Origin of the sequence: Streptomyces beihaiensis, assembly GCF_026274175.1 — a bacterium.
Taxonomy (GTDB): domain Bacteria; phylum Actinomycetota; class Actinomycetes; order Streptomycetales; family Streptomycetaceae; genus Streptomyces; species Streptomyces beihaiensis.
In genome coordinates this window covers 1-57,383 of record NZ_JAPHNL010000190.1, presented here as the reverse complement: position 1 = coordinate 57,383, position 57,383 = coordinate 1, and the positions used below count along the sequence as shown (strand labels likewise).

Below are 57,383 nucleotides of genomic sequence, written 5' to 3'. Positions count from 1 at the left end.
TGGTCGCCCTCATCGAGGGGGCAGCCGGATGCGGCAAGACGTCGCTGCTGTCGCGCCTGGAGCAGCACGCACGGCGCAGCGGGGCGCTCGTCCTGCACGCCGCCGGGTCCGCCGAGGCGACAGGGCTCCGGCACGGCGTACTGCGGCAGTTGCTGCACGGGCTGCCGCGTCGTCCCGTGCCCTCCCAGGACCCGCGCCAGGACCCGAACCAGGACCCGCCCCTGCCGTCCCTCCAGGAGTTCGCCGACGCGCTGCGGGAGGCCGCCGAGGACACCACCGTCGTGGTCTGCGTGGATGATCTGCAGGCGACCGACGGGCCGTCCCTGGCCTATCTGCTGCATCTGAGCAGCACGGTGTCCGACGCGCCGCTGCTCCTCGCGCTGGGGCGTACGTGCGGAGCCGACGGCCCGGCCGGGCCCGAGGCCCACACCGAGCTCCTGCGGCACGACGGGTTCGTCCGGTTGAGGGTGGGCCGCCTCGACGCGCGGGGGAGCGCGGAACTGCTGGCCCGCGCCAGTGGCGGCCGGATGCCCGCTGAACAGGCGCTCCGGCTCCACCGGATCACCGGGGGCAATCCCCTCCTGCTCAAGGCGGCGCTGTCCGAGCACCTGGCGTCGGGCCCGGACGCCGGTGCCGGCAAGCGGCCGGAGCTCGCGAGCGACGGCCCGTTCGCGCAGGCAGCGGCCACTTGTCTGCGGCGCGGCGGGGCACCGGCGCGTACCGCCGCCGTCGCCCTCGCCGTCCTGGGCGAGGACGCCACCGGTGAGCGAGTCGCCGCTCTCGCCAGGATGACACCGTCCGGTGTGGGCGAAGCGCTGGACGTGCTGGACGAGACCGGACTGAGTTCGGGCTTGCGGCTGCGGCACCCGGCCCTCGCCGCCGCGGTGCTCGGCGCCATGGAACCCGACGAGCGCGCCGATTGGCATCTGCGGGCCGCTCGGATACTGCACGAGTGCGGGGAGAAGGCGGGCGCCGTCGCCCACCAGCTGCTGCGCGCGCGGCAGTCGCCCGAGAAGGAAAAGCGCCTCGGTCTTGGCTGGGCGGCGCCCGTGCTGGCCGAAGCCGCCCGGCAGGCGCTCCTCGACGACGACAGTGGCTACGCCGTCGACTGTCTGACCCTCGCGGCCCGGGTGAGCCGGGAGCCCGCCGAGCGTCATCGCATCGCCCTGTGGCTCGCCTCCGTGGTACGGCGCACCGACCCGTCCGCGGCCGAGCGTCACCTCGCCGAGCCGCTGGCCGCGCTGCGCGCGGGCGAGTTGCCGCAGGACGCGTGCGGGCTCCTGGCCCGGCTCCTGCTCACCCAGGGCCGGATCGGGCAGGCTGCCGAGGCGCTGGAGCAGGCCGAACGACAGCGCGCCGCGGGCGCGCCGGGGGAGGACCCGCTGCGCGCACTGCTCGCACCCCCCGCCGCGGCGGATGGACAGGCTGTCCTGGGCACGTCGTCCGCGCGGGGCGCTTGTGCCGCGACGGTGGCGCGGGTCGCCGACACCCTGTGGCTGCCGGCGTTGCGCGGCGACGGCGAGAGCGCGGTGGAACTGCCGCTCAAGGACACCCCGCTGACCCACAGCACCTTCGACCTCCTCGTGCAGGCCCTGCGCGCCCTGGTGCACGACGACCGCGGCGACCGGGCCGTGGTGTGGTGTCAGAAGCTGCAGGCCGAGGCCGACCGGGGCAGGGCCCCGGGGTGGTACGCCTCGCTGGGACTGCTGCACGCCCAAGCCCTGCTGCGCCTGGGCGACTTGAGGGGGGCGCGGCGCGAAGCGGCTGCCGCCGCCACCGCTGGGGAGGGCCGTGCCGGTCTTCTCCTGTTCGGGATCCTGGCGGCCGAGATCACCGCCCTGTCCGCGATGGGCCACTACGACGAGGCCGCGCGACGCCTCGAACCGCCCGCACCGCGGGAACTGTTCACCAGCGTGTACGCCCTGGACCACCTGCGGGCCCGCGGGCTCTACTACCTGGCGACCCACCGCTACCACGCCGCGCTCGCGGAGTTCCTGGATGCCGGGGAGCTCGCGCGGAGCTGGGCCCTGGACCGGCCGCGGCAGCTGCCGTGGCGCACGGACGCCGCCCAGGCGCTGGTGCGGCTGGGCGCACACCGGCGAGCGGAACGCCTGGTGAACGAGCAACTGGCCCTGCCGGACGCGCGCGGCCCCCGGGTGCGCGGCGTGAGCCTGCGGGTCCTCGCGGCCACCGCGCCGCCCGCCGAGCGCCCCCGGCTGCTCAGCAGCGCCGTGAAGGAGCTGCGCGACTGCGGCGACCGGTTGGAGCACGCCCTGGCCCTGGCTGACCTCGCTCGCGCCCTGCAGCTCGTGGGGGAGGGCAGGCGGGCCGGGACCATCGCCCGGCGCGCATGGCAACTGGCGGCCGACTGCGGCGCGGAGGCACTGTGCGAGCGGATCCTGCCCGGACACGGACACGGACACGGGAAGGGAGACAAGCAGGGAGACGGGCACGGGCCCGCAGACCGACACGGGCCCGCAGACGGGCACGGGCCCGCAGACCGACACGGGCCCGCAGACGGGAACCGGCCCGCAGACCGGCACGGTGATCGCCGCGCCATGGCCCAGCGCCCCGCGGCCCCGGCGGAGGAGCCCGTCCGGCAGCTCACCGACTCCGAGCGTCGCGTCGCCTCGCTCGCCGCCCTCGGCTACACCAACCGGGAGATCTCCGCGAAGCTGTACATCACCGTGAGTACCGTCGAGCAGCACCTGACCTGCGTCTACCGGAAGTTGAACATCTCCCGCCGACACGAGCTCCCGATGGACCTGCGCCTGGACGACGCCGAGCGGCGCGCGCGGCACGAAGCGCCCTGCACCCGCGGGTCCGCGTGAGCGCGGTCGCCTCCGGGGTGCGGCCACGGGTTGACGTGGTGCGCCGTCAACCGGCCGTGGCCTCGGCCGACGTCCTCCCCGGTGACGGTGGGGTCACGGGGCTCACGGCGAAGGCGCGCCACACGCCGGGGCGGACCTCGGCCCACTCGGGGTGCGGCGCCGCGCCGTCCAGGCGGTCCAGACAGCGCCGGGTGTACGCCTCGAGACGACGGTCGCCGAGGACTCCCGCGAGGGCCAGACACTCCTGGAAGTGCCGGCGTGCCGTGCCGGTGCTTCGTGCCTCCTGGGCGAGCAGGGCGAGCACGCGGCGGGACTCGTAACAGCCGCGGACGTCCTGCGGCGCCTCTTCGAGGGTGGCGGTGACGAGCCGGGCGGCCTGTTCGCCGCCACCCGCCTCCAGGTGGACGTCCGCGAGTCCCGCGAGCGCGCGGCCGCGCTCGGCAGTGGCCGAGGGGCCGCACGCGTCCAGGGCACGCTCGTAGAACGCGCGGGCGTCGTCCGGGCGACGGCGCTGCCAGGCCAGGTCGCCCAGGGAGCGAAGGAGCCGGGCGCGCGCCGACGCGTCGCCCAGGCGCTCGGCCGCGTCGAGGGCCAGGGAGTGGGTGTGCCGCCAGGGTTCCCATGCGGCGAGAGCCTCGAAGAAGACGGTCATCGAGTCGACCAGGCGTACGGTCTGTGCCCAAAGGCCCGCCTCGAAGGTCTGCTCGACCAGGCTGACCAGGGATTCCTCGCGGCGCGTGAACCAGTCGAGCGGGTGCAGGCCGTCCATGCGGGCCACGCGCTGCGCCGTCTCGGCCCGGTCGGCCGCGGCGGCGCTGAGCCGGGAGAGAGCCGCGCGGACCCACAGGGCCGGTTCCTCCGCCCGGCGCCGGTCGGCGGCCAACAGGCGCAGCAGCACCGGGAAGTGGTAGCCGCGGCCTTCCGGGTGCGGGCTCAGCAGCCCCGCCGCGGTCAGGGCGGCCAGCGTGCGCTCGGCCTCCTGCGGGCGGGCGCTGAGGACCGACGCGGCGGCCGACGCGGTGAAGGGCTCCGGGGGCAGCAGGCTCAGCAGCCGTGCCGCGCGGCGCACCGGCTCGGGCGCGCGGTCGAACACGTCATGGAGCGCCCTGTGACAGGTGCTGTCGCTCTCGCGCAACGCGTCCAGACGTGTCGCCTCGGGACGCAGCCGGGCGGCGAGTTCGCCCGGACTCAGGTGCGGGTGGGTGGCCAGGTGGGCGGCGACGCCGCGCAGTGCCGCGGGCCAGCGCCCGCACAGCTCGGCCAGTTCGGACAGGAAGTCCTCGGGCCGCTCGTCGACCAGCGCGTCCGGCCCGGCCAAGACGTCCGGCTCGGCCTGCTCGCCGTCCTGGTGTTCGCCCGACGGGCCTGCCGCCCGCGGGGACGGGGAGTCGGCGGGCACCGCGGCGAGCGGCTGCCCGGCGGCGCACAGCAACTGCCGGGCGTCCGTCGGCGACAGGGCGTCGAGGGGCAGCGCGTGACCGCCCAGCCCCGGCAGTGCGGGACGACACGTGATCAGAGCGGCGCAGCCGCTCGCGAGGGGCAGCAGAGGGCGTACCTGGGCGGCATCAGCGACGCCGTCGAGGATCAGGAGCACACACCGTCCGTCGGTCGAGGCCCGTATCAGGCTCAGCAGTTCGTCGGCGGAGTGGGGCAGTTCGCCGGTGCCGCCGAGCGCGCGCGCCACCCGCGTCAGAACCTGCGTGGGCCCGAGCACGGTGCCGTCGCCGGAATCGAGGGACACCAGGGCGCGGCCGTCGGGGAACACGTCGTGGAGGCGGTGGGCCGCGGCCACGGCGAGCGCCGTCTTGCCGACGCCCGCGGGGCCGCTCACCTGGGCGCAGCCGCCGGGCAGGTCGCGCAGCCAGCCCACCAGCCGCTCGATCTGCGCCTCGCGCCCGGTGAACAGCGGATCCACGGAGGGGAGACGATCGACGGACGCGGCGCGGCTCGCGGAGGCCGTGGCCACCGCCGCGGGCCGGCGGGCCGCCCGCTGCCCCGAGGGCGACAGCAGGCTCACGTCGCCGGTCAGTATGCGGCTGTGCAACTGCTGCAGGCGCCTGCCCGGCTCGATGGCCAGCTCGTCGACGAGAGTGCGGCGCAGCTTGCTGAAGGTGCGCAGCGCGTCGGCCTGGCGCCCGGTGCGGTACAGGGCGACCATCAGATGGGCGTGGAACTCCTCGTGCATCGGCAACTCGTCGGTGAGCGACTGTAGTTCACCGAGCAGCTCCTGGTGGTGGCCGAGCTGGAGCTCGGCCCGCATCCGCTGTTCCAGGGCGGCGTTGCGCACCTCGGTGAGCCGCACGGCCATGTTGTGCAGGAGGCTGCCGTGCGGGGTGTCGGACAGCAGCGGGCCGCGCCACAGGGCCAGGGCCCTGCGCTGCAGGTCGGCGGCGCCCGCCGCGTCGCCGTGCTCCATCGCCTCACGCCCGTCGCGGTGCAGCTTCTCGAAGACGGCGAGGTCCAGCTGGTCGGGGTCGACGCGCAGCAGATAGCCGGGGGGACGGGTCAGCAGTGCCTCGCGCCCGAACTCCGGTTCCACGTCGCCGAGGAGCTTGCGCAGCTGCGACACGTAGACCTGCAGGGTGGTCATGGCGGTGCGCGGAGGGTCCTCGCCCCACAGTTCGTCGATGAGGCCGTCCACCGAGACCACTTCGTTGGAGCGCACCAGGAGCGTCGCGAGCACCACGCGGACCTTGGCGGCGCTCGGTGTCACCGTCCTGGCGTCAGCCGCTGTGTTCACCTCCAGCGGGCCAAGCACTCTGAATCGCATACGGCTCCCGCCTCGTTGGTTGGCGCGGCCCGGGGACATGCTCCCCAAGGCACCGGACCTGGCGGGCGGGTGCGCGGCGTGAGAGTGCGCAGGCACAGCGCCCCAGGCCCCCCGGGCGCATTGCGGGGCCCACCATAGAGTCGGCGCCACCCCGATTTCGGACAGGCCCACCCCTGAGTCGACCCGCGGCGCGAGCGGTCGGACACGGGTGCGGTCGGCAAACGGGGACCTTTCGCGCACACCGGCCGCAAGGTTCTCTTTAGCCCAGCGGTCAACGATGCCAGACGTCGGCGCGGGCGTGGATGCTGTGGTGCCCGGCCGCCGTCCCGAGCGTGCCGAGGGGGCTGACGTTGACCGACATGTTTTCCACGTTCACGGAGTGCGTCGTCGAACAGGGGCGTGCGCTCGCCCATCAGGACGCCCACGTCTTCGTGCCGGACGACCAGAGTCAGGAGGCCCAGCACCTCACCTACGCCGGGCTCGACGCGGCGGCGCGCACCATCGCGGTGCGCCTGGCCCGGCGCGGCGCCCGGGGCCGCCCGGTGCTGTTGCTGTACCCGTCGGGGCAGGAGTTCCTCAGGGCCTTCTTGGGATGCCTGTACGCGGGTGCGATCGCGGTTCCCGCCCCCTTGCCTCACCAGCGCCAGGAGCGGCTGCGCCGGGTGACGGGCATCATCCGGGACACCGGCGCCGAACTGATCCTGACCGACTCCGCCAACGCGCCCGAGGTCTCGCTGTGGCTCGCCATGTCCGGCCGCGGGAGCGCGGTGTGCCTGGCCACCGACACCGACGAGGGCGTCGACCCCGGGCAGTGGACCATGCCCGACCTGCGTCCGGACGACCTGGCGTTCCTCCAGTACACCTCCGGATCGACCTCGCAGCCGCGGGGCGTGATGGTCTCCCACCGCAATCTCCTGGCCAACCAGCGAGCGTTCAGGCGCGTCGTGCGCTCCACGCCCCAGGACCGCTTCGTGACCTGGCTGCCGCACTACCACGACCTGGGCCTCATCGCGCACCTGCTGCACCCCCTGTGGCTCGGCGCCCTCACGGTGCAGATGCCGGCGCGGTCGTTCATCAAGCGCCCGGTGCGCTGGCTGAGCACCATCGACGCCTACGGGGCGACGATCGCGAGCGGGCCGAACTTCGCGTACGACCTGTGCGTCCGGCGCGTCACCGATGAGCAGGCCGAGGGCCTGGACCTGTCGCGCTGGCGCGTCGCCCTCAACGGTGCCGAGCCGATCCGTCCCGAGACCCTGGACGCCTTCGCGGCGCGCTTCGCGCCCTGCGGCCTTCGCCCCGAGGCGGTGTTCCCCGCCTACGGGCTCGCCGAGTCGACGCTGTGTGTCAGCGGCGGCGTGCCCGGCAGCCCCTGGCGGCGGCGCACCGTCGACGTCGAAGGGCTCGAGCACAACGAGCTGCGGCCGCCGCGGCCCGGCGCGCCGGCGCGGGAGCTGGTCAGCAGCGGCACCGCGGACGAGTACGAGGTGCGGATCGTGGACGACGCGCGGCGCGAGGTGGCGCCCGGCCACGTCGGTGAGATCTGGCTGCGCGGCGACAGCGTCGCCCAGGGCTACTGGCGGCAGGCGCAGGAGAGCGCCCTCACCTTCCAGGCCAGGCTCCCGGGAGCGCAGGGCACGTTCCTGCGCACCGGTGACCTCGGAGCGCTCGTCGACGGTCAGCTGTACGTCACCGGGCGGCTCAAGGAAGTCATCATCCTCAACGGCCGCAACCTCTACCCGCAGGACGTCGAGTGGGCGACGCGCGAGGTGTCCAGCGCGCTCGGCTCGGGGCGCGGCGCCGTGTTCACCGTGCACGCCGGACACGAACAGCTCGTCCTGGTGCACGAGGTGCGCGCCGAGAGCGCCGACTGGGAGCGGCTGCGTGCCCTGGCCCGCCGCGTGCAGACCGCCATCGGCAAGGAGTTCGAGGTACCCGCGAGCAATGTCGTGCTGGTTCGGCCCGGCACGGTGCACCGCACCACCAGCGGCAAGATCCAGCGGAGCCTGATGCGCAGACTGTTCCTCAGCGGTGAACTCACCGGACTGTACGAGGTGCTGGACCCTGCCGTGCGCACGATGATCAGGCCGGGGCAGGCCCTGCTGGGCGACGAGCTCCTGGGCGGCGGTGCCGACGACCCGGTGTCCCGGGGTGCCGCCAAGTGAGCCAGGCCCTGCTTTCGACGGCGCCGCTCGAAGCGCAGGCGGCGGGCCGCCGGGCCGCCACCGTCGAGCGGATGCTCGGCGACCCGGCCGACAGGGCCAACCCCGCCGGCCACCGCAGACTGCTCGCCGCCGACCGGGCCGCCACCGTGTGCGAGGGAGCCGAGGACGTCCTCGACTCCTTCGGCATGAACGCCGAGTTCGTGCCCCGCGCGCTCGGCGGCCGCTTCGACTCCTGCGAGTCCCTGCTGCGCGTGATGCGCCCCGTCTGGCGTCGCGACGTGGGCCTTGGCATGGGGTACGGCATGACGACGTTCATGGCCGCCTCCGACGTGTGGATGCGGGGCACCCCCGACCAGCAGCGCCGGCTGGCACGGCTGCTGCTGACCGGCTCCAAGGCGGCCATGGCGCAGCACGAGACCGCGCACACCAACGACTTCGTCCGCAGCCAGGTGCGGCTCGCCGCGGGCGACAGGGAGCTGAGGATCACCGGCGCGAAACCCGTCATCAACAATCTCCAGCGGGCCGACGCACTCGTGCTGTTCGGCCGCGGCGCGCCGGACGGCGACGGGCTGTCCACGGTCCTTCTCGACCCTCGCGGGCTGCCCGCCGACCGCTTCCGGATCACCCGCCGCCCGCCCGCGGACTCCGTGGGACTGCGCGGCTACTTCTGGGCCGGGGCGCGCTTCACGGACTGCCCGGTGCCCCGCGAAGCGCTCCTCGGTCCGCCCGGCGGCGGCGTCGTCACCGCGGAGCGCTCCTTCCAGCTCAGCCGGACCCTGATGGCGGCCCTGGTGCTGGCCGCCGTCGACAGCAGCCTGCGCACCGCCGTCCTCGTCGAGCGGACCCGTGCCCCGGGTGCCGCCGCCGACCCGCAGAACACCGCCACCACGCTCACCAAGGCGTTCGTCAACCTGCTCCTGTACGACAGCCTCGCGGTGGTCGCCACACGGGCGCTGCACCTGCTGCCCACCGAGACCAGTGTGTACTCGGCGGCCATCAAGTCGCTCCTGCCGAAGGTCCTTCGGGACACCACCTACGACCTGGCCACCGTGCTCGGCTCCCAGCTGTACGCCCGCGACGGCACCGTCGGCGTGTTCCAGAAGATCGTGCGGGACGTGCCGATCATCAGCCTCGGCCACGCGGGCACCGTCGCCTGCCAGACCACGATCATCCCGCAGCTCACCACGCTGGCCCGCACCTCCTGGTTCAAGAGCGAGGAGGCGCCCGCGGCGCTGTTCAGACCCGCGGAGCCGCTGCCCCCCTTCTCGTACGGGGCGCTGGCCACGGCCGGCGGCCGGGACAGCCTCAGCGCCTCCCTGCTCGCCACGGCCGCGTCGCTGCCGGGCGGTTCCGTGGGGGAGCGGACCCTGCGGGCGCTCGCCCAACGGTTCGTGGCCGAACTGCGCGATCTGCGGGGCCGGGTGCTCGCCCTTCAGCCGCCGGGCGCGCCGGGCGCGCGGACCACGGCGTGGTTCGCCCTCACCGACCGATACGTCCTCGTCCTCGCCGCCGCCGCGGTGCTCGGCGTGTGGCGTGCCAGCGACGGGCTGCGCGACCCGTTCCTCGCCGACCCGGCGTGGGCGGCGTGCGCGCTGCACCGCATCGCGGAGCGCCTGGGCATCAGGGACGTCGACCTGCCGCCCCAGCTGGCCGCCCGCGTCCACCAGGAGGTCCTCGCCCGCTTCGGGGACGGGCACGGCTTCGACCTCTACAACACCCCGCTGCCGCACTGAACCGCACACCCAAGGAGTCGCACTCATGGCACAGCTCGACCCGCCGCGCCCTGCGGCAGCCAGTCGGCCTCGCCCCGGGGCCCGCCAAGGGGCCGGGCACTCATGACCGGCGCCGTCGCCGTCGTCGGACTCGACTGCGCCTTCGCGACCGCGACCGGAGTCGACGCGTACTGGGACCTGCTGATGCGCGGCGGCGACGCGATCGGCCCGCTGCCCCGCCGGCGCTGGCAGGGCCCCGGCTTCGACGGCCGCGTCCAGGGCGGTTTCCTCGCCGACCCCGATGTCTTCGACCACGCCTTCTTCTCCGTGCCGCCGCGCGAGGCGGCCGCCATGGACCCGCAGCAGCGCCTGCTGCTGCAGAGCGCCTGGCGGGCCCTTGAGGACTCGGGGCGCGCACCGGGGACGCTGGCCGGCAGCGACACCGGGGTGTTCGTCGGCACCATGAGCAGCGAGTGGGCGCAGCTGCACATGGGCAACTACGCTCGGGTCAGCCCGCAGCTCGGCTCGGGCAGCGCCACCGGCATGGCGGCGAACCGCATCTCCTATCACCTCGACCTCAAGGGCCCGAGCCTCGCGGTGGACACCGCCTGCTCCTCGTCGCTGGTGGCCGTGCACCTGGCGGTCGCCTCCCTGCTGTCGGGCGAGTGCGACACCGTGCTCGCCGCGGGCGCCAACCTCGTGCTCACCCCGGCGCTCGGTCTCGTCTACCGGCAGATGGGCCTGGCCGCGCCCGACGGCCGGTGCAAGCCGTTCAGCGCCGACGCCGACGGCATCGTGCGCAGCGACGGGGTCGGCGTGGTGGTGCTGCGCCGTCTCGCGGACGCGCTCGCCGACAAACAGCGCGTCTACGCCGTGATCAAGGGGACCGCCGTCAACCAGGACGGCCGCAGCAACGGCGTGACCGCCCCCAGCCGGTGGTCGCAACGGGAGGTGATCGCCGCCGCGTACCGCAGGGCGGGCGTCACCCCCGATCAGGTGCGGTTCATCGAGGCGCACGGCACCGGCACGGTGCTCGGCGACATCATCGAGTGCGCCGCGCTCGGCGAGGTGCACGCCGTACCCCGGGAACAGCCGTGCGCCATCGGCTCGGTGAAGGGCAACCTCGGCCACACCGAGGGCGCCGCCGGTATCGCCGGCCTCATCAAGGTGGCGCTCGCGCTGCACCACCGGATCGTGCCAGCGAGCCGCTTCGCGACGCGGGAGAACCCCCGGCTCAAGCTGGCCGAACGGGGCCTGAGGCTTCTCAAGTCCCCGCTGCGCCTGGAGGCCGGGCCGTCCGTGGCCGCCGTCAGCAGCTTCGGCATGGGCGGCACCAACGCGCACGCCGTCCTCGCCAGCGCCCCGCGGGTGCGGCGCGCCCCCGTCCGGCGGGGCGGTGCGGCGTCCGGCGGGGTGTTCACCGTCTCCGCCGACACCCCGGGGGGCCTGCGCCGCAACCTCCTCACGCACGCGGACGCCGTCGCGCGCCGCCCGCGCGGGGACGCCGCGGCCCTGTGCTGGTCCAGCAACCGAGTCAAGACGGGACTGACCTACCGGGCCGCGTTCACCGTCCGCGACACGGGTGAGCTCGCCGCCGCCCTGCGCACGGCCGCCGCCGACGAGCGCCTGGCCGAGGGTGTCGCCGACCGCGCCTGGCGCCCGCCGGTCATCGGGTTCCTCTTCACCGGACAGGGCGTCCAGGAGCCGGGCATGTCGGCGGGCCTGTACGGGACGTCGCCGCTGTACCGAAGCCACCTGGACGCCGTCGACGCCGCACTCTCGGGTGAACTCGGCATCTCGATCAAGGAGCTGATCCTCTCCGGCAGCACGGACGTCCACCGCACCCTCTGGGCGCAGCCCGCCCTGTTCGCCGTCCAGTACGCGCTGGCGGGGACCCTGGGCGAACTCGGCGTCGCCCCCGACGTGGTCATCGGGCACAGCCTCGGGGAGATCGCCGCCGCCACCGTCGCGGGCGCCCTGAGCCTCACGGACGCGGCCCGTCTGGTCGCGGCGCGCGGCCGCTGCATGGACGAACTGCCCGCGGGCGGCGGCATGCTGGCGGTGGGTGCCGCCGCGAGTGAGCTCGCCGCCCTGCTCACGGACGCGCCGGGAGTGGTCGTCGCCGCCGTCAACGGGCCCGCCGACACCGTTGTATCCGGCCCGCGTGACGCGCTCGACGCGCTCGCCCGACGCCTGGCGGGACAGGGCGTGCGGGCGCGCCACCTGCACGTCTCGCACGCCTTCCACTCCCCGCTGATGGCCCCGGCCCTGGACCGCTTCACCGACGCCGCCGCCCGGCTGACCTACCGGGCGCCGGAGGTGCCGGTCGCCTCCACCCGCTACGGCCGCCTGCTCGCCGACGAGCCGATGGACGCCGCCTACTTCCGCGACCAGGCCGTCGAGCCGGTGCTCTTCGCCGACGCGTTCGCCGCGATGATCGCCGACCTCGCACCGACCGCGCTCGTCGAGATCGGCCCCCGGCCTCAGCTCCTCACGCTCGCGGCCCGCGCCGAACTGCCCGACGGCGTCCCGCTCATCCACCCCGCCCCCGGAACGGCGGCCACCGTACGGGACCTGGCCGAGGCGCTCGCCGTGCTGTACCGCTCAGGACTGGAGCCGCGCTGGGACGGCCTGTACCCGCCCGAACAGCGGCGCCACGAACGCCTCGTCCCGTACCAGTTCTCCACCGACAGCCGCTTCTGGCGCAGCCCCGCACAGCCGTCCACGGCGCCGCACGAGCAGGACGCGCCACCCGCGGCGGACGCCACCGCCGCACGGGAGGACCCCGCGAGCGGGACGCAGGCCGCGGAAGGCTCCGCGGGGTCCGGGGACACCGCCCGCTCCCCGGTGCTCGACGCCGTCATCGAAGCGGTCGTCGAGGTCGGCAAGTACCCGCCGGAACAGGTCACCGCGGTCACCCGATTCTATGAGGACCTCGGGTTCGACTCAGTGATGATCATGCAGCTCAAGGACCGGATCGAGAACCGCCTGCCGCAGGCCGACGGCATCACCGTCCCGCAACTGCTGCCCGAGCTGCGCTCGGTCGGCACACTCGCCGCGTTCCTCGGCGAGTGGATCAGCGTAGGAGCCGCGACATGACCGCCACCCCCTTCTACATCGCCGGAACCGGAGCCGCCCTGCCGGGGCAGCCGGTCGACAACGCGGCCCTCGGCAAGGCATTCGGCATCAGCGAGGAGTGGATCGACCTCTTCGTCGGCACCCGCACCCGGCACTTCGCCTGGGACCTGGCCACCGGAGAGCCCACCCACACCCTGTCCGACCTTGCCGCCGAGGCCGCCGCACACGCCCTTGCCGCGGCCGGACTCGATGCCCAGGACCTGGACTTCGCGATCCTCACCACCGCGACGCCCGACCAGCTGCTGCCCTCCACGGTCAACGACGTCGCCGACCGCCTCGGCATCGACCATCTGGCGACCTACCAGCTACAGGCCGGCTGTGTGGGGGCGGTGCAGGCCCTCGACGTGAGCCGTTCGCTGCTCGCGGCCGGGCACCGCGCCGGACTCGTTCTCGCCGGGGACGTCACGGCCCGCTTCATGGACGCCAGACGCAACGCCGTGAGCCTGCCGACCGAGGAGCTCGTCAACTACGTCCTGTTCGGTGACGGAGCGGGAGCGGCCGTGGTCACCGACGAGGCGCTCGACGACGCCGTACGGGTGTGCGGTCTCATCCACCGCTTCGTCGGGCTCGGCCGCGCCCCGGGCCAGATCGTCGACTGGAACGGCCCGGTGCGGCGCGCGCCGCACCGGCAGATGCTGCGCGAGGACTACAAGGCCATCGAGGACCACGTACCGGCCATGGCCGCCGAGATCCTCTGGGAGCTGCTCGACACCACCGGCTGGAGCCGCGAGGACGTGCAGTTCCTGCTGCCGCCCCAGCTGTCGGGCCGCATGACCGCCAGGATCACCGCCCATCTGGGGGTGCCCGAGATGCGGGAGGTGTCCTGCGTCGCCGACACCGGCAACACCGGCAACGCCCTGCCGCTGCTCCAGCTCGACCGGCTTGTCCCGCACCTCGCCCACGGCGAGCGGGCTGTGACGATCACCGTCGAGTCCAGCAAGTGGATCAAGGGAGGGCTTGCCCTGGAGAAGGCGGTGCCCTCGGGTCTCGCCGCAGCAGGCGACGCGGAAGGAGAGCCCAGCCCATGACCGCACCGCACAACCCCGGCCCGGCCCCACAGGGCGCGCACAGCCCCCTGGAGCGGCTGCGGGCACTGCGGGCCGAGGGGCGCCTGGCCGCCGACTGGCCCGCAGTGCCGCCGCTGCTCGCCGAACTCGTCGACAGCGGGGACCGGGCCGACGCCGACGTCCTCGCGGACCTGTCGGCCTGCGGGCATCTCCTCGCCACCGTGGACACCGGCGACGTCCTCGCCCGCCATCCCGACGTGCCCCTGATCACCGCGGTGATCACCGGGCACGGCACCCTTGCCCAGCTGACCGCTCCGCTCACCGCCGAACTGGCCCGGCACGGACTGCTCACCCGCCCCGTCATCGGCGAGTACGGCGCCTATCTGCGGGATCTGACCGAACCCGGAGGCGAACTCGCCGCCGTCGAAGCTGATGTGACGCTGTGCCTCCTCGACGCGGGCGCCGTCTTCGACGAGCTGCCGCTGCCCTGGGGCCCCGCTGACGTCACCGAGGCATGCGCCCGCCTCACCGACCGGATCCGTGCGATCACCACCGCCCACGCCGCATCGGGCCACGGCACCCTGGTCCTGAACACCCTGCCGCTGCTCACCGACCACCTGCGCCAGCTCGTCGACGAGCGTCGGCGCATGGAACTCGGCGCGACATGGCGGGAGTTCAACGCGCGACTGCTGCGCCTGGCCAGTGACCAGCCGCACGTCGCCGTCGTCGACCTCGACCCGCTGATCGCCGCCGGCGGACCGGTCGCCGACGCCCGGATGACCCGCTACGCCCGCGCACCCTTCGGCGTCGGACTGCTGGCCGCCTACGCCCGCGAGGTCGGCCACATCGTGCGCGCCCGGCGCGGCATGGCCAAGAAGTGCCTCGTCCTCGATCTCGACAACACCCTGTGGGGCGGCGTCCTCGGCGACGACGGGCCCCGGGGCATCGCCGTCGGAGGGGACCTGCGGGGCGAGCCCTACACGGCCCTGCAACGGGTGGTGAAGCAGCTCGCCGCGCAGGGCGTCCTGCTCGCCGTCAGCAGCAGGAACGAGCGGGACGCCGTGCTCGACGTGCTGCGCGAGCACCCCGGCATGACGCTGCGCGAGGCCGACTTCGTCCGCGTGGAAGCCAGTTGGGAGCCCAAGGACACCCATCTTGCCGCTGTCGCCGAGGCTCTCGGTATCGGAGCCGAGAGCATGGTCCTCGCCGACGACACCCCCGCCGAGCGGGCGCTGATCCGCGCGAGACTGCCCGCGGCCGCCGTGGTGGCGCTGACCGGCGAACCCGCACTGCACGTCGAGCGTCTTCTGGCCGACGGCTGGTTCACCACGCCCCGCCTGACCACCGACGACCGTGAGCGCACCGCGCGCTACCGCGACACGGCCGCCCGCCACGCGCTGCGGCAGCGCAGCGGCTCGTACGAGAGGTATCTGCGCGATCTGGGACTGCGGGTCGAGCTGGCGCCGCCGCGCCCCGACGAGTGGGCCCGTATCGCGCAACTCTCCTTGCGCACCAATCAGTTCAACCTCACCGGGGAGCGCGTCAGCGAGCAGACGGTGGCCGCGGCCGCCGCCGCGCCGGACCGGCTCGTCCTCGCCGTGCACGTCACGGACCGCTTCGGCGACAACGGGCTCGTGGGCGCGCTGCTGGCCCGCCGCGCGAGCGACGGCCTGCACCTGGACACCTTCCTGCTCAGCTGCCGCGTACTCGCCCGCGGTGTGGAACAGGGCGTGGTCGCCGCGGTGCTGCGGGCCGCGGCGGACGACGGGCTGCCCGCGGTGCACGCCCGCTACCGGCCCACGCCCAAGAACGCCCGCGCCGCCGCCTTCTACCCCTCGCTGGGGTTCTGGGCGAACGGAGCCGCGCACGGAGCCGCGCGGGGCACGCAGACCTTCCGCCATGACCTGGCCGACCTGCCCGCCGTGCCCGGGCATCTCACGCTCGACCTGCGTCTGGGGGACCCGGCTGCCAGGGCGGTGCGGGCAGCAGCATCGGCGGTACTGACGACGGACCGCGCCACGGAGGGGGCGACACATGAGTCTTCTGAGCACTGATCCGCGACTGGCGGACGTCCTGGGGCTGTTCACCGACGACCTGGGAGTCGAGGTGACGGAGCGGGACGTGGACACCGACCTCGACGAACTGCACGGCTGGGACTCCGTCAACCTGCTGCGCCTGATCATGCTCGTGGAGCAGGCCACCGGCCGACGGCTCGCACTGCCCGCGTTCCTCGAGGCACGCACCATCCGTCGCATCCACGCCCTGCTCGGGCCGGACGGCGGCGCGGAAGGTCAGCGGTGATCCTCCCCGGCCGCGCCGCCTGTCCCCAGCTCGGCGAGCCCGTCGCGGTGACGGCCACCGGCGCCGACTGGGCCCGGGTCCGGGCCGACCTGCGCCACCACGGCAGCGCCCTGGTGCACGGCCGCCTCGCCGACTGGCGCCCCGACGAGGGCGACGAGCGGGCGCTGCGCGCCGTGCTCGGACGGGACTGGGCGCGCTACCGCGACATCGCGCACGACGAGATCCGCAAGCGCTACGCCGCGTCGCGAAGCCTGCTCAAACACGCGGCGGCCGCCGCACTGCGCGCGGACGTGTCGGACGTGGAGCTGGCGTACGGCCCCACCGGGCGCCCCTCGCTGCGCGGCTGCGACCAGATCGACATCAGCCTCAGCCATACCGACGACCTCTTGCTCGTCGGTCTGACCTCGCGCGGCCTGATCGGCGTGGACGCCGAACTCGCCTCCCGGCAGCTGTACCGCAAGGGACTGGCCCAGCACATCTGTACTCCGCAGGAGCGCCGCGATCTGGAGAGGCTGCCCGACGAGGAGCGCAATCCCAGCCTGCTGCGCCTGTGGACGCTCAAGGAGGCATACAGCAAGGCGATCGGGCAGGGTATGCAGTTCCGCTTCAGCGAGTTCGGCTTCGGACCGGACGGCAAGCCCGTGCGGGTCAACCGGCCCGACGGGACGCCGGGCGTGGGCGCGGAGTGGTTCTTCCGCACCTATTCGCTCGACGTCGGGGGCGTCCTGTTCGTCGTGAGCGCCGCCGTGCACGACGCCGGGCTCGGCCGCACCCTGGACACGGAGATCACGACCATGCTCGACGCGGAGACCGTCGACGTGATCAACGCGTCGCTGCGGGACAAGGCGTGAGGTCGGGAGTGAGTGTGGGCGTGAGTGCGGGCGTGAGGTCGGGAGTGAGGTCGGGGGTGCCGCCAGGGGTGACGTCATCGCGGAACTCCGGTCATCACGAGTCCTTGGCCATCAGAAGTCCTCGACCACGGTGGTGACCGCCTCCAGGACGGCCCGGCCCCCCTGGGTGAGGGTCAGGGTGACCGGCGTCTGCCTGCGCCCCTCGCTGTCGCGCCCGCACAGTCCCACCACCGCGGCGCAGCGCATGCCGAGCTCGGGCTCGGCGTAGCCGCGGAAATGGACCTTCAAGGAAGCCAGCGTGCAGCGCTCGGGGCGCAGGCCGTGCGCGCGGCCGACGGCCAGCAGCGACGTCTGGCGCAGCGTCTCCAGCTGGACGAGGGCGGGCACATGGCCCTCGGCCGCCCTGCCGGGCATCGGCCAGCCGGCGGGAACCCGCACGCCGACGGACAGCCGTCCGTCGCTGAGGTCACAGGGGCCGTGTACCAGGACGTTGCCGGGCAGGCTCCGGCCCACCTCGGCCGGGTCCACGGGCGCGCCGGTCACGTCCGTCCGCGCGGGCGCGCGCAGCGCCTGGGCGCGGCTGTGGCGGCGGTGGTTGCTGTGTGTCATCGGCGGCAGGAACACCACGTTCACCGTGCCCGCGCCGCAGGGGACGTCGCCGATCTGCAGAAAGGTGCGGAACTCCAGGGCGCGCGGCACCTGGGCGATGACCTTCTCCGGGCGCACCTTCAGGACCTGGGTGAGCTGCGCGGGACCGGTGCCGGTGGCCCGCCACGAGGACACGTCGCGGGTCGCGACGGCGAAGCGGTAGAAGACGCCGGTGCGGTCCACCGGTACGCCGAAGTGGGTCTTCCCGATGAACTCGCCGATCTCGCGGATCATTTCGGCGGCCGCCTGCAGATCGTGGAAGCGGTGCGGGCCGTCGCAGAGCAGCACATGCGAGCTCGGCAGGTCGTCGCTGAGGACGAACTCCTCCTCGCTGTCCGGGGATTCGGCGAGGCCGAGGGGCTCCCACGACCTGAGCCGGTGAACCAGGCGGCGCGTTCCCCTCCGTGCCGGTGCGTCGGCCACTGCGGCCTCGGCGCTGACGCCCACGCGGTCACCACCTTCCCTTCCTCGCGGTTCTGTGCCGGACCAGGTTCGCCGCGCACGGCGTCCCGTCGCCACCGTGGGGCGCTGGTAACAACCTGTAGGTCAGCAAGCTGCCGTCGCCGGGCGGGTGCGGGGGCGGGCGGGGCGGCAGGCGGGTGAGGTGGTGTGTTCTGCTCAGCGGCGTCCTGCCGGGACGGCGGAGGCCGCCCTGGTCGTCAGGGCCGGGCCGGGTCCCGGGGGCCGGAGGACGTCGCCTCGTCGAGCATTCCGGACAGGACGACGTTCACCCCGGCCTGGAAGCGGCTCGCCGAGTCCAGGTCCTCCATGATCTCGGATATGTGGCGGCGGCAGGTGCGCACCGACATGCCCAGTCGCCGTGCCACCATCTCGTCCTTGTGGCCCTGGGCCATGAGCTTGATCATCGACCGCTTGACGTCGTCGGCGACGTGCGCCGCGTCCTCGGCCTCCGCCACGTCCGGATTGAACACCGAGGCCCTGGTCCACAGATGGTCGTAGAGCTTGCACAGGAACGTGACCAGGGTGGGTTCGCGCACCAGGATCGCGCCGGGCGTTCGTCCCTCGACCCCTTGCTCGGGCAGGAAGACGGCCTCCCGGTCGTAGATGACCATCCGGTCTATCAGTTGGTCGGTGGTGCGCACCTCCGCGCCGGCCGCGCACACCGCGCGGATGTACGCCGAGGTGACCAGGTCTCCTCGGACGGTGTGCTGGTACAGGTGCTGGATCCGCAGGCCCCGGTCGAGCCGCTCCAGGGCGCGGCGGCGTGCCCCGTCAAGGAGGTGGCTCGGGCGGGGCCCGCCGGGCTGCACGCTCAGCACCTCGTGGCGGCACCGTGTGCCGTAGTCCTCCATGAGCGCCTCGAGCGCGTCGAGGTCGGTGATGACGTCGAAGGCCTCCGTGCGATTGCGGCGCCGACGGCTCTCGAAATAGTCGGGCAGCAGCGCGAGAAGGCCGTCGCGCGCCTTGGAGACGGACTGCTGCAGTTCCCGGATCTGTTGCTCCGCCGGGCCCACCAGGTCCGCCGACGCGGCTTCGGGGCTCACCGGGACGAGGCCGCCCTGCTCGCCCCGCAGGGTGGACAACAGCCGCACGGCCAGCAGGTTCTCCTTGATCTGCTCGGCCTCCTCGGGTGTCAGGCCGAGGCGTGCGGCGATCTCCGCGGATTCGTACCGGCCGGCGTACACGGCCTCCCGATAGGCGCAGACGTCCTTTTCGCTCAAGCCGCCGAAATCGTAGTCAGAAAGGGAACTTTCCGACATGCTGCAGCCACCCCTCTGCAGAAATTAGTTGCCATGCAACTTTACGACATCGTTTGCCGCTTGGGATTGGCTTTCACGGCGGCGCAGACTGAGGTGCGTCGCAAGGCGGAGACCGACCGAACGGGCGGGGCGAACCGCCCGGCACATGTGTGAAGGACGAGCTCATCTCCGAAGGGGGGAGGGGCGGATGGACATCCTGGTCGTCGAGGACGACGACGGCGTCGCCGAGGCGCTGGAGCAGACCCTCAAGGCGCACGGCCACCACACCGACCGGGCTCGCACCGGCACCGAGGCGCTGAACCGCTTCGGCCGTGCGTCCCTCATCCTGCTCGACCTGGGCCTGCCCGACCTGGAAGGGCACGAGGTGTGCCGGCGTATCCGCGCACAGTCCTGCGTCCCGATCATCACCGTCAGCGGGCGCACCGACGAACTCGACCGGGTCATGGCGCTGCACATGGGAGCCGACGACTTCGTCGACAAGCCCGTGGGCCGCTACGAGCTCGTCGCCCGCATCGAGGCGGTCACCCGGCGCACCCGTGGCTGCCCCCACCACGTGAGCGCACCCCGGCAGGCCACATGGCCCGTGCGGGCGGCAGCGGCGGCGCAGGAGCCGACAGCGCCAAAGGAGCCCGCCGGCCCGGCCGCTTCCGCCCCGGCCGACGGTCAACTGCGCGCCGGCCCCCTGCGGTTGGACCCGAAGACCCGCAGGGTGTTCCTCGACGGGGCCGAAGTGGTCACCACACGCAAGGAGTTCGACCTGCTCGCCCTGCTGATGCGAGAGCCCGGCACGGTGCGGGAGCGGCACCACATCATGACCGAGGTCTGGGACGCGAACTGGTTCGGCTCCACCCGCACCCTCGACGTCCACGTCGGCTCCCTGCGCACCAAGCTCGGCGACACCGAGTGGATCGAGACCGTACGCGGTGTCGGCTATCGCCTCGCCGTGCCCCAGGCCCTGCTCGTCTGAGACGGAACCCCGCCATGGCCCTCACCACCCAAGCGCCGACCGCCCCCGCCACCGACACGGCACCCGCGCCCGCCCCGGCCCCCACCGGCCCGCTGACGCGGCATCTGCCACCGCACGACGGCCCGGCCATCGCGGCGGCAGCGGCCCACCAGGTCCGCAGCCCGCTCGCCTCGATACGGCTGCGCCTGGAGCTTTTGCAGGACCAGCTGTCCAAGACCGAGGCCCGCCGCGAAGTGCGCGGCATCCTCGCCGAGGTACAGCGCCTGGGCCGCATCCTCGAACAGCTGCTGACCTGGGGCTCGATCGACCGCCGCGAGAGCCCCGCGGAGAACGTCGACCCCCTCGGCGCCGCCGCCCGGAGCATCGACGCGTGGTCGCCGCTGGCCGACACCCACGACGTCCGGCTCGTCCTGCACGGCCTGGCCTGCACGGCCACGCAGGTGCCCGGCGCCTTGGAGCAGTCCCTCGACGTCCTCCTCGACAACGCCCTGCACGTCTCGCCCGACGGCTCGGCCATCCACCTCACCGTCCGCCGTACCGCCACCACGGTCCGCACCGAAGTCGCCGACCGGGGCCCCGGCATGACCCGCGAGGAGATGGCCCGCGCCTGTGAGCCGTTCTGGCGCGGCGGGTCCTCGCGCAAGCCCGGCGGCACCGGCCTGGGGCTGACCATCGCCGCGGCGCTGCTCACCGCGTCGGGCGGGCACCTCGAACTGGACGCGCGTGACGGCGGGGGCCTGCTCGCCGTCGCGGTGCTGCCGGTGGCGGCCTGACCGGCACGGCAGCGCATCGCCGCGGCCGCGGAAGCTACAACAGTCCGCCCAGCGGCAGGACCCGCTCGGCCAGCTGTCCGCACACCCGTCCCTCGCGGACGTCGGCCTCGGCGAGCCACCCGGCGCCGACCAGGAGGTCGGCGTGGACGCGTACGTCCTCGGGCGGCACGGCACAGAACGCGGCGGCCTCCTCGATACCGAGCCCGTCCCGACCGGCGTGCCGCAGGCGGCCGTCGGGGCGGGTGTGGGCGGCCGTGTACAGGGCGAGCAGCCGGGTCGCCGGGCCCGCCTTCTTCTTGCGGAGCTTGCGGTCGCCGACCACCTTCTGGGCCCAGCCGGAGATCCTGGAGCGGTTGTTCTTGCCGAGGGTGAACGGATGGGGCCTCACCGGCAGCAGGCTGGGCACCGTGAAGGCGGTGGGGTTCTCGGGCCTGGAGGCCATCACCTCCTCGGAGGTGCTCGGCATGCGCAGCCAGTCGGCGTCGGCCAGCTGCCGCAGTACGCCTTCGGCGTCGTCCTGGAGCCAGCCGGTGAGGTCCTGTCCGGTGATGTTCCCGCTGCCGCAGCGCGCGGCCCGCAGGGTGAGCATGAGGACGGCGAGGTGCACTCCGGGCTCGGGGCTCGGGGCGTGCGAGGCGATGTGGCCGAGCAGGTCCCGTACGTGCGCGGCCTGACCACGGCTCAGCAGCCGTTCCACCGCCGGGCCGCCTACGGGGCCGACGCGGTGCTCGTGCATCTCGCGCGTGGTCTCGGCCGCCTTCTCGGCGCGGTCGGCCTCCTGGCGCAGCGACGGGTCGCCGCAGACGTCGGCCCACAGCCGAAACGCGCGGGCCTTGCGGTCGTGGAGCGTGGCCAGCAGCGCCAGGTCGGGCTCGGGGCACTGCTGGTAGGCGCGGAACGCGTCCCCGAGCTCGACGAGTTCCAGGCGCAGCACGTCGGGCTCGAGGTCGTGCGGCACGATCCGCTGGGCGATCTTCCCGCCGCGCCGCCTGTCCGGCCGCGGCCCCGCTCCCGGTGCGGCGGCCCGCCCCCGCGCACGGGGAACCGCCGCCGGCGCGCCCACCGACGACGCGCCCACCGCGTCCGCGTCCGTGCCCGCGTCCGCGTCGGGGCAGGGGCCCCGGTCGGAGAACACCGCCGCCGTGCCGCCCGCCGGCCCGCCCGCCGCCCGCGCATCCGGTGCGGTACGCGCCGCGGGGGCGGCGGTGTCCAGGACACGGCAGTCAGGGGTCGCGGCCGCACACCGCGCGCACATCTCCGCGATCCGCCACAGCCGCCCGGCACGGTCCGCGTACACGCTCAGCACGACCGGCCCCCCGCACCGCACCGCCCCCGGCTGCGGCCCCGCGCCACGGCGTCCGGCGGACGAGCCGGGGGCATGCCATCCGCAGTCGGCGGCGCGGCAGGCACACCACGCCCCGCCGCGCGGACCGCCGCCCGCGCGGACGTGGGCCAGGTGGGCGTTGACGTGCCCGACGGCGGCTCTGCGCGCCTCGGCGGCGGTGGCGAACCGCTGGTCGGCGCAGGCCGGTCGGGAGCAGGAGAGCTTGACCGCGCCGGCGGAAGGGCGACCGTCGGGATCGAGCCGGATCGTCCACACCCGTCCCGTCACCCGCTCGTCGTGCCGTGTGCCGGACTCCACCGCCATGTACGCACCTCTCCGCGTCGTTCGACCCGTCGGATCGGGCCGTTCCCCATCATCAACGATCTGGGCACGGAAACAGGTGCAGTTGACCACGCTGTGTGCATCGAGCGGCGACAGGAAACGGGTCGCGCCGAGGGTGATACTTGACCTTGGAACCTTAAGTTCCTTAAGGTTCGTTCATGCGGGAAGTCGGCATCGAGCAAGCTCGGAAGATCTTGGGTGACCTGGTGAACGAGGTCCGCTACAGCGGCCGCAGTATCGTTCTCACTCGCAACGGAACCCCCGTCGCGCGCCTCGCCCCCCTGGAACCCGCGGCCCCCGCCCCGCGGACCGCTCACCCCGAGGAGTCCTGATGCCCGCCGACTCCCGCCCCTCGGCCCACGACGCCGTCGACGCCCTCCTGGCCCGTTCCCTCGCGCCGGCGCCGCTGCCGCCCCACGAGGAGCGCAAGGCGCTGCGGACGGCGCTGCGCATCTCCCTCACGGACGCGGCCCGCGCCCTCGCGGTGAGCCCCGGCACTCTGCGCGCGTGGGAGAGCGACCGCGATCCCGGCAAGCCCGAGCAGCGCGAGGCGTACGCGTACTTCCTGGACTCCGTCCGCGGACGCCTTGAAGAGCAGGATCAGCACACGCGGGCCACCGCCGTCGACAGGGGCCGCCCCGGCCGGACGGCACCCACCGCATCGGCGGCGAGCGAGCCGCCCGCCCCCACGGCCGAACCCCACGACGCACCCGCGCCCACGCCCGCCTCCAACTCCGCCGCCCCCGCATCCGGCTCCGCCCCCACGCCCGCGCCGCCCCGGAGCACGAGGCAGACCACCTCGCGCCGCCGCGGCGCCGACGCCCGCCCGGACCTCCTCGCAGCCATCCACGCGCACATCACCTCCGCCCTCGACGAGAGCGGAGGCGACATCGACGCCGCGGCCCGCGCCCTGATGGGCGACGAGCCGAACAAGGCCGGCCGCTCCATCAACAACGTGATGGAGCTGTGGGAGATGAGCCGCGTCGGCACGCGCTACGACCACACCGTCTACCTCGACGCCCCCGACCCGCTCGTCCGCAGGCGCAAGGACGGCTCCCCGCTCGTCTGGGAGGGCCGCGTCAAGTTCACCAACGCCGACCCGGCCCTGGTCGGGCGGCCCGTCACCCCGCTGGACGCCAACGCCGCCTACCTCGCGGCGCTCAGCACGGCACACCTGCCCGTACGCCAGATCACCCACAACCCCACCGGCGTGCACGAAAGACACGGCGAATGGTCCTGGCAGGACCCCGACTGCTACGGCAAGGGCGTCGACCTCGCCGGAATCGTCCTCATCGACCAGCCCGCCTGGCCGCACAAGGACCTCCCCAACCCCCTCGGCGACCGCGAGACACGCGGCGCCCTGTGGGTGCCGACATCCACCTATCTCAAGCTCAAGGACGCCGCCTCGTCCAGGTACGGTGACCTCATCGACACCGTCCCCGAAATCCAGGAAGCCTACGTCGCGCCCGGCACGGACGCGATGTTCAAAACCCTGGCATCGGTCCTGAACTCGGCGCGCACCAGGGCGATTTCCGACGGCGACGAACTCACCAGGGCCTACATCGCCAAGATGTACTCGGTCCTCGTCTCCACCATGGGCGACAGCCACGCCAACAAGCACATCCGCCGCCCCGACTGGGAACGGATCATCCGCGCACACGCATTCGCCAATCTGTGGCGCAAGGCCGTCCGCGCCCACCAGGCGGGCCTCACGATCGCCTACGCGGGCGGCACGGACGAGCTCCACCTGGCCGGCGACGTCTGGACGGCCCGGCGAGACGGCAGGCTTCTGTTCCGCCAGGGCCCCGGCCTCGCCGAGATCAAGACCAAGGGCGCCCCCTACACGTGGCGCGGTAAGGCAGTGAGGAACTGATGCCCCGCGAGCCCCACAGCGGCGGCGCCCTCGGCGACTGGGGCCGCGGACCCGACAGCGGCGGCGCCGCGTTCGTGGCCGAGATGGACCGCCAGGTCCGCGACCTGATCGAACACGGCGAACTCGTCCCCCCGCGCGGAGCGTCGCCCGACAGCCGCCGCCAACTCGCCTACCTCAACGGCCTGAAGGGCGGCGCCCGCGAACCCCTGCTGGCCGCCGGGGTGCCCTACAGCACGGTGCGCCGCTGGGAACGCCAGGGCTTCGACGTACACCCCATCGGCGCCAACACCGACCGCGTCGCCCGCGCCTACTGGGGGACCCGCGCCCGCAACTGGCGCCGCACCGGCCGCCCCGTCCCGCCCGCCGTCCGCCAGGCCCTCGCCCCCCAGCTCAAGGAACGCGCCCACGGCCAGCGCATGACCGTCCGTCCCGTCGACTACCGCGACGTCCACCCCCAGGCCCGCGGCGCCCAGAAGGTCTTCACCGACAAGGGCGAACGCACCGTACGCCCGAGCAACGCCCGCTGGGACCACCTCGTCGACGCCTACGCCGGCGGCGACGAGACCCAGATGGACGACGCCTGGATGATCTACGCGGGCGACATCGACTCGCCCCCCGAGGGCTACTACGAGGTCGCCTCGGTCGGCTTCATGATCTGATCCGACCGGCGGACGAAAGGGCCCGGCGCGGGTTGTTCAACCGACCGCCCAGTCGCGCAGCCGGCGGGCGATGCCGGCCACGCCCTCGGTCCCCGAAGCCGCGTCGCGTACGAGCTCGACGGCATCGTCGACGGGGTAGTCGAGACGTCTTCCGTTCACGGCCAGGTATGCCTCGGCGGAATGCCAGGCGAAGGCGGCGTTCGAGTGCTCGAGGCAGGGCAGCCGTGCCAGCGTGTGCAGGAGCGCCGCCGCCTTGAGGTTGAGGCTCCCGTAGATGTCGTGCTCCAGAGCCCGCGCGTTGACCCGGGCGACCGCCGCGTACAGCGGGCCGTAGTCGTCGACCTGCGGGTCCCCGTCCAGGAGCTCGGCGGCGTGCAGCAGGAAGGTCACCTCGAGCGGATGCTCGGGATCGGGCTGGGTCACGCGGCGTGCCCCTGTCCGCGCCCGTCGAGGTCACGCAGGGCCCGCCTCTCGGCCTCCCGCTGCCCGGGAGCCGGGTCCAGGTCGTCGACGGCGCGGAAGGCGTCCCCGCTGCGTTCCTTGGATTTCCCGAACGCCGACAGGAACGCGCTCTCGACGGCCGTCGCACGGGCGTAGGCGGCCGACAGGATGTACTCCTGCATGCTCATCCCCTCCTGCCGGGCCGCCGCTTCGATCGCCGCGTGCTGCGCCGGGTCGGGGAACCTCAGGTTCAACGCTTTCGGAGGCTTCGCCATGGTACCGATGGTACCACTGGCCTCACGCTACGAGCCGACGGGCCGACGGCCGCACAATGGGGCCCGTGGCCCACGTTCCGATCGCTCGTCATCTGCTCCGTGCCCGAGACCTCGCGGACGCCCGCTACGTCGAGGCACTCACCGTGGCCGACATGGCTGCGGCCGCCGCGCTGTCCCCGGCCCCGAAGTCCTGTCGACTGGCCGTCAGATTGGCGCCGGGCCGGTTCGCCGGCTTCCGCCGGAAGCCGGCGACCAGGAACCCTGGCCCTGCTTGGCGGACCGGGGTTCTGGAGAAGGACGTCCGCGTCAGGATGCTGCCGCTCGAAGCGGCACGGCGGGGTACGACCTGACGCGCCACCCCACCCCTGATCGAGTGTGATTGCTTTCGTCGCAAACTGTTGACTTGGTGAGGTGCCTCGGAGAGGCTTTGCAGCCGTCCCGCTCCACCAGACCGACGGCCACGGCGCTCGCTGACATGGCTCAGCGGGGACCTCACGGGAGGCGCGTGCCGCTTTGCGCACCTGCACCGGTACACGTGTTCCTGCACGGACTCCGACACTGGTTCCGCCCGTGATCGGGTGTCAGCACGCCAACGTCCGAAGACTTGTCGGTTCGCCGCGGCGGAGCGTCTGCCGGTCCGTCGCCCCGGCCCCGGATCGCGGGCGCCGACGTGCGGGAGAGCCGCAGGAAGGATGAGCCAGTGAAACCGCCCTACTCAGCCCTACCTCGCCCTCGCGCCACACTGTTCATGCTCTGTCGAATCCTGGCGGTCTTCGTGCTCGCGGCAGGAGCCGTGACGACGCTCGGGTCCGGCCGGGCGCACGCCTCCACGAGCCAGTTCCACGGAGTGAACTGGGCGGACCAGCGGGACAACTTCGTCAACGGAGTGCTGCACCCGTCCGGTCTCAGCTCATCGGACACGTATGCCTCGGCATCCACGGTGGCCGACCAGGTGGTCGGCCAGATGTACTCGATCACCGGTGCCGACACCGTCCGTATGCCGATCAACGAGCCCACCGTCGCCGACTACTGGCCGACCTACACCGGCGCCATCGACACCGCGCTCACCAAGGGCAAGGTGATTCTCGCCTACTGGGCCTACGCCAACGGCAAGCCTTCTTCCACGAGCGCCTTCTTCCAGATGTGGGACACCGTCGTCGCCAAGTACGGCGGCAACCCCAACGCGTACTTCGAGGTGATCAACGAGCCGTACGGCTACAGCACGACCGACCTGGACGACTTCTACGACAACTGGCTGGCCAGATACTCCAGCGTGCCGCGCGGCAGAGTGATCCTCGATGGCGCGGGCTACGCACAGAACGTCGCCGCCGTCGGAGGCGACAGCCGCCTGAACAACACGCTGCTCGCGGTGCACGACTACTCGTTCTTCGCCGGCTACGACGACGAGACCGACTGGGCGAACCACATCGCCGGCTACATCGGTGCCTACGCAAGCCGCACCGTCGCCACGGAGTGGGGCGGCCCGATGAGCCCCGGGACCAAGAACGGCGTCCAGTACGACACGATCGACTACAGCATCCCGAGCGGCTCGTTCTTCGCCGATTACATCCGGGGCGTCAGCAGCGAACTGCGCGCGCTCGGCGTGGGCAGCGTGTACTGGCCGGGGCTGCGCGACGGCGACTGGTACAGCATGACGTCGAAGAGCGGGACCGGTTCGGGCATCAAGCTGTCCCTGGTCAACCCCACCGGTCTGACCCGCCTGCGGTACGCGTGGGGCATCGGTGGCGGGGGCGGCACGTACGTCAGGATCGTCAACGCCGCCACCGGCCTGTATCTCGATGGCGACGGCCGCACGTCCAACGGGTCCGACGCCGACCAGTGGACCGACGACACCGGCCGTCACGACGAGCAGTGGACCATTGAGAACGACGGCGGCTATGTGCGGTTCAAGAACCGAGCCACCGGGCTCTACCTCGACGGGGAAGGCCGCACGTCCAACGGATCCGCCGTTGGCCAGTACGCGGACACCAACAGCGCCAACCAGCAATGGTCCGTCCTGACCGATGCCAACAACGTGCGCATCAAGAACCGTGCCACGGGCCTGTACGTCGACGGCATGGGCCGTACCACGACCGGCGCCGGCCTTGGCCAGTACAGCGACACCAACAGCACCAACCAACAGTGGCGCATCACCGCTGCCGGCTGACGACGAGCCTTCCGGCGGTCCGGATCGGCGGTTGGAAGCCGCTCGTCGACCCGGAGAAGGCGGGGGCTCGGTGCCGGGCCCCCGCCGCCTGCACGTGGGCCGTCACCGCGGCGTCCGCGCTCGGGCACGAGGCGCCCGCATCGGTGCACTGCGCGTCAGCTCCCTCAACCGGAACACGCCCTCTTCCACGACCGGAGCTGTCGACCAACCCCGCTGCCGTCAGCCGGCTTTCGGTGTACGTTGCCGAGCCGCCCATGAGTGCTCGGCCGTCATTCCACTCAGCGTGGCCGACCACGGAGGCTGAGCCGGAACCCGGCGTGGAGCAGTGCTTCGACAGCCGTCTGGGCGTCACCGTGAGAGGCGGTGCTTCCCCCACGTTGACGGCTTCGGGATGGGGCGCAGGCGCCCGGGAAGCACAGGACGTGACGCCAGTGTCTGCGGCTTGCGGTGCGCTGGGGACGAAAGCGCAGGCTATGGGCGTAGGCGGGCGGTCGTCGGCGTGGCGCCGCCGACTGCTGCGCCGCCGGACCGGGGCGGCTGCCCAGGACAGTCGGCATGACCGGTCCGTACGTGACCGGTCCGTACGTGTCGACGTGACTCGCGGACACGACCGCGTGGCCGTTGCAGCGCTCATGTGGTGAACCCGCCCCGGCTTGGCAGACCGCCGCGGGGGCCTCGGTCGGTTTCTTGAGGATTTTATGTGGAGGTCAGGTGTGGGACGGGTAGTGTCCCGTCGAATCGCGGCGATCTCGTGAAGTGAGAGCGGGATGTGATGTCTGGGGCGTATGGGGGAGCGATGAACGTCGGTCCGGGCTTCGACGCGCCTGCCACATCCGGAACCGGCGATGCCTCACCGGGCGATGCCCCGCCCGGGGACGCCCAGAGCGGGGCCGCCGATTGCGGCGCCATCCCCGATTCGGGCCCCGATCCTGATGCCGGCTCCGCCCACAGGGCGGGTGAGGTGGGTGGTGCGGGTGAGGCGGGGGCCGGGCCGTGGACCCGCGCGGCTTTCGGAAGGGGCGTGGACTGGGGGGCGGGAAGGGGGGAGCAGCGGGCGCGCTCGTTCATGATTCTCGCCACGCTCCTCTACCGGGCCAGCCATGTGGTGATCGCCGTGTTCGCGGTGCAGCGGCCGGTGTCCGATCGGCCGGTGGACTGGCTGATGCTGGGCATCGCTGTCGTGTGCAGCGTGCTGGTGTGGGGGCATGCGGTCCGAAGCGGCCGGTTCTCCGCCGCGAGAGTGTGGGCCGATGTCGTACTGGTGGGGGCGGGGCTTCCGGTCGTCGCGGTGGTCTGGGGCGGACCGGTGGAGCTCGACTCTTTCGGCTGGGTGATCCTGCTCGGTACCTCCTCGTCGGCGGCGGCCGGAGTGGCCCTGGGGGGCGTGGAGATCGTCGGGGCGGTGCTGCTCATGGGTGCGTCACCGCTGGTGCTGTGCGCACTGATACATGTCAGTCCGTCGATCCTCGGCAGCCATCTCATCTCACTGGTGTCCTCCGGCGTCATGGCCTGGGTGTTCTGGCGCTACCTGTGCCGGCAAGGCCGGCTGCTCGACGCGGCCAACGCGCGGGCGCTGGAGACGGAGGCACGCCGGGCCCGGGACGCCGAGCGGCTGGCCCACCACCGGGCGCTGCACGACACCGTGCTGGCGACCCTCACCGCCCTCGCGGGCGGGGGCGTGGACGCCAACAGTCCCGAGGTGCGCGAGCGGTGCGCGCACGAGGCGGCTTATCTGCGCCGTCTGGTCCAGCGCGGTGCCGACGAAGGGCCAGGCCCGGGCCTGGGGACCGCCCTGGAGCGTGCGGTCCGGTTCGCCGAGGGTCTGGGACTGAGGGTCAGCGCCCAGTACCAGGCCCTCCCCGAGGTGCCGCCCGAGGTGGCCACGGCGGTGAGCGATGCGGTCACCGAGGCGCTGAACAACGTACGCCGGCACGCCGGTACGTCCCGCGCCTACCTGACCGCCGCGGGCAGCGCCGACGGGCTGCTGGTCACTGTCGTCGACCGCGGCACAGGGTTCGATCCCCGACGGGTGGTGCCCGGGGTCGGCCTGCGCAGTTCGATCGCCGGCCGGCTGGCGGAGGCAGGCGGGGCGGCGCAGGTGGAGAGCATGCCGGAGGAAGGCACCCGAGTCGAGTTGAGGTGGCCCGCGTGATCACCGTCGCGGTCGTGGACGACGACCGGATGCTGCTCGACGGTCTGGGATCCTGGTTCGGCGGCGTGTCGAGCCTGCGGCTCACCGCCTCGGTGGCGACCGTGGACGAGTTGCTGGCTGTGATGCCTGAGCCGGTGGACGTCGTCCTGCTGGACCTGGTGCTCAAGGACGGTTCGCGGCCCGTCGACAACATAGGGCGGCTGCGTGCGGCGGGCTGCCGGGTGCTCGTGATCAGCTCGGTGCCGGACCGGTCGCGGATCCTGTCGGCCGTGTCGGCGGGGGCCGGCGGCTATCTGACCAAGGACAACGACCTGAAGACCCTGGTGGCGGCGGTCGAGGAGATCGCCGCCAGCGGGACCGCGCACTCACCCGAGATGGCCTTCGCCTGCGCGCACGACGCCGACCCGGCCCGGCCCCGGCTGTCGCCGAAGGAACTTCAGGTGCTCGTGGACTACGCCTCGGGTCTCACCCTGAAGGCCACCGCGCGGCGCGCCGGGATCAGCGCGAACACGGCGAAGGACTACCTCGACCGGGTGAAGGCCAAGTACCAGCAGGCCCGTCGACCCGCATACACGAAGACCGACCTGGCCGCGCGGGTACGGGAGGACGGGCTCGGCGGCTTTTGACGCCCCGGCCTCGGCCGCCTGTGGTCGGGGGTTGAGGAACATCCGAACGAAATCCGGCGCTAAGGATCTGTCGGCCCTGGTGGGCGGCTGACGGAGCGTCGGCGACTGGACTCGTCTGAAGTCGTCCTACAGACAACGCCCTAGTATCTGCGGCAGCTTGGTTCGTCACCTGCGGTGACGTTTTCGGGGCCGTACATGAAGCGGCCCTGTTATCTGCGGCAAGGGGGAAGCGGTGCCCACCGTCGTGCAGCCGGCGGCCGGGAAGGCGTTGACCGTCCGCGCGGCGGCTGGTGCCTTCCTCGACTCGCTCCGCAACCCGAACACGGCCCGCAGCTGGTCGACCGGCGTCGGCAAGACCGCTGAGCGGATCGGAGAGACCCGCCCGCTCGGGTCGGTCGCGGACGACGAGGTCGGCGAGGCCCTGGAACTGCTGTGGGGCACCGCGGCGGTCCAACACCTGGAACGCGCGCCGGGCGGCGGTGCTGTCGTGGCTGGGCCGGTGCGAGTCGTACGGGTATGACGGCCGGCGGTCCCGGCCTGGACGAAGCGGCTGGCAGTGCCGGACTCCGGGCCCCCGGCCCGCTCGAAGATGGCCGTGGACCGGCTCATCGCCCGGCGTGAGGTCCACCTGCGGGAAGAAGACGCTGTGGCCGGCCCGCCTCTCCTACGGCCAGGCCCGCGCCCCGCTCGATGAGCACACCGCCGTGCGCGGACCAGGGACGGGCTGGGACCTGCACGGGTACCGCCATTCCGCCCTCACCCACCTCGGGGAGCAGGGCGCCTTCCTGCTGATGCTGATGGCCAAGTCCCGGCACAAGAAGCCGGAGAACGTCCGCCGGTACTTCAAGCCGTCCCCCGAGGCGATCTCTGAGCTGACCAGCCTGCTCGCCCCCGGCGATGCGCGCCGCTGACCCTGCTGTGCAAGAAGTCGGCCTGCGGCTGTACGCCTGCTCGCGCCCGACGCAACCCTTGGATGGCATCCTTGGATTTATCTCTTGGCTCCAACCCAAGGGTTGCTACCTTGGGTTCATGTCAGGCAACGAGAAGCCTCGCCTCATCCCGACCGGCAAGTGCTGGTGCGGCTGCGGGAAGGACGTCGGCCTGGGCAAGTTCTTCGCCGCCGGCCACGACAAAATCGCCGAAGCAGCGCTCATGGCCCTCAAGTACGACGGGTCCGTCGCTCAACTGCTCCACGCTCACGGCTTCGGCTCGCACCATTCCGTACGCCACGCCGCCGTCACCGATCCGGACTGCTCGTGGGAGAAGTGCGCCGACTGCAACTACAGCGGCGCCCCTGCCAGCATCGCCAACCACCGCAAGAAGGATCATCCCGACCGGCATGTCCTCGCCCAGGCGATTCGCGCCCTCGGCGGCGCCTGGGATCCGCAGCGTGCCGTCAAGGCTCTGGGCGACCACGGTCACACGTGGGAAGACCAACGGGCGGCGGAGAAACGTGTCCGGCAAATCCTGCGCGACCTGTGCGCGGACGGGCTCATCGCCAAAACCGACCCTCAACGGGCCGTCTACGACTTCGTTCAGGAGTAGAGCCGGGGACGGTTCAGCCCTCGGGGACGGGGGTGCCCTGGTGGTAGTAGAGCCGCCATCCGGTGTCGCCCTCGCCCTTGCGCCACAGGGAGCTGCGGCGGGCCCGGCGGCCGGCGATGACGCTCTCGTACGTCAGGTGCACGAGGTCCGGGGCGAGGAGCACCCCGCGCATGCCGGAGGTCTCAATGCGCGGGCTGTCCGCTCCGCCGTGCAGGGTGGGCAGGGCCGCGACCATCTCCTCGTACGTCCAGCGCCGCCCGGAGGCGCCGACCTCGACGAACTCGGGGTCGAACAGCCGGACGCCGACGGCGGAGGCGCGGACGGCGGTGTCGTGCAGGCGCAGTTCACCGTCCTTCGCCGCGGCTATTGCGGCCTGTTCCTCGGGGTTCTCAGTCGTGTCGATCACGGACGCATCCTCTCCCGCCCCGGAGCCCTGGGCAAAGGGTCTTCGGGATCCGTCCGTTGACCAAAGTGGAGAACCCGGCATTCCGGGCCGCGGCGTGCCTGGTCGCCTCTACAGTTGCGTCATGGACTTCAACCGGGGTGACTGGACCTGGGAACTGATGCTGACGAGGCGTCCCTCCGACACACACTTCTCGAAGTCGAGCACTCCAGGCGGAGAGAGCCCGCTGGCGCGGGATGACGACAACGCGCTCGTCACGCACGCCGTGCTGTTCGACGGGACCAAGACTGCCCTGGTGATCCTCGGCGCGGGCGTCGCGCTGGGGGCCGCCGCCGCGGTGAAGGTCACGCCGCATGTCAAGAGCGGGCTGACCAGTCTTAAGTCGAAGCTGCGCCGCCGGGCGGAGGACACTACCGACGCCGAGACTCCCGTTCCCCTCACGGTCGTTGCGGAGGTCGAGCCGGAGCAGCCCGAGCCCCCTCGACTGCGCACTGTCTGACCGTCGGGCAAGGCGCCGGCGCGGGCCCGGGTAGATCCGCATCACGGACTGTCCCGTGCCCTGTGCGGGGCGTCCTCGGGTATGTCGCGACGGTCTCCTCCATCGAGGGCATCCACGGCACCAGGTGGACCAGGTTTTTGCGCAGGATGAGGACCTCCTCGCCCTCGCGCATGGCCTTGCTGTAGGAGGCGGCGAGCGGGAAGCGGAAGGCCGTCACGATGGTGTGCGGGACCTGGAGGAGGTCCAGGCCCCGGCTGATGTCGGCCGCAGTGGCCTTCCACTTGCCGCAGTCGACCTCCCGCCACAGGGCCGGCCCGTCGGCGTTCAGCCTCCCGGACGCGTTGATCGTGCTGACGATCCGCCGCTGTGCGGCCCGGACCTCCGAGGCGACCGCTACCGCCGTCTCCCTCTCCCTGCTCTCACCGACGCCCTGTTCGCCGTGTCGTCTGTGCTGGTCAACGAGCCAGGGGCGGGGAAGGCCCGGTGGACTTTCCCCCGTCGGGCGCGCTCCCTCGTCGTCATCGGCAGTCAAGTCGAGCCGGGTTGAGCTGTCTCAAGTCCCCTGCACATGGAGCTGGGTTGCTCGGGCCGCCCCCATCCTGAAGCGGTTATTGCGAAGTTTTCGCTTCATATCTACGGTGAGCGCATGCGACCGAAGCACGAGCCTGAGCAGATCACTGACCTGTCACGGTTGAGGGCGTTCATGAATCCGCTGCGGATGCAGCTGTACCGGCTGCTGTACGCCGCGGGCACCGCGACCGCTTCTCAGCTCGCCGAGCATGTCGACGAAACGCCGTCGCTGGTCAGCTACCACTTGCGCAAGCTGGCCGAGCACGGCTTCGTGACGCAGGCGAGCAGTCAGGGCGCCGACGGCCGTGAGCGGTGGTGGCAGGTGGCATCCGAAGAGGGCTGGGGCTTCCGCGACTCGGACTTCGCGGACACGCCCGAGGGAGCCGCCGCCGTCGGCGCGGTGACCCGAGGGATCTTCGACACCCGCGTCGCCCAGTACCGCACGTATCTCGACCAGAAGTCCGCCTGGGGGAAGGCGTGGACCGATGCGTCCTTCAGCTCCGAGTGGCTGCTCGACCTCACCCCGACCGAACTCGCCGAGATGAGCGATGAGCTTGAGGCGCTGGCCCGGCGCTGGCGGGAGCGCGGCAAGGCCGCCAAGGCGGCCGACGACACCGAGGACCGCGAGCACGTGTCCGTGCACCTCTACGGCTTTCCCTTCCGGCCTTGACTCAGCCGGATCCCGACGTACTGGAGCCCACGATGGCCACCTCGGAGACAGTCCTGCCCGAACACGCCTCCACACCGGCCCACCGCGACGGCAACGTGCTGCGTTGGCTGACCGCGTACACCGTCTCCCTCGTCGGCGACAGCGTGTACTTCGTCGCCCTGGGCTGGTCCGCTCAGAAGGCCGCCGGTCCTACCGAAGTAGGCCTCGTCATGGCCTCCGGAGCGTTACCACGGGCGCTGCTCATGCTCGGTGGGGGCGTGGTGGCCGATCGGTTCGACCCCCGCCGGGTGATTCTCGGCAGTGACACACTGCGCTGCCTCCTCATCCTGGCGGTCGCCACCGGTATCGCACTGACGGCGCCGGCCTTGTGGATACTGGTCACGGTGGCGCTCGTCTTCGGCGCCGTCGACGCGCTGTTCGTACCCGCTGTCGGTGCCCTCCCGCCCCGCATCACCGCCCCTGACCAGCTGGCCCGGATCACCGGCATGCGCACGCTCTCGACGCGCCTCGGCCAGATCGCGGGCCCGCCGATCGGCGGCCTTGCCATGGGACTCGGCGGACCCGCGGCCGCCTTCGCCGTCGCCGGACTGCTCATCGCTCTGTCCCTGCCGCTCCTGCTGGCGATACGGATACGGCCCCTCGTGGCGAGCGGCGCCGAGCAGACAGGGCCCGGCACCGCGCGGCAGGAGCTGCTCGACGGCCTGCGGTACATCCGCCGCCACCGGCTCATCGGCCCGCTCGTCGCCGTCGGCGCCATCTGCGAGTTCGGGCTCACCGGCACCCTCAACGTCGGCATGGTGCTCCTCAACGCCGAACGCGGCTGGGGCCCTTCCGGCTACGGCTGGATTGTCAGCAGCTTCAGCGCAGGTGCCGCAGCCAGCGCCGCGCTGCTCGCGATCGCCGGTCGGCTGCCCCGTGCAGGCCTGATGATGGCTGGGACGCTGCTCGTGGGCTGCGCGGGCGCGGCCACGATCGCGCTGGTGCCGACCCTGTGGCTCGCCGTGGTGCTGGCCGCGGTCATCGGACTGAACGCGGGTGTCTTCGGCAGTCTGGACAATGCCCTCATACAGACTGCGGCGGATCCGGCCTATCTTGGCCGGGTCACTTCCGTCGTCATGCTCACCATGGTCGGTCTCGCCCCCCTCAGCTACCCGCTGGTCGGCGCTGCTATCGGAGCCTGGGGAGCCGCCCCGGTGTTCGTCGGCTGCGGCGTCTTCGCCAGCCTGGGCGTGGGCATCGCCCTGGCTTCCAAGGCGGTGCGGCACGCCGAACTGCCCCGGCGGCAGCCAGGCGTGACCGTGTAGACAACCCAACCGCAGCCCCGCCGACCAGCCCGCAGCAGGGGCTGGTCGGCGTCTCCCGACGAGTGGCAGTCACTCGCCGTCCACGGCATCCGGATCACGCAGTGGCCGCAAGCCTCCGGGCAGGTCGGGGAGCTGGTGCCCCGGCCCGGGCGGCCTGGATCGGGGTCTCGAACAGGTAGTACGTCGACAGCGCTCCAACTCCGTGCGCGACGGCGCCCCGTCGTACGCCGCGTACGCAGCGGCCTGCGAATCCGTCAGAAACTCGACCGGCACCCCGGACGTCCAGACAGTCAATGATCACCACGACTGCCGAAGGCTCCGCCTCAGCAGAGCCCCAGGTCAAGCGCTCTCAGGCCCGTGATGGGCTTAGCGCCGGTTTTCGTTCGGGTGTTCCTCAACCCCCTGGTCATTGGCGCCGCCGGCCACCGGGCCCCGCCGGCCACCGGGCGCCGCCCTGCTCTCTCGTCGCGCCGTCTACGGCTGGCTACGCGGAGTCGGACACACCCCTGCCCCGGCCGTCACTTGCCCCGGCCGTCACTTGCCCCGGCCGTCACTTGCCCCGGCTGTCACTCCACGCCTCAGCGCCTGCATGCCGGACACCGCCGACGGACGTTCGAGCGGACGCTCTCGTGGCTGCCCGGCTCCCCCCGACCCTGTCCCATGGGACGCCGTCCCAAAGTCCATGAGACACCGTCATAGAGCACGAAGACGTGTACCGCAAGCCCCCCGAACGGGTGGCTGGAGCAGGACAGTCTGGACCCGTAGCGTCGAGCACGCCGACGCGAGCCCGACACCAGTGACAGGCCCGGGGTGGGGGCGGAGGGTGGGGGGGGCGAGGCGGGAGCGGGGGCAAGGCCGAAGGCGCGGGGACGGGACGTGCCCGCACGAGGCGACAGGGGGGGGCCGTGTTCGAGTTATGGCCGGCCACGGCCGATCACGGGTGCCACGTCGTTGTCGTTCCGCCGCACAGAGCGCGAAAGGCGGGCGAGCGGTACGAGCCGCACAGTGTGCCGCAGGACGGACCGCGCACGGACGGCGCAGCCCGGCGGGAAGCGCCATGGAGAAAAAACGGGCCACCACGTCACAGCGCGGCGCGACACAGAACGGCACAACGGAACACAGAGCAACACCGCCGAACGAGATGTCGCCTTTTCGTGAACCCCGCCGGAGGAGGACCGCACAAGCCCTCCGAAGCGGAATCCATTACTCAATTCACAATACCCTGCGGGAGGAGCCTCGTGCCCCCGCGCAACCATTCACGACCATCATCAAGTCCCCTGCATACAGGGCGAGTTGACGTCAGCTGTCATGTAGAACGGACCCCGTTGACAGAGGGACACATTCATGTCAGCCTACGAGAAGCCGGGATTCGGACACCGGCGGCAAAGATTTCAGACATCTTTTATAACGCTCGGTGTTGATTTCCGAGTTGATCTCCGGGATTGCCCGCGAGGAGCTTGATGAGAATCGCTCCCCATTGCGCGTTCGGGAATTCCGGAGAGCTTTTCCGATTCACCTCGTACACCCCCATGCCGGTGTACGTCCCCTGAGCACCCGAGCCATCGGGTTCGCCGTTCGAATCCCCGGACGGCGTCGTGCATCACTGCCACACAGAGGAGTTCGCCATGAAGAAGATCGTCGTGCGCAAGACCGGTGCCGTCCGCCTGACGTCCGCCGCGGCCTCTTGCTACTGCCCCGCCGCTGCCTGACCCGAGCCAAGCGAGCTGTGCGGCGGGAGTCCGACCCGCCGCACAGCCTCCTCCTGACAAGTCGACGCCAACAGGCCTTCCGGGTCAGAGAGTTGCGTGAGGCATGACCACACCGGCGTCCCCGCAGGCGTCGCCCCCCGATCTCGACCAGCCGCTGCGGCTGCACCCGCTGACCTACCTGGACGAGGGCGAGGAAGTCACCGTCGGCCGCGCCGACATCGACTCCTACGGCCTGTTCCCCCCTGACGGCGCTGCCCTGCTGCGCCGCCTGGAAGGAGGGGAGCCTCCCCGTGCCGCGGCCGCCTGGTACACCGAGCAGTACGGCGAGCAGGTCGACATGGCCGAGTTCATCGAGGTACTGGCCGAGCTGGAGCTGCTCGCCAAGGATGGCGAGAAGGTGGCCCAGCCGACGGGACCGGTGCGCTGGCAGCGTCTGGGACGCGCGGTGTTCTCCCCGGCCGCCTGGGTGGTGTACGGCCTGCTGGTGGCCGGCGCGGTGGCCGCCGTGATCCGCACACCGGCCCTCATGCCGCGCTACCAGAACGTGTTCTTCACACACTCCTCGCTGGTCGCGCTCATGCTCGGCATCGTCCTCGGCCAGGTCCCATGGATCTTGATGCACGAGGCCGCGCACGCGCTGGCGGGCCGACGACTGGGACTCAACTCCTCGCTCTCGATCAAACGCCGCTTCTACTACGTGGTGTTCGAGACCGCCCTGGACGGCCTGGTGAGCGTGCCCCGCCGCAGGCGATACCTGCCGATGCTGGCCGGACTGGTCGTGGACGTCGTGGTGACCAGCGGCCTGACTCTGGGAGCCGCCGCCCTGCACGACGCGTCCGGGACGGCCGGCCTGATCGGCCGGCTGCTCCTGTGCATGGCCTTCGTGGTCGTCATGCGGATCGCCTGGCAGTTCTACTTCTTCCTCCGCACCGACCTGTACTTCCTGGCGATCACCGTCCTGGGCTGCAACGACCTGCAGGCCACCGCCCGGCAGGTGATGCGCAACCGCGTGATGCGCGTGCTGCGCCGCCCCGGCTCCATGGTGGACGAGTCCACCTGGCGCGAACGTGACCACCAGATCGCCCGCTGGTACTCCTGGCTGATGGTGGCCGGGTACGGCTTCTTGACCCTCATCCTGTTCACCGTGGCGTTCCCCAGCGGCATACGGGTCACTGAGATGGCCATCCACAAGCTCACCCACGACTTCTCCGCCCTGAACGCGGCCGACGTCTTCACCTTCCTGGTCCTGAACTTCTTCGAACCCGTGATCGCCCTCTACCTGGCGATACGGGCCTGGCGCAGCCGCGACCGGACCAAGCGCGCAACCGCCCCCGCCGCCCCCGCCGCGTAAAGACAAGAGGAGACCGCACCCATGGAGCAGGCAACCCCCCGCCACCACTGGCTTTGCGGAGGCTCGCGCGACGACCGGGCGGCTGTCCTGCCGTCACTGGCGCTGCCCCAGGCCCTGGAGGACCCCGTCGACGCGCACCGTCGACTGCGCGGGCCCTACACGGCGGCGGGCACACTGGTCCGCGCGCTCACCCCGGCCGTCCTGCCGCGCGACAGCGAGCTGGTGCGCAGGCACGACATCGAAATACTCTCGGTGGCCCCCGAACTGAAGGAACAGGTCCCCAACTCGCGGGAAACCCTGACCTCGATGGCACTGCCCGCCGAACGGACCCGCTACTACGCCCGGCTGCGGACCAAGCGGATCGCCAACGGTCTCGTCGAGTTCGTACGCGACGCCTGGGACGACGACGCCCCGCGCAGCCTGGTGATCGAGAACGCCGAACACGCCGACGCCTCCGACCAGGAATTCCTCGCCGCACTGCTGCGCCGGGTCGACCCCGCCCGGCTGACCGTCGTGGTGTGCACCGGCGCCGCGCGGCAACCGGGAGCGCAACTCGCCGCCGCCCTGGCGCAGCACTGCTCACCGACCGAGGTGCCGCACGGCGCGGCCGAAGCGGCCCAGGCCGGTACGGGCACGGCCGGTACGGGCACGGCCGAAACGACCACGGCCGAAGCGGACCCGGCGGCCGCCGCCTGGGACTTCGTCCGCTCCGAGTGCCTCGACGACGGCCCCGGCGCAACCGGCCGGGCCGCATACGAGGCACTGACCGACGCACAGCGAGCCGCACTGCACGACCGACGCGCCGCCGAACTGACGGCGGCGAACGAGTTCACGCTGCGCCTGGGCGCCGTCCCGTACCACCTGGAACGCGGCGCGGACCCGCTCGGCACAGCGGTGCCCGCCCTCTGGGAAGCCGCCGACCACTGCATGGTGAACGGCTTCTACGACGCGGTGATCGAGCTGGCCCAGCGCGGCCACCTTCTGATCGAGGGCACGGACGACATCCGGCTGTGGTGGAAGTTCGGCAGGCCGCTCGGGCTCGCGCTGTCCCTGCTCGACCGCACCCAGGAGGCGGAACGCGTCTACGAACAGGCCCGGATCCTGTTCACCTCGCCGCAGGAGCAGATGGAGTGCGTCTACTCCATCGCCATGCTCTACACCCGCCACCACCCCATGGAACTGCGGGACGACCGCAAGGCGAAGGCACTGCTCAACGGCGCCATCGCCACCGCTTCGCTGCTTGAAGGACGCGTCGAACGAGCCTTCAAGAGCGCCTTCTACAAGAACGGCCGCGCACTGGTCGAAGTGCACCTCGGCGACCTCCGCGAGGGGCTGAGACTGGTCAACGAGTGCATCGAGGACCTGGACCGTAAACTGACACCGGACGAACACCGCCTGCACCGCTCGGTCCTGAAGAACAACCGCGCCCGCGTCTGCATCGGCCTGGGACGCTTCGACGACGCGCTCGCCGACTACGCCGTCGTCATCGAGCAGGACCCCAACCACGCCGAGCACTACCTCGAACGCGGCGACATCCTGCGCCGGCTCGGCCGCGACGAGGAGGCGCTGGCCGACTACACCCGAGCGCTGGAGTTGTCACCACCCTTCCCCGAGATCTACTACAACCGGGGCGACCTACGACTGGCGGACGGCGACGTCAAGGGCGCCATGGAGGACTTCAGCTACGTGATCGAGCTGGAGCCGGAGTTCCTCGAGGCATACATCAACCGTGCCGGACTCCACCTCGAACTGGGCGACCCGGACGCCGCGCTGCGCGACGCGGAGACAGGGCTGCGACTGGCCCCCGACTGCGCGCACCTGCACGCCGTGGTAGGCCACGTACTCGCCGAACGCGAGGACCACGCGGGCGCCGAGGCCGCCTACGACCGGGCCCTGAACGCCGATCCCGCACTGGTCAGCGCGTTGTGCGGACGCGCGACCGCCCGCTACGAGACCGGCCGCCGACAGGCGGCGCTGGAGGACCTGTCCCGTGCGGTGGAACTCGAACCCGACGACCCGGCGCTCCTCTACAACCGGGCCTTCCTCCGCCGGGAGACCGGCGCCGTGAAGGACGCGCTGGACGACCTCGAACTGGCCTCCACCCTGGCCCCGGACGACGAGGAGATCGCCGCGGCACTCACCGACTGCCGCCATGCGGCAGCGGCCGCATGACGCCCGCGCAGGGGGGCGCCGCCGCCGGGGCCGTCACCACGGCACGAGCCTCGGCCGGCCCCCCGGCGCAGCCGCCGCGCCAAGCGGGCACACCGCACCGGGCCCTGCGCAACACCCTCGGCCGCTACGCCACCGGTGTCGCGGTCGTCACCGCCCGCTCCCCGAACGGCCTGCCGGTCGCCATGACGATCAACTCCTTCACCGCCGTCTCCCTCGACCCGCCCCTGATCCTGTGGTGCCTGGCGGTGCGCTCGGCCAGAGGCGCGGCGTTCACCGCCGCCACGCACTTCGCCGTACACGTACTCACAGCCTCCCAGCACCAGCTGGCGACCCGCTTCGCCGGCCCGGCCGAACAGACCCACGACCTGCCGATGACCACCGGCCCCCACAGACTGCCGCTCCTGCCCGACACCGCCGCCACCCTCATCTGCCGTCAGACCGGCCTCTTCACCGCCGGAGACCACACCGTCCTCCTGGCCGAAGTCGAGTCCCACACCGCAGCCCCGGGCCAGACCCTGCTCTTCGCCGACGGCGCCTTCCACCCAGGGCCGTCCACCGGCAACGGGCGGGTGTGTCCAGTAGACGGCTGATCCTGGTCGTTGAGTCATCACCGGTCGGTGGCAGGGCGAGGCGGCCGTCGAAGGCGATCTGGAAGATGCTGCCGTCTGGTATGCCGATCCAGGGATCGGGTCATCGCCGGCTACCCAGACCAGGTCCGGGGCCAGGTGGCCTTTGGGTCGCGGCGCGTGAAGCCATTCCACCGTGGGCTCGCCCCCTCCTCGATCCGGCCCCGCGCATCAGGCGCTCGGCCCGCTTGCGGCCGACGTGGACGTTCTGGCGTATGAGGGCGGCGTGCACACGTGGTGAGCCATAGGTCCCGTTCGAGTCGGCGTGGATCTCCTTGTTCTGCTCGGCGGGGTGGTGTTGTCAGGCCGTGGCGCGGACGATCAGGGTTTTGATGTGACCGGGCTCGGGGGCGTCGAGAAGCTGTGCCTCGGCGGTGGCGAACCCGGACCGGGTCAGCAGGCGTTCCCACACCGCGGGTTTGTAGCTGTACCGGTAGGTGAACATGGCCTTCCCGGCGAAGCCGCCCTTGTACATGCCCTGCGGGCCGTATGCGCCCGGAATGGCCGGTGGCTGGGAGAACACGAAGACACCCCTCGGATTGAGCCGGGCCCGCACGAGCGGGAAGAGGCGGCCGGGGTCGGCGAACCAGGCCGCGCCGAAGATCGAGTAGATCGCATCGTAGGTGTCCTCGCGTGACGCGAGGTGTTCCAGGACGTCGCCGTGGTGGAATATCACCCCGTCCCATTTCTGCCGGGTCTTCTCGACCATGACCGCAGAGAGGTCGACACCTTGCGCCTTGACTCCACGGTCGGCGAGATAGGCCAGGGCCCGACCGGTGCCGCAACCGATCTCCAGCACGGTCGACGGATCGCCCAGGAGCTCGGGGCCGGGGCCGTGTCCGGCGTACTGAGTCCAGCAGAACGTCGGCTCGAAGTCGTCCTTGAAGGCCGACCTGGCGTACGTGTCCCACAGCTCGGTCTCGGCGGCGATGTCGTGAGGTACAGGCATGGAGTCCTTCGTCGGCGGCATGGACGGTACCCCGCCCTCGAAGCGAGAGCAGGGACACCGTATCGAGATCAGTGGCTGTCGGGGACCTTGTTGTCGCACGGTGAGCACTCCGTGCCGTCGATGGCCCACAGCTCTTCGTCGATGGCCCAGCCCTGGGACTTCAGGAAGTCGCCGGTGCGCAGGCACAGGCCGTCGTTGCGGCGTTCGACGAAGGGCGCGTGGTGTTTGAACCTGCCGCCGTTGTAGCGGCGGCAGATGCCCCACCAGACGGGGGTGTCGAGGATGAGCTGGTGAACGCCGATGTCGACGAGCCTGCCGACGCCCAGGTGCACGTCGGGGTTCTCGATGGAGCCCACGACGTACGGCATTGCCGAGGATCCGTTCGGCCATGTCACGCACCATGGTGTGATCCCGCAACAGCAGCGCGACCTCGCGGTCCCACAGGCTCATGCCGGAGTCGAACACGTTGATGGTCAGCGTGCGTGTGGCTGGGTTTTGTCTGGCGGGTCGTACGGTGGGTTGCTCTTCGGGTGCGGGGGTGTTGTCGCCGCCGTCGGTGTCGCGCTCTTTTGCGCCTACGGGCCGCCGCATCCTCGGCCCTGGGGGGCCTGCGGTGCGACGGCGGGGGGTTCGCGTGGGCGGGCGGCTGCGGGCCTGCGAGGGGTTTGATGGATCAGCGTGGCTGAGACCGGTGCGGGGTTGCTGGAGCAACACGTGGCGGGTGCTTGTGCACCTTCAGGCACGTCGTGGCGTGCTTTCGTCGGCTGAGGGCGGGGGAGGGGGCGTGGGCTTTCGTCGACCGGTGGTACTGGGCTGCGGTGCTGGCGCTTGGCGGGTGGCCCGTCAGGAGGTGTCGCGCGCCTGCTTCCCGGGCCCCGGTGTGTGGGAGGAGCGGCCGCCGACCACAGCCTGTACCACTGCTATAGAGGGCGCCGAGGCCATCGCCCACCTGAACTGCGAAAACCCTTCCAGGACCCAGTTCTGAGGAACTGCCACCCAGTTCTGTCGAACGTGCACCCAGTTCCTGAGAGCTGAGTGCCCAGTTCCCAGGAACTGAGTAGATTGACTTCACGTTCATGAGGTCCTCGCCGGTTTCCTGCTGCGACGGCAGTGCTCTGCGATGGGACATTCCGCGACGCGCGTCGGGAAGCGCAGTTCATGAACGCTGTGCTCATGTACGCTGAGTTCATCTAGTCGGCCTGAGAGCCGTCGTTCATGCATGCAGAGGCAATCCCTGTCCATGGAGGGCCTGTTGGGGGCAGCACGCAGACTGGTCGACGCTGACACGGGCGAGCTCATCCTCTATGCGCCCTACGCCTTCTCCGGCGCTCACATCCAGGTCGACAAGGCCCGCGTCGCAGCGATCACCGAGAGCAAGGAATTCACCCCGAGCCAGAAGTTCCTGGTCCTGTGGTGGATCGGCATCTCCCCTGAAGGCATGGCACCGCTCAGAGCGACCGGCGCGGACATCGCCAAGAAGGTCGGCATGACCACTGACGCCGTCGGCAAGATCAACCGTAAGCTCTTCGAGCGCCGCATCCTGATCGAGCGCGGCCGCATCGGCAACTACCGGCTCTACCGGATCAGCCCTTACATTGCGTTCCACGGATCCGGGGCCGAACAGCGGGAAGCCATCAAGACCTGCAACCCGCCGGACATCCCCGGCTTCGACAACAACACCCCTACGCGGTGGGAGGCCCAGTGAACAACGACGACAAGCGCAGACTCCTGGACGTCCTGCACCGTACCGCCGGAATGACTGCCAACCAGCGCCTCATCGTCATGCTCTACGCGATGCACCCCACCGACCGCGCCGGAGCCGTCATCGAGACCGCCACCGACCTGGCCAAGCTCGTCGGCATGTCCCCGACCGTCTTCTCCCGCACTCGCCGCCAGGTCATCGAAGCCGGCTGGTTGGAGGAGACGGAACGCCTCGCACACATCAGCTACTACCGCCTCAGCGCCAAGAGCACAGGCGAGGACACCGTCGTCCCGCTGCGCCGTGCGACCTGAACGTTTCTGCAGGGTGCTGCTCATGTACGTGGATGAGCAGCGGTTCCAGGGCAGTTGTTCATCGACTTCACGTACATGAGTTCCGGCCCTCGTGGTACTGCCGGTCGGGACGCGCTCAGGAACACTCCGGCTGTGTCGGGTCTCGCGTCTGGGGCGGGGGTGGCTGGTGCCCGCTGGATTCGGTGTCGATTTCCCGGCCGACGGACCACCGCGGGACTTTGATGGTCACGGTGCCTGGTGGTGAGTACCAGTACAGTGCGCCGCGTCCGTACAGCCCGCGGATGCTGTCGCAGCCCCGCTTGTAGTCGATCCAGCCACGGACGCCGAGTTCACGTAGCACGGTGAGGATGCGTTGCAGGTCGTCGAGGTCGCGGTAGTCGCGGGTGTAGACGCAGGCGCGGGTGAAGTCCCTGAGGACTTTGGACTGTGTGCCGAGGTAGCCCTCGATCGTGGCGCCCCGGATCCGCTCCCACATGTCCTGGTCGATGCCCTTGGGCATCCATTTCCCGGTGACTGGGTTGCCGTATGTGTCGACGCCTTCGTCGAGGTGTTCGGGTGCGTGGACGTGGTCGGTCCAGCCCAGGCTCTGCGGGGGTGGAACGGTCAGTCGTCCGTCGAGGACTCCCGGCCCGGGGGAGTAGCTCAGCGTGCCCGCTTCAGTACGTCTGAACCTTCCCCTTGATCGTGGACGCCTGGAGACTGGGACGTGAGGTTCCAGAGGAAGTAGCACCAGGTGGGAAACAAGTACACGAAGCGGTACACCGAGGAGTTCAAGCGGGACGCGATCGCGCTCGTCGACTCCTCGGGCAAGACGGTCACCGCTGTCGCCCGGGAGCTCGGCATCAGCTCGGAGTCCCTGCGCGGCTGGTACCGCCAGGCCAAGGCGGATCGGGGCGAGGGCGCCCCGGGTGAAGCTCTCCCGTGGCCGTGGACAGCGGGTGTTTACGCTGCGGGGGTGAGGTCGTGTTGCAACCGGGCTCGGGTTTCGAGTGGGGTGATGTACCCGAACTCGGGGTGCTGGCGAAGTCTGCTGCGGTTGTACTCGACCTCGATGAAGCGGAAGACGTCGGCGCGGACCTCGGCCCGGGTCGCCCACACGCTGGTGCCGATCTCAGCTTTCAGCACGGCAAACCAGCTTTCCGCGGCGGCATTATCGTAACAGGAGCCGACACGGCCCATGGATTGCCTCATGCCCAACTTCCGTACCTCCTTACGGAATTCGTCACTCGTGTATTCCGAGCCGCGGTCGGTGTGCATGATGCAGCCCGGTTCCAGGGCGCCCCGGCTCGCGGCCATCCGCAGGGCCGCCACCGGCAGCTCGGCCCGGTGGTGGTCCGCGACCGCCCAGCCGATCACCTCGCGCGTCGCCAGATCGATGCAGGTCGCCAGGTAGATCTTGCCCTCGGCGGTGACCAACTCGGTCATGTCGCCGACCAGCCGCATGCCCGGCCGCGGTGCGGTGAAGTCCCGCCGGATCAGGTCGGCGGCGAAGACCGCCCGCTTCGCCTGCCGGGTCAGCCCGCCCCGCCGGCGCCGGGTGATCCCGACGATGCGATGCACCCGCATCAGCCGCTCGACCCGCTTCACGTTGACCACCCGCCCGGCCCGGCGCAGGGCGGCATGGATCCGCGGGGCGCCATAGGCACCCCGCGACCCTGCATGCAACACCCTTATCTGGCCCACGAGTTCGTCCTCATCACGCTGTCGCACCCGCCGAGCGGGCCTGGTCGCCTGCCAGGCGTAGTACGCCGAGCGGGACACCCCCAGCACCCGGCACAGGAACGCCACCGGACGGCCGCCCGGGTTGGTCTCGGACGCCTTCTCCGCGTCGATGAACGTGTAGCGCGCGGCTACCTCGTCTTCTGCTGTGCGAAGAAGGCGGTCGCTTTTCCCAGCACCTCGATCGTGGCCTCCTGCTCACGGACCTTCCGGCGCAGGCGCGTGAGTTCCTCGCGCTCGGCCGTGGTCAGCGCCCCGGCCGGACCCTCGCCCCGGTCGATCTTCGCCTGCTTCACCCAGTTCCGCAGGCCCTCCGGGCTCACCCCCAAGTCCCGGGCGACCTCGGTGACGGTCTTCTCCGACGACAGCGCCAGCGCGACCGCGTCCCGCTTGAACTCAGCAGAGTACCGCTTGCTCGTATTGCTCTTCTTGCTCACTACCTGTGACTGCTTCCTCCGGGATGTACCGTCCCAGTATCAGACTGTCCAGGTCACAGGGGGAGCTTCAGGAGTAGAACTCGCCCCGGAAGCGTGACAGTTCCGCCAACGGATCTCGCCGGGCATCGTGATGCAGCAGACTCATCCTTACGGCCTTCGTACTGGACGTGTGTGTTCCTTGGTCGGAGCACATGTTCAGACGAAGGCCGCTTCCACGTACGGCAGTTACCGGACCGAGTGATCAAGTACGACGCGCCGTTCGACGGCACACGTTAAAGATCAAGCTAGTGGCCCATTCGGATCAGTTGAGTACGCTGACGCACTCGCCCGTGTACCAGCCGCCGTTCTGGTTGCTGTATCCGCACCACGAGCCGGCGCTGACGTTGGCGTACGGCGCGTAGGTCAGGACGTAGGTGTTGCCCCCGGTCGCCCAGAACTTCCCGGTGTCTCTTACCACGCTCCCGTACGGGTTCTTGATCTGCATGTCGGCCCAGCCGGACGAGCTGTAGTGGGTGGCGTTGTACATCGTGCTGACATACGTGTGGCTCCCGTTGACGGTGAAGCAGACGTTGCCGTTGCAGCCGCCCGCGGTGTCGGGCCGCACAACCCCGGACTCCTTGAAGAGCTGGAGCACCCCGTCCGCGGTCCGGACCTGCTTGACCAGGACGGCCCCGGAGTGGGTGGACGCGGTGGGCGTGGCGGCCGAGGCGCTGGTCGCGCCGACCGTGCCCAGCGCCGCGAGGGCCGCGGCGACCACCGCCCCGCGGGTCGCGATCCTGGCCCGGCGCGAAGCATTCTTGAGAGTGTTCACGTGATCCTCCGTAGTGACAGAGATGACGACGTACTGCCGGCTTGTGGAGCAGTGAACCGGACTGCGATGCCTACGTTCGTGCAGGTCAGTCGGTTCGCTGCCTATCCTCTCCGTCGGCTGTGCCGCTCGGCCACGACGTTCACCTGTCATTGACCTGACACTCCCGTCGGCGCGGAGTTAGGCTCATGTGCGCTCTGAGCCCGACCAGCGGGGCGGCGGGTGGCACACGGGGGACTGGGGGAACGTGTGGGGTCTGTGGTGTTTGCCGCGCTGCTTCGGGAGCGGCGTCTGTGTCTGGGGTGGAGCCAGGACGAGCTCGCGGAGCGCTCGGGGGTGTCGGCACGTTCCATCAGCGCGCTGGAGGCAGGGCGGCGCCGTCCCCGGATGTCCTCCGTGGTCCAACTCGCCGACGCCCTCGGCGTCGATGCCAGTACCCGTACCCGGTGGCTGCGGGCGGCACGGGACACGGCCCCACAGATCGCCGCCGTCCCCGACGACGACCCGTCGGGCACCGGGTCAGCTGCGCCCCCTGGGCTGACCGTGCCGCAGCAGCTGCCGGCCGCTGTAAGGCACTTCACCGGGCGCACCCGGGAGCTCAAGGAGCTCGCCGCGCTGATGGCCGGTCAACTGCCCAGCTGTGGCGCGGTGGTGATCTCGGCGATCGCCGGGACCGCCGGGGTGGGGAAGACGTCCTTGGCCGTGCACTTCGCCCACCGGGTGGCCCGCCACTTCCCCGACGGGCAGCTCTTCGCGAACCTGCGCGGCTTCGATCCGGGCGGGCCCCCGACGGACGCCGCCGGGGTGGCGCGGGGCTTCCTGGACGCGCTGGGGGTGCCGTCCGTCCGCATCCCGGCCGACCCGGAGCGCCAACTCGCGCTCTACCGCAGCCGACTGGCCGGCACCCGGACCCTGATCGTGCTCGACAACGCCCGCGAGGCGGAGCAGGTCCGGCCACTGCTGCCCGGCTCGGACACCTGCCTGGTGCTGGTCACCAGCAGGAACCGGCTGCCCGGGCTGGTCGCCCTGGACGGCGCCGTCCCGCTCCCGCTCGACGTGCTCCCCCGCGAGGAGGCACGCGAACTGCTGGTCCGCCGACTGGGCGCCGAGCAGGTCTTGGGAGACCCGGACGCGACCGACGAGCTGATCGAGTTATGCGCCCGGCTGCCACTGGCCCTCAACATCGCCGCCGCGCACGCGGCCGACCACCCCGGCACCCCGCTGGGCGTCTGGACCGGCCAACTGCGCGACAACCGCGCCCGTCTGGACCTGCTGTCGGCGGGCGACGACCACGCGGACGTTCGGGCAGTGTTCTCCTGGTCCTACCGCGCCCTGGCCCCGCAGGCCGCCCGGCTGTTCCGCCTGCTCGGTCTGCACCCGGGCCCGGACATCAGCGCGGCCGCCGCCGCGAGCCTCGCCGGACTGCCGCTCCCGCAGACCCGCCGCCTCCTGGACGATCTCCACCTGGCCCATCTGATCACCGCGCCGGACCGGAAACGGTACACCTTCCACGACCTGCTGCGCGCCTACGCCACCGAGCAGTCGGCCACCCACGACTCCCCGCAGCAGCAGGCCGAGGCGACGCTGCGGATGCTGGACCACTACCTCCACACCGCCTCCCGCGCCGGCTCCCTCGCCTATACCCACGACAGTTCCTGGCCCCCGCTCGACCTCGCCGAACCGGCCGCCGGAGTGACTCCCGAGGCCCTCGCCGACCGCCGGCAGGCGCTGGACTGGTACCGGGAGGAGCAGCCGACGCTGGAGCAACTCGTCGCCCGAGCCTACCAGTTGCAGTTCGACGGACATGCCTGGCAGCTCGCCGGCGCGCAGGTGTCCTACCTGCTCAAATCGGGCCTGTGGCAGCAGTGGCAGCGAGTCGGCGAAACCGCTCTGGCCGCAGCCGAACGCACCGCGGACCTCGCCCGGCAGGCCCACGCGCACCGCTGGCTCGGCCAGGTGCACCGCTCCCATGGCCGGCTGGCCCAGGCCCATGACGAACTGCGGCTCGCCCTCGGCCTGTTCGTCGCCCTCGGCGACCGGGAACGCCAGGGCAGGACCCGGCTCGACATCGCCATCACCCACGGCGAGGAACGCGCCTACGCCGAAGCGGTGGCCGAGTCCGAGCGGGCGCTGGAGCTGTTCGAGGCCGTCGAGGACCCGTCCGGCCAGGCCCTCTCGCTCAACAGCATCGGCTGGTACCTGACCGTCCTCGGAGAGCCCCGGGCGGCACTTCCGTACTGTCGGCGCGCGCTCGAGCTCTCCCGCGCCGACGGCAACCTCCCCGCCCAATCCTCCATTCTCGACAGCATCGGTTACATCCACCACCACCTCGGCGAGTACGAGGAGGCGCTGCCCGCCTACCGCGGGTCCCTGAGGCTGCGTCAGGTGATCGGTGACTACTTCCTCCAAGCCGAGATCCACACCCACCTCGGCGACACCCACCTCGCCCTCGGTGACACTGAGGCCGCCCGCCGGGCCTGGACCGAAAGCCTCGCCATCCTCGACCGGCTTCAACACCGCGACGCCGAAGCCGTCCGCGCCCGCCTGGACAGCCTCGCCCCGTAAGGACTGGACTGGCCCGGCGGGCGTAGGCCAGCTCAGTCGGCCGACTCCCGCTCGCGGCGGCGACCAGGGCGGTGGCCGCGGCGATGGCGACGAGGGAGGGAGGCGGCACCCTGACGAGTTTCCTCCGGCTGGAGCGCCGGGCGGGGCGGGCGGCGTGGCGTGCATGAAGGCTCCGTCGGGAGTGGGGAAAGAGGCAGGCGCGGGACAGCCAGAGGCTGGCCCGGGCCGGATCAGGCCGTCAGGACGTACGGGGAGGGGCGGTTTCGGACCCGCGGGTGTTGCGTCACATGCCCTGCGCGTGCCGGGTGCTGGTGCCGAGGAGTTCATGGATGAGCTGTTCGGTGTCGTCCTCGAGCGGGCATTTGTAGGTGAACCGGCCCGGGTTCGGTAGAGATCTCAGATTGTGGTGGTGACCTGGGGTTTCGTGAGTTCCGTGTAGTAGTTGGCTTCGTATTCGACCGGCGGGACGTGGCCTATCTCACCGTGGAGCCGCCGGTGGTTGTACTAGTCGATCCACTCGGCGGTGGCCAGCTCGACCTGGGAGAGCGTCTTCCAGGGCTGTCGAGGCTTGATCAGCTCGGTTTTGTAGAGGCCCACCGTCGATTCCATCAGGGCGTTGACGCTCCTATAGTTGTCAACTCGCCGCGGGGGCCCGGTTCGGGGCAGGTCGGATGAGGTGGTAGACCTCGCGGATCACGTAGCGTTTGAGGCAGCGGATGATCTCGCGTTTCGTCCTGCCCTCGGCGGTCCGGCGGGCGACGTAGTCGATCGTGGGCTGATGGAACCGCATGCGGACGATGACGGTGCGATAGATCGCGGCGTTGAGCTGGCGATGGCCGCCGTGGTTGATGCGGTGCCTGCCGCTGGTCATTCCAGAACCGGTGGGCACGGGCGCGATGCCCGCGAGTTTGGCCAGCGCGGCCTCGGACTTGATCCGCTCGGGGTTGTCACCGACCACGACGAGGATCTCCGCGGCTGTGTCCACGCCGATGCCGAACGGTTCGAGCAACTGTGGAGCGGCTCGGTGCACCAGGCCGTCGATCAACTTCGTCAGCTCTTTGGCCTCGTCGTTCAGATACTGCTAGCGCCTGGCCAGGGTGCGCAGGGCATGGCGGAGGGCGTCTGCCGGCTCTTCGAGTTGGCGAGGACGTAGGCCGGCCAGGTGTCGGGCCAGAGCGATCTGTGTCTTCCCGGCGGTCTCGCGCCGCAGGTCATCGGGCGCGTGGACGAGCATCGCCTTCATCGTGACCATCGCGGCCGTGCGCTGTTCGACAGCCTGGTCATGGGCGATCTTGAGTTGCCGGATCATCTCGGCCTCACCGGCAGCTGTCTTGGGAGTGGCCGTGGCGAATCCGGCGAGCACTGCGGGGGCGGTGTTCTCGGCGTCCAGAGTGTCGGACTTGCCGTTCATCCTCCGTTTACCGCCGGTCCGGGCGGCCGGCCTCGACCACCTTGTGACCGGCCCGGCGCAGGAACGAGGTCAGCGTGGCGCCGTAGGAGCCGGTGCCCTCGATGCCGAATGCAAGGACCTTGCCGAACGAGGAGGCCCAGTTGAGGAGTTGCTGGAACCCGCCAGTGTCCGTGGGGATCGTCAAGGTCGCCAGGATGCCGCCGATGGTGTCCATGACTGCCGCGACGTGTACGTGCTTGTGGGTGTCGACGCCGATCACCACATGCCCGGACCTGGTCTGTCCACTGTCGTTCACGATGTTCCTTCCGGCCGCTAGCGTGGGATGCACGCTGTCGCCGGTCGGGCGGACAGGACTGTCACGGGGACGCTTTGCCGAGGTGGCTCCAGGCTCCTATCAGGTCACGTCCGGCCGGCGGCAGCGCTTGCTGCGTGCCCGGCCGGACGGTCGACAGATCAATCGAGTCTCCACTTCACCCGGGGCGGTTCAGTATCGCTTTGGCGTTGTGTCAGGTCAGTCATGTTTGTTTTGTGGCGCTCTTAGTGCGTTGTGGCAAAGGGAGTCCCTGTTCGATGAACAGGGACTTCTTCGTGTGCGGGGCATGATCGCGGAGGCGTAGGGGCAGGCAGCGGACGGTTTGTTGTGGATCGAGGAGGTCGCGATGCCGTCGGTGCTGGGGTTGATGGAACAGCGTGAGGCGCGGGCGAGGCAGGATCTGGAGTCCTGGACGGAGGTTCTGGAGCAGGCTCAGGCCGAGGTGGATGCCGCGCGGGAGCGAGTCGAGCGGGCCCGCGTGGGGCGTGAGGAGCTCGTGTCGGTGCTGGCCGGGGAGAGCCCGGTGAATACGCCGGTTTCCGTGCCGTCCGGTGGTGAGATGGCTGCCGTCGTGGGATCGGGCGGCCCCGGCGCGGGGCACGGCGAGCGGCCGCCGGTGTGGCGGTCGGGCATGGGCGAGGAGGTGCTCAGCGGCCTGTATCGGGAGGTGTTCGCCGCGGTGATGACCGCTTCGGGGCCGATGAACGGGGTGGAGCTGACGCGGGCGGTGGGCCGCGAAGCAGAGATCAAGAACGAGGTGGAAAAGATCCGGCACCGTGCCTACGTGCTGGAGAAGCGGGGCTGGCTGGTGCGGGCGAAGGACGGACGGTTCATGCCCGCGCCCGGAGCAGTCGGCCGGGACGCTTCTCCGGCCAGCGCGGAGCGTCCCCGGCGAGGCGCCGGGACAGCCTGATCACGGCGGCCCACCACACCATCTGAGCGTGGTGGTCGAGGCGGCGTTCGTGGTCGCGGTTGAGGCGGCGTGAGCGGGAGAGCCAGCTCAGCGTGCGCTCCACCACCCACCTGCGGGCCAGTACGACAAATCCGCGCCTGCCGTCGGAGCGGCGCACGACCTCGACGCGCACCCCGTGACGGGCGAACGCCTCGGCCAGTGCGGGGCCCTGGTAGGCGCTGTCGACCCACACCAGCTTCAGCAGCCGGCCCGGCTGGTCCATGAACGTCTCCAGCAGCGCGGGGGCGGCCTTGGAGTCGTGCACATCGGCCGTCGTCACGGTCACCTCCAGGAGCAGGCCCTCGGTATCGGTCAGGATGTGACGCTTGCGCCCGTCGCGTGACTTGCCGCCGTCGTATCCGCGACTGTCCTCACCGACGGTCTCGGAGGCGTCCACCGACTGACTGTCGATGACTCCCGCACTGGGCTCAGTGTTGCGGCCTGAGCGTTCCCTCGCCGTGCGGCGCAGGCGTTCGTGCAGTTCACGCACGTAGCCGCAGGCCCGCCAGCGGCGGAAGAAGTCGTAGACCGCCCGCCAGTACGGGAAGTCGACCGGCATGGCCATCCACTTCACGCCGTTGTCGACCAGGTAGCGCACAGCGTCGAGTATCTCGCGGTGGCAGTACGCCTCCGGACGCCCGCCCCGCTTCAGGAGCCAGGCCGGCACCGGCATCGCGGAGCGGACCTCGGCCCACTCCGCATCCGTCATGTCACTCGGATAGCAGCCTGCCCGCCGTCCCGGAGCGATCGAACCGAACCTGTGCACGTAGCAGTCACACCCAGGGGTGACCGCAGTAGACGCAGCCACAGTGGTGCTGCTCAACTGATCAGGCAACGGGCTTCCTTGGTCGTGCTGGTGTCGTAACCGCGTCACTACCAAGGGGCCCGTTCTCTCATGCCCGCGACCGCACCCGAACCTCAGTCCAGACGACCACCCGCTGCCGCTCGAACAAGATCCGGTTTGCCACAACGCACTGAGAGCTTGTCTGCCGCGCCAGCAGGGCGGCAAGGGACTCCGGGCTCGCATTGCTCTGCTGGACCCCGAGAGCGATGCGCTGGCGAAGCGGGCGGCCGAAATCGGGGAGTCTGCTGAGTCTTTGGCCGGTGGCGTTCGGCTGGCTGAAGCGCGACTGCGGGAACTGGCCGAAGTAGGCGACGTCGGCGTGTGGCGGTACAGGATGGTGCCCACTTGGCGAGTCATCCGCACGGACTCCATCATGTTCGTCGGCGCCTTCGATGCTGGCCGGGAAGGCCATGAGTCGGCGCTGTACAAGGTGATGGAGACCCCGCATGGCCCCCTGTTCCGAGGGTTCCGGCGGATGTTTCAGACGGTCATCGATGGCGCGGAGCGTGTGATCTGAGAGGGGATTCGCTGGTGATCGAGGCGGAGTTGAAGGCCCGCGTGCACGCGCCCGAGGCGGTCATGCGGAAGCTGGATCAGCTGGCTGTGGCTCGTGTTGAGGTGTACCGGGACACGTACTACGACCGGCCGGACGGATCGCTTGAGAAGGCGGGTGAGGAGTTGCGGGTTCGTACTGTGCATGGGGCGGACGGCACTCGCACGGTTCTCACGTACAAGGGGGCGGCCGTCGATGAGGAGTCCGGGTCAAAGCCCGAGCACGAGACCGGTGTCGAGGACGCGGAAGCGGCTCACGCCATCCTGCGCGGTCTCGGCCATGTCGCATACATCGCGTTCGAGAAGCGGTGCCGTAACTACAGCTTCGAGGCCCGTGGTCGGCGGATGCTTGCCACCCTTGTGCGTGTGCCGGAGATCGACGGCACGTTTCTTGAGGTCGAGACCCTCGTTCCCGGTGGCGAGGTGAGTTCGGCTCTAGATGACATCCGCGCCGTTCTCGCCGGTCTCGGCATCGACTCCGAGGACCTGACGAGGCAGACGTACACCGGCGCGGTGGCCGCGCAGCGCGGGTAACCCTGGCCATGACGAGAGTCCTCTCTCACCCGGAGGGGAGGGGAGATGGGGGCGGCTCAGGGCACGGCCCGCGAAGGACTGTGAGTCTCGGCGGAGATGGAAGCCGCAATTGTGGTAGAGAGGCCCGGGCCGAGCCGAGAATGGCGGCCTGTCAGTAGGGGAGTGACCGGTTTGTCCCGCCGCACCGAGTACTACGACGACCCTGACGGCCCTACGCCGAACAGCATGGTGGTGGCGGCCTCGGCCGTGGTCACTGACGACCAGGGTCGCATTCTGCTTCAACGCCGACGCGACAACGAGGTGTGGGCGCTGCCTGGCGGCGGTATGGAGATGACGGACTCACTCCCGGGCACGGCGGTGCGCGAGGTCAAGGAAGAAACCGGCCTGGACGTGGAGGTGACTGGCCTCGTCGGCACCTATTCGGACCCACGGCACGTCATCGCCTACTCGGACGGCGAAGTGCGGCGTCAGTTCAACATCTGCTTTCGCGCCCGAGTCGTCGGGGGCCGACTCGCTATTTCTGATGAGTCCACTGAGCTGCGTTGGGTGGCCCCTTCGGAGCTGGAGACCCTGCCTATGCATCACACGCAGAGGCTCCGGCTTCAGCACGAGCTGGAGGACCGGATGATGCCGTATTTGGGGTGACCCTGGATCGGCTTGCGCTGACGTGGCGCGACGAGGGTGCTGTGACCGGTTGGTGTGGCGGCGAGTGGACCCGCCCGGTCATCGCATCGAGGGTGCCGTGACTTCGCACGCTCGGCGGCGCCCCCTGGCCGGTCGTGCTGCGAAGCCGCAATGGGTGAGGGTGACGCGGTCACGGGATCAGCGGATCGCAGCAGGTGGCCTGTGATCTGTCGGGGCTCGGTTTGTTCTGTTCTGCCGGAATGAATCGGTTTACTTGGTGCTACCGGATGCGTGGTGTGGCAAGGCTCGTCGAGGGGCTGGCTTCACGGATGCGGATGTCCTGTGCAGAAGGGGTGTGGCGTCGTCCGAGGAGATGTGGGCTGGGAGGTCAGCCTGTTGTCGTGGATGGTGGGAGGTTGGCGAGTTGGGCGGTGAAGCGGGCTCGTCGTCGTTGTGTGAGGCTGGCTGGGTCGTTGGCCTGGATCTCGGGTACTGACATGACAGCGGCCGCGATCCTGCCTTGGGTGAGTAGGGGGTGCAGTTGATATCGGCCGTCGTCGAGTCTCCATGCGAGTCCGCATGCGCGTAGTTCTTTGAAGGCGCGGTTCACCGTGGGTTTGCTGGCTCCCAGCGCTGCGCACATTTCGTTCTGGCTGATCTCGGCGGTGCCGTTGTGTTCGTCGTTGAGTGCGAGCAGTACGTCGAGTACGCGGCGGGCGGCGAGGGAGATGTCGACGAGAGCGAGCAGCTGTAGAACCTCGCGGGAGATGACCACCGGCTCATTGCTGGGCGGGCCGGGGACGAATGGGCCACTCACGAAGGCTCACCGCTTTCGATCGCATCGACGTCTTGCACCGAGGATATGCACTTGAGGTTCATGCGCTTGCCTGGCGAGACCGTGGCTTTCGGTGATGCAGTGTGACGACCTTGTCCTGGCGTCGGGCCGTCTCGATGCGTTTCTTCTCTGCTGCTCGCATGGTGCGCCATTCGGCCGGATAGTCCGGTGCGGGGATGATGCATGCGGGTCCGTCAGCTTCGTTCCACATCTGCTGCCACTTCGTCTGCTCGCCCGAGGTGCCGGCCACTGTGAGCCAGGGGTTCAACTGAAGGATCCCGCGCTTTGCGCTGCGTATCCAGCCGATGTGCATGAAGAACTGGCTCGCCTCGTTCACTGAGGCTGCGGACAGGGCGCAGCGCGCCTGGAGGTCGCGCTGGGTCATCCGGACGAAGCCACGGGGCGCGGTGCGTTTATCCACGTCTGTGCGGGTCCCGTTCTGTGCAGCGACGAGCTTGCACCACACCTGGAACCAGGAGCCGGGCATCTTCAGTCCTCCGAGCGCGTCCATGAGGAGTCGTGCGTCCAGCACGTATCCGTTGCACTCGGCGCTTGTGGCGAACTCTCTTCCCTGGATCTTCTCCACGCCCAGGATCAGACCGCCTTTGCCGTCCGATCGCGCCACAACGCGTTCGCCCTGTCGGACGATCGGTAGATGGCTCATGGGGATCCCTTCCTGAGGAAGATCGACAGGATGCCTGAACGGTAGCACTGGGTGAACCGGCTTGTTCTGGAACGTCAGAACGATCAGCCCGCTTGTCATGGTGACGTCTCGTCAGGTTGGGGTGTTGTTTGTTCTGGATTTCTAGAACGCTGTGGGAGCGTTTGTTCTGGATTCTCAGAACAAACGCTTCGGTGTTTCGGCAGGTCAGTGGTGTTTTTGCTCGGGGTGCTCTTGTATGTCACTAGAGTCTTCCGGCCGATATGATGAGCTGTCAGCTATGTCGGCCGGTCTGTCCTGGCTCAACTCCGTCAAAGTATCGGGCCGTTTCACTCCAAGGAGTGAAACGGCGGCTGGGTGTCGATGCGTTTCCGCGAAGGCCGCGGAGCGGACTTCGGGTTCAGACCGCGGAGCGGGCTGAACCCTGCCCCGGAGGGGCAGGTGATGTCCCGTCACGAAGTGACGGGACATCGATTCCCGGGCTCCGCCCGGGAATCGGGGGTTGCGCCCCGAAGGGGCGCGGTTGACGCCTGCGGCGCAGCCGCAGCGCTCCGCCGCTCCGCAGGAGCGCGGCGCG

The 57,383-nt window shown here is 70.9% G+C and carries 49 protein-coding genes and 4 pseudogenes (1 of these 53 running past the window's edge); 33 read left to right on the top strand and 20 right to left on the bottom strand.

What is annotated here, in order from left to right; translation table 11 throughout:
- Window positions 1-2,831, top strand: partial view of a helix-turn-helix transcriptional regulator gene (locus OFY01_RS16805; RefSeq protein WP_266600705.1) — the 3' portion only. The gene continues 73 nt to the left of window position 1, outside the view; the window shows 2,831 of its 2,904 coding nt (coding positions 74-2,904); its start codon lies beyond the left edge, outside the window; it ends in the stop codon at window positions 2,829-2,831.
- Between the two features lie 46 nt (window positions 2,832-2,877).
- Here the strand turns inward: OFY01_RS16805 and OFY01_RS16800 are convergent, their stop codons facing one another.
- The gene (locus OFY01_RS16800) at window positions 2,878-5,571 is read right to left on the bottom strand and encodes an AfsR/SARP family transcriptional regulator (RefSeq protein WP_266600704.1); all 2,694 of its coding nucleotides are present in this window, start codon (window positions 5,569-5,571) and stop codon (window positions 2,878-2,880) included.
- 389 nt (window positions 5,572-5,960) lie between these two features.
- Here OFY01_RS16800 and OFY01_RS16795 point away from each other — a divergent pair, with 389 nt between their 5' ends.
- The 7 genes from OFY01_RS16795 (at window position 5,961) to OFY01_RS16765 (ending at window position 16,772) form a co-directional block, all read left to right on the top strand.
- Window positions 5,961-7,763 carry a fatty acyl-AMP ligase gene (locus OFY01_RS16795; RefSeq protein ID WP_266600702.1) on the top strand — a complete coding sequence of 601 codons (1,803 nt, stop codon included), beginning with the start codon at window positions 5,961-5,963 and terminating at the stop codon, window positions 7,761-7,763.
- Window positions 7,760-9,496 carry an acyl-CoA dehydrogenase gene (locus tag OFY01_RS16790; protein WP_266600700.1) on the top strand — a complete coding sequence of 579 codons (1,737 nt, stop codon included), beginning with the start codon at window positions 7,760-7,762 and terminating at the stop codon, window positions 9,494-9,496. Before OFY01_RS16795 ends, OFY01_RS16790 begins: the two co-directional genes overlap by 4 nt.
- A gap of 102 nt (window positions 9,497-9,598) precedes the next feature.
- Window positions 9,599-12,574 carry a type I polyketide synthase gene (locus tag OFY01_RS16785; protein ID WP_266600698.1) on the top strand — a complete coding sequence of 992 codons (2,976 nt, stop codon included), beginning with the start codon at window positions 9,599-9,601 and terminating at the stop codon, window positions 12,572-12,574.
- A complete protein-coding gene (locus OFY01_RS16780; RefSeq protein WP_266600696.1) occupies window positions 12,571-13,641 on the top strand; it encodes a 3-oxoacyl-ACP synthase III family protein in 1,071 nt (356 codons plus the stop codon). Before OFY01_RS16785 ends, OFY01_RS16780 begins: the two co-directional genes overlap by 4 nt.
- Entirely contained in the window at window positions 13,638-15,674 is a 2,037-nt protein-coding gene (locus tag OFY01_RS16775; RefSeq protein ID WP_266600694.1) for an HAD-IIIC family phosphatase, read from the top strand. Before OFY01_RS16780 ends, OFY01_RS16775 begins: the two co-directional genes overlap by 4 nt.
- Window positions 15,655-15,921 carry an acyl carrier protein gene (locus tag OFY01_RS16770; protein WP_266600692.1) on the top strand — a complete coding sequence of 89 codons (267 nt, stop codon included), beginning with the start codon at window positions 15,655-15,657 and terminating at the stop codon, window positions 15,919-15,921. Before OFY01_RS16775 ends, OFY01_RS16770 begins: the two co-directional genes overlap by 20 nt.
- Entirely contained in the window at window positions 15,918-16,772 is an 855-nt protein-coding gene (locus OFY01_RS16765) for a 4'-phosphopantetheinyl transferase family protein (RefSeq protein WP_266600690.1), read from the top strand. Before OFY01_RS16770 ends, OFY01_RS16765 begins: the two co-directional genes overlap by 4 nt.
- Window positions 16,773-16,883: 111 nt before the next feature.
- On the opposite strand, the gene OFY01_RS16760 is transcribed toward OFY01_RS16765, so the two are convergent.
- Both OFY01_RS16760 and OFY01_RS16755 read right to left on the bottom strand, forming a co-directional pair.
- A complete protein-coding gene (locus OFY01_RS16760; protein ID WP_266600688.1) occupies window positions 16,884-17,867 on the bottom strand; it encodes an AfsA-related hotdog domain-containing protein in 984 nt (327 codons plus the stop codon).
- Between the two features lie 212 nt (window positions 17,868-18,079).
- Window positions 18,080-19,102 (bottom strand): helix-turn-helix domain-containing protein, encoded by a 1,023-nt coding sequence (locus tag OFY01_RS16755; RefSeq protein ID WP_266600686.1) that lies wholly within the window; start codon window positions 19,100-19,102, stop codon window positions 18,080-18,082.
- 226 nt (window positions 19,103-19,328) lie between these two features.
- Between OFY01_RS16755 and OFY01_RS16750 the strand changes: the two genes are divergently transcribed.
- Window positions 19,329-20,108, top strand: a complete 780-nt coding sequence (locus OFY01_RS16750) for a response regulator transcription factor (protein WP_266600684.1) — start codon at window positions 19,329-19,331, stop codon at window positions 20,106-20,108.
- 14 nt (window positions 20,109-20,122) lie between these two features.
- Window positions 20,123-20,881: a sensor histidine kinase gene (locus OFY01_RS16745; protein ID WP_266600682.1), complete on the top strand. Its 759-nt coding sequence runs from the start codon at window positions 20,123-20,125 to the stop codon at window positions 20,879-20,881.
- Window positions 20,882-20,915: 34 nt separating this feature from the next.
- Here the strand turns inward: OFY01_RS16745 and OFY01_RS16740 are convergent, their stop codons facing one another.
- On the bottom strand, window positions 20,916-22,529 hold the full coding sequence (locus tag OFY01_RS16740) for a hypothetical protein (RefSeq protein ID WP_266600681.1): 1,614 nt from the start codon (window positions 22,527-22,529) through the stop codon (window positions 20,916-20,918).
- Window positions 22,530-22,705: 176 nt separating this feature from the next.
- Here OFY01_RS16740 and OFY01_RS32590 point away from each other — a divergent pair, with 176 nt between their 5' ends.
- The 3 genes from OFY01_RS32590 to OFY01_RS16730 are packed head-to-tail and all read left to right on the top strand — an operon-like array spanning window position 22,706 to window position 25,079.
- Entirely contained in the window at window positions 22,706-22,879 is a 174-nt protein-coding gene (locus OFY01_RS32590; RefSeq protein ID WP_407700359.1) for a type II toxin-antitoxin system Phd/YefM family antitoxin, read from the top strand.
- Window positions 22,879-24,420 carry a hypothetical protein gene (locus tag OFY01_RS16735; protein ID WP_266600680.1) on the top strand — a complete coding sequence of 514 codons (1,542 nt, stop codon included), beginning with the start codon at window positions 22,879-22,881 and terminating at the stop codon, window positions 24,418-24,420. The genes OFY01_RS32590 and OFY01_RS16735 overlap by 1 nt, the downstream gene beginning before the upstream one ends.
- The gene (locus tag OFY01_RS16730) at window positions 24,420-25,079 is read left to right on the top strand and encodes a hypothetical protein (protein WP_266600679.1); all 660 of its coding nucleotides are present in this window, start codon (window positions 24,420-24,422) and stop codon (window positions 25,077-25,079) included. The genes OFY01_RS16735 and OFY01_RS16730 overlap by 1 nt, the downstream gene beginning before the upstream one ends.
- Window positions 25,080-25,115: 36 nt before the next feature.
- Here the strand turns inward: OFY01_RS16730 and OFY01_RS16725 are convergent, their stop codons facing one another.
- A complete protein-coding gene (locus OFY01_RS16725) occupies window positions 25,116-25,502 on the bottom strand; it encodes a fic family toxin-antitoxin system, toxin component (protein ID WP_266600678.1) in 387 nt (128 codons plus the stop codon).
- Window positions 25,499-25,795 (bottom strand): type II toxin -antitoxin system TacA 1-like antitoxin, encoded by a 297-nt coding sequence (locus OFY01_RS16720; protein ID WP_266600677.1) that lies wholly within the window; start codon window positions 25,793-25,795, stop codon window positions 25,499-25,501. The genes OFY01_RS16725 and OFY01_RS16720 overlap by 4 nt, the downstream gene beginning before the upstream one ends.
- 65 nt (window positions 25,796-25,860) lie before the next feature.
- Between OFY01_RS16720 and OFY01_RS16715 the strand changes: the two genes are divergently transcribed.
- From OFY01_RS16715 to OFY01_RS16690, 6 genes and pseudogenes are all read left to right on the top strand, one after another.
- Window positions 25,861-26,145, top strand: a complete 285-nt coding sequence (locus OFY01_RS16715; RefSeq protein WP_266600675.1) for a hypothetical protein — start codon at window positions 25,861-25,863, stop codon at window positions 26,143-26,145.
- A gap of 398 nt (window positions 26,146-26,543) precedes the next feature.
- Entirely contained in the window at window positions 26,544-27,962 is a 1,419-nt protein-coding gene (locus OFY01_RS16710) for an RICIN domain-containing protein (protein WP_266600673.1), read from the top strand.
- Window positions 27,963-29,028: 1,066 nt separating this feature from the next.
- Window positions 29,029-30,114, top strand: a complete 1,086-nt coding sequence (locus tag OFY01_RS16705; RefSeq protein ID WP_266600671.1) for a sensor histidine kinase — start codon at window positions 29,029-29,031, stop codon at window positions 30,112-30,114.
- A complete protein-coding gene (locus tag OFY01_RS16700) occupies window positions 30,111-30,740 on the top strand; it encodes a response regulator (protein ID WP_266600669.1) in 630 nt (209 codons plus the stop codon). The genes OFY01_RS16705 and OFY01_RS16700 overlap by 4 nt, the downstream gene beginning before the upstream one ends.
- 232 nt (window positions 30,741-30,972) lie before the next feature.
- Window positions 30,973-31,651, top strand: a pseudogene (locus tag OFY01_RS16695) (hypothetical protein).
- Window positions 31,652-31,769: 118 nt separating this feature from the next.
- On the top strand, window positions 31,770-32,285 hold the full coding sequence (locus tag OFY01_RS16690; RefSeq protein ID WP_266600667.1) for a hypothetical protein: 516 nt from the start codon (window positions 31,770-31,772) through the stop codon (window positions 32,283-32,285).
- 13 nt (window positions 32,286-32,298) lie between these two features.
- Here OFY01_RS16690 and OFY01_RS16685 read toward each other — a convergent pair whose 3' ends face one another.
- Window positions 32,299-32,691: a nuclear transport factor 2 family protein gene (locus OFY01_RS16685; protein WP_266600665.1), complete on the bottom strand. Its 393-nt coding sequence runs from the start codon at window positions 32,689-32,691 to the stop codon at window positions 32,299-32,301.
- A 121-nt stretch (window positions 32,692-32,812) separates the two neighbouring features.
- Between OFY01_RS16685 and OFY01_RS16680 the strand changes: the two genes are divergently transcribed.
- From OFY01_RS16680 to OFY01_RS16655, 6 genes are all read left to right on the top strand, one after another.
- Window positions 32,813-33,187, top strand: a complete 375-nt coding sequence (locus OFY01_RS16680; protein WP_266600663.1) for a hypothetical protein — start codon at window positions 32,813-32,815, stop codon at window positions 33,185-33,187.
- Window positions 33,188-33,833: 646 nt separating this feature from the next.
- Window positions 33,834-34,427 (top strand): ArsR/SmtB family transcription factor, encoded by a 594-nt coding sequence (locus OFY01_RS16675; RefSeq protein ID WP_266600661.1) that lies wholly within the window; start codon window positions 33,834-33,836, stop codon window positions 34,425-34,427.
- Between the two features lie 32 nt (window positions 34,428-34,459).
- Complete coding sequence (locus OFY01_RS16670; RefSeq protein ID WP_266600719.1) at window positions 34,460-35,731, top strand: MFS transporter; 1,272 nt, start codon at window positions 34,460-34,462, stop codon at window positions 35,729-35,731.
- 1,812 nt (window positions 35,732-37,543) lie between these two features.
- Window positions 37,544-38,791: a hypothetical protein gene (locus tag OFY01_RS16665; protein ID WP_266600659.1), complete on the top strand. Its 1,248-nt coding sequence runs from the start codon at window positions 37,544-37,546 to the stop codon at window positions 38,789-38,791.
- A 21-nt stretch (window positions 38,792-38,812) separates the two neighbouring features.
- Entirely contained in the window at window positions 38,813-40,963 is a 2,151-nt protein-coding gene (locus OFY01_RS16660) for a tetratricopeptide repeat protein (protein WP_266600657.1), read from the top strand.
- Entirely contained in the window at window positions 40,960-41,553 is a 594-nt protein-coding gene (locus OFY01_RS16655) for a flavin reductase family protein (protein WP_266600655.1), read from the top strand. The genes OFY01_RS16660 and OFY01_RS16655 overlap by 4 nt, the downstream gene beginning before the upstream one ends.
- A 187-nt stretch (window positions 41,554-41,740) precedes the next feature.
- Here OFY01_RS16655 and OFY01_RS16650 read toward each other — a convergent pair.
- The 3 genes and pseudogenes from OFY01_RS16650 to OFY01_RS16640 form a co-directional block, all read right to left on the bottom strand.
- Window positions 41,741-41,875 (bottom strand): annotated as a pseudogene (locus OFY01_RS16650) (IS3 family transposase); the annotation flags it as partial.
- Between the two features lie 15 nt (window positions 41,876-41,890).
- Window positions 41,891-42,538: a class I SAM-dependent DNA methyltransferase gene (locus OFY01_RS16645; RefSeq protein WP_266600653.1), complete on the bottom strand. Its 648-nt coding sequence runs from the start codon at window positions 42,536-42,538 to the stop codon at window positions 41,891-41,893.
- A gap of 68 nt (window positions 42,539-42,606) precedes the next feature.
- Window positions 42,607-43,030 (bottom strand): annotated as a pseudogene (locus OFY01_RS16640) (hypothetical protein); the annotation flags it as partial.
- A 760-nt stretch (window positions 43,031-43,790) separates the two neighbouring features.
- On the opposite strand from OFY01_RS16640, the gene OFY01_RS16635 reads away from it, so the two are divergent.
- Window positions 43,791-44,243: a MarR family transcriptional regulator gene (locus tag OFY01_RS16635; protein WP_266600717.1), complete on the top strand. Its 453-nt coding sequence runs from the start codon at window positions 43,791-43,793 to the stop codon at window positions 44,241-44,243.
- Window positions 44,240-44,551 carry a cyclic nucleotide-binding domain-containing protein gene (locus OFY01_RS16630; RefSeq protein WP_266600651.1) on the top strand — a complete coding sequence of 104 codons (312 nt, stop codon included), beginning with the start codon at window positions 44,240-44,242 and terminating at the stop codon, window positions 44,549-44,551. Before OFY01_RS16635 ends, OFY01_RS16630 begins: the two co-directional genes overlap by 4 nt.
- A gap of 115 nt (window positions 44,552-44,666) precedes the next feature.
- On the opposite strand, the gene OFY01_RS16625 is transcribed toward OFY01_RS16630, so the two are convergent.
- Window positions 44,667-45,281: a putative phosphothreonine lyase domain-containing protein gene (locus tag OFY01_RS16625; RefSeq protein WP_266600649.1), complete on the bottom strand. Its 615-nt coding sequence runs from the start codon at window positions 45,279-45,281 to the stop codon at window positions 44,667-44,669.
- Window positions 45,282-45,284: 3 nt separating this feature from the next.
- On the opposite strand from OFY01_RS16625, the pseudogene OFY01_RS32585 reads away from it, so the two are divergent.
- A pseudogene (locus OFY01_RS32585) lies at window positions 45,285-45,437 on the top strand (transposase); the annotation flags it as partial.
- Window positions 45,438-45,493: 56 nt separating this feature from the next.
- On the opposite strand, the gene OFY01_RS16620 reads toward OFY01_RS32585, so the two are convergent.
- The 3 genes from OFY01_RS16620 to OFY01_RS16610 form a co-directional block, all read right to left on the bottom strand.
- Window positions 45,494-46,384, bottom strand: coding sequence for an IS3 family transposase (locus tag OFY01_RS16620; protein ID WP_266600715.1), 891 nt, complete (start codon window positions 46,382-46,384; stop codon window positions 45,494-45,496).
- A gap of 17 nt (window positions 46,385-46,401) precedes the next feature.
- Window positions 46,402-46,707 (bottom strand): transposase, encoded by a 306-nt coding sequence (locus OFY01_RS16615; RefSeq protein ID WP_266600647.1) that lies wholly within the window; start codon window positions 46,705-46,707, stop codon window positions 46,402-46,404.
- 301 nt (window positions 46,708-47,008) lie between these two features.
- The gene (locus OFY01_RS16610) at window positions 47,009-47,518 is read right to left on the bottom strand and encodes a hypothetical protein (RefSeq protein ID WP_266600645.1); all 510 of its coding nucleotides are present in this window, start codon (window positions 47,516-47,518) and stop codon (window positions 47,009-47,011) included.
- A 219-nt stretch (window positions 47,519-47,737) separates the two neighbouring features.
- Between OFY01_RS16610 and OFY01_RS16605 the strand changes: the two genes are divergently transcribed.
- The gene (locus tag OFY01_RS16605) at window positions 47,738-50,080 is read left to right on the top strand and encodes an ATP-binding protein (protein WP_323135521.1); all 2,343 of its coding nucleotides are present in this window, start codon (window positions 47,738-47,740) and stop codon (window positions 50,078-50,080) included.
- 634 nt (window positions 50,081-50,714) lie between these two features.
- Here OFY01_RS16605 and OFY01_RS16600 read toward each other — a convergent pair.
- The 3 genes from OFY01_RS16600 to OFY01_RS16590 are packed head-to-tail and all read right to left on the bottom strand — an operon-like array spanning window position 50,715 to window position 51,786.
- Window positions 50,715-51,125, bottom strand: a complete 411-nt coding sequence (locus tag OFY01_RS16600) for a transposase (protein WP_266600643.1) — start codon at window positions 51,123-51,125, stop codon at window positions 50,715-50,717.
- 36 nt (window positions 51,126-51,161) lie between these two features.
- The gene (locus tag OFY01_RS16595; RefSeq protein WP_266600641.1) at window positions 51,162-51,491 is read right to left on the bottom strand and encodes a hypothetical protein; all 330 of its coding nucleotides are present in this window, start codon (window positions 51,489-51,491) and stop codon (window positions 51,162-51,164) included.
- Between the two features lie 7 nt (window positions 51,492-51,498).
- Complete coding sequence (locus tag OFY01_RS16590; RefSeq protein ID WP_266600639.1) at window positions 51,499-51,786, bottom strand: IS110 family transposase; 288 nt, start codon at window positions 51,784-51,786, stop codon at window positions 51,499-51,501.
- 364 nt (window positions 51,787-52,150) lie between these two features.
- Between OFY01_RS16590 and OFY01_RS16585 the strand changes: the two genes are divergently transcribed.
- Complete coding sequence (locus OFY01_RS16585) at window positions 52,151-52,717, top strand: BAR domain-containing protein (RefSeq protein ID WP_266600637.1); 567 nt, start codon at window positions 52,151-52,153, stop codon at window positions 52,715-52,717.
- Here OFY01_RS16585 and OFY01_RS16580 read toward each other — a convergent pair.
- The gene (locus tag OFY01_RS16580; protein WP_266600635.1) at window positions 52,635-53,465 is read right to left on the bottom strand and encodes an IS5 family transposase; all 831 of its coding nucleotides are present in this window, start codon (window positions 53,463-53,465) and stop codon (window positions 52,635-52,637) included. The two genes, OFY01_RS16585 and OFY01_RS16580, sit on opposite strands and share 83 nt — an antisense overlap.
- A 508-nt stretch (window positions 53,466-53,973) precedes the next feature.
- Here OFY01_RS16580 and OFY01_RS16575 point away from each other — a divergent pair.
- From OFY01_RS16575 to OFY01_RS16565, 3 genes are all read left to right on the top strand, one after another.
- Complete coding sequence (locus OFY01_RS16575; protein WP_266600633.1) at window positions 53,974-54,117, top strand: hypothetical protein; 144 nt, start codon at window positions 53,974-53,976, stop codon at window positions 54,115-54,117.
- A 14-nt stretch (window positions 54,118-54,131) separates the two neighbouring features.
- Window positions 54,132-54,686, top strand: a complete 555-nt coding sequence (cyaB, locus tag OFY01_RS16570; protein ID WP_266600631.1) for a class IV adenylate cyclase — start codon at window positions 54,132-54,134, stop codon at window positions 54,684-54,686.
- A gap of 225 nt (window positions 54,687-54,911) precedes the next feature.
- Window positions 54,912-55,331 carry an NUDIX domain-containing protein gene (locus OFY01_RS16565; RefSeq protein WP_266600711.1) on the top strand — a complete coding sequence of 140 codons (420 nt, stop codon included), beginning with the start codon at window positions 54,912-54,914 and terminating at the stop codon, window positions 55,329-55,331.
- Window positions 55,332-55,698: 367 nt separating this feature from the next.
- Here the strand turns inward: OFY01_RS16565 and OFY01_RS16560 are convergent, their stop codons facing one another.
- Both OFY01_RS16560 and OFY01_RS16555 read right to left on the bottom strand, forming a co-directional pair.
- Window positions 55,699-56,127 carry a MarR family transcriptional regulator gene (locus OFY01_RS16560; protein WP_266600629.1) on the bottom strand — a complete coding sequence of 143 codons (429 nt, stop codon included), beginning with the start codon at window positions 56,125-56,127 and terminating at the stop codon, window positions 55,699-55,701.
- 58 nt (window positions 56,128-56,185) lie between these two features.
- Window positions 56,186-56,908: a hypothetical protein gene (locus OFY01_RS16555; RefSeq protein WP_266600627.1), complete on the bottom strand. Its 723-nt coding sequence runs from the start codon at window positions 56,906-56,908 to the stop codon at window positions 56,186-56,188.
- Window positions 56,909-57,383 lie beyond the last annotated feature (475 nt).

Coding starts and splice junctions, on each gene's coding strand:
- OFY01_RS16795 (WP_266600702.1), top strand. CDS start 5,961: ATGTTTTCCACGTTCACGGAGTGCGTCGTCGAACAGGGGCGTGCGCTC.
- OFY01_RS16785 (WP_266600698.1), top strand. CDS start 9,599: ATGACCGGCGCCGTCGCCGTCGTCGGACTCGACTGCGCCTTCGCGACC.
- OFY01_RS16780 (WP_266600696.1), top strand. CDS start 12,571: ATGACCGCCACCCCCTTCTACATCGCCGGAACCGGAGCCGCCCTGCCG.
- OFY01_RS16775 (WP_266600694.1), top strand. CDS start 13,638: ATGACCGCACCGCACAACCCCGGCCCGGCCCCACAGGGCGCGCACAGC.
- OFY01_RS16770 (WP_266600692.1), top strand. CDS start 15,655: ATGAGTCTTCTGAGCACTGATCCGCGACTGGCGGACGTCCTGGGGCTG.
- OFY01_RS16750 (WP_266600684.1), top strand. CDS start 19,329: ATGGACATCCTGGTCGTCGAGGACGACGACGGCGTCGCCGAGGCGCTG.
- OFY01_RS16745 (WP_266600682.1), top strand. CDS start 20,123: ATGGCCCTCACCACCCAAGCGCCGACCGCCCCCGCCACCGACACGGCA.
- OFY01_RS16740 (WP_266600681.1), bottom strand. CDS start 22,529: ATGGCGGTGGAGTCCGGCACACGGCACGACGAGCGGGTGACGGGACGG.
- OFY01_RS32590 (WP_407700359.1), top strand. CDS start 22,706: ATGCGGGAAGTCGGCATCGAGCAAGCTCGGAAGATCTTGGGTGACCTG.
- OFY01_RS16735 (WP_266600680.1), top strand. CDS start 22,879: ATGCCCGCCGACTCCCGCCCCTCGGCCCACGACGCCGTCGACGCCCTC.
- OFY01_RS16730 (WP_266600679.1), top strand. CDS start 24,420: ATGCCCCGCGAGCCCCACAGCGGCGGCGCCCTCGGCGACTGGGGCCGC.
- OFY01_RS16720 (WP_266600677.1), bottom strand. CDS start 25,795: ATGGCGAAGCCTCCGAAAGCGTTGAACCTGAGGTTCCCCGACCCGGCG.
- OFY01_RS16710 (WP_266600673.1), top strand. CDS start 26,544: ATGCTCTGTCGAATCCTGGCGGTCTTCGTGCTCGCGGCAGGAGCCGTG.
- OFY01_RS16705 (WP_266600671.1), top strand. CDS start 29,029: ATGATTCTCGCCACGCTCCTCTACCGGGCCAGCCATGTGGTGATCGCC.
- OFY01_RS16690 (WP_266600667.1), top strand. CDS start 31,770: ATGTCAGGCAACGAGAAGCCTCGCCTCATCCCGACCGGCAAGTGCTGG.
- OFY01_RS16680 (WP_266600663.1), top strand. CDS start 32,813: ATGGACTTCAACCGGGGTGACTGGACCTGGGAACTGATGCTGACGAGG.
- OFY01_RS16675 (WP_266600661.1), top strand. CDS start 33,834: ATGCGACCGAAGCACGAGCCTGAGCAGATCACTGACCTGTCACGGTTG.
- OFY01_RS16670 (WP_266600719.1), top strand. CDS start 34,460: ATGGCCACCTCGGAGACAGTCCTGCCCGAACACGCCTCCACACCGGCC.
- OFY01_RS16665 (WP_266600659.1), top strand. CDS start 37,544: ATGACCACACCGGCGTCCCCGCAGGCGTCGCCCCCCGATCTCGACCAG.
- OFY01_RS16660 (WP_266600657.1), top strand. CDS start 38,813: ATGGAGCAGGCAACCCCCCGCCACCACTGGCTTTGCGGAGGCTCGCGC.
- OFY01_RS16655 (WP_266600655.1), top strand. CDS start 40,960: ATGACGCCCGCGCAGGGGGGCGCCGCCGCCGGGGCCGTCACCACGGCA.
- OFY01_RS16645 (WP_266600653.1), bottom strand. CDS start 42,538: ATGCCTGTACCTCACGACATCGCCGCCGAGACCGAGCTGTGGGACACG.
- OFY01_RS16595 (WP_266600641.1), bottom strand. CDS start 51,491: ATGAACGGCAAGTCCGACACTCTGGACGCCGAGAACACCGCCCCCGCA.
- OFY01_RS16585 (WP_266600637.1), top strand. CDS start 52,151: ATGCCGTCGGTGCTGGGGTTGATGGAACAGCGTGAGGCGCGGGCGAGG.
- OFY01_RS16580 (WP_266600635.1), bottom strand. CDS start 53,465: ATGACGGATGCGGAGTGGGCCGAGGTCCGCTCCGCGATGCCGGTGCCG.
- OFY01_RS16575 (WP_266600633.1), top strand. CDS start 53,974: ATGTTCGTCGGCGCCTTCGATGCTGGCCGGGAAGGCCATGAGTCGGCG.
- OFY01_RS16565 (WP_266600711.1), top strand. CDS start 54,912: ATGGTGGTGGCGGCCTCGGCCGTGGTCACTGACGACCAGGGTCGCATT.
- OFY01_RS16555 (WP_266600627.1), bottom strand. CDS start 56,908: ATGACAAGCGGGCTGATCGTTCTGACGTTCCAGAACAAGCCGGTTCAC.